52 protein-coding genes (2 of these 52 cut by a window edge) are annotated in these 56717 nt (G+C 70.7%); 31 read left to right on the top strand and 21 right to left on the bottom strand.

Annotated features, from left to right (window positions below):
• The 3 genes from AC5L3X_RS10830 to AC5L3X_RS10820 form a co-directional block, all read left to right on the top strand.
• Positions 1 to 54: the 3' end of an LVIVD repeat-containing protein gene (locus AC5L3X_RS10830; RefSeq protein ID WP_494856718.1), read on the top strand. 1371 nt of this gene lie to the left of the window's left edge; 54 of the gene's 1425 nt are visible here — the last part of the coding sequence; the start codon falls outside the window, past its left edge; it ends in the stop codon at positions 52 to 54.
• A 177-nt stretch (positions 55 to 231) separates the two neighbouring features.
• Entirely contained in the window at positions 232 to 1659 is a 1428-nt protein-coding gene (locus tag AC5L3X_RS10825) for an LVIVD repeat-containing protein (RefSeq protein ID WP_494856717.1), read from the top strand.
• 126 nt (positions 1660 to 1785) lie between these two features.
• On the top strand, positions 1786 to 3129 hold the full coding sequence (locus AC5L3X_RS10820) for an LVIVD repeat-containing protein (protein ID WP_494856715.1): 1344 nt from the start codon (positions 1786 to 1788) through the stop codon (positions 3127 to 3129).
• A 7-nt stretch (positions 3130 to 3136) separates the two neighbouring features.
• Here AC5L3X_RS10820 and AC5L3X_RS10815 read toward each other — a convergent pair whose 3' ends face one another.
• Complete coding sequence (locus AC5L3X_RS10815) at positions 3137 to 4153, bottom strand: RDD family protein (RefSeq protein WP_494856714.1); 1017 nt, start codon at positions 4151 to 4153, stop codon at positions 3137 to 3139.
• Positions 4154 to 4204: 51 nt separating this feature from the next.
• Between AC5L3X_RS10815 and AC5L3X_RS10810 the strand changes: the two genes are divergently transcribed.
• Positions 4205 to 5197, top strand: coding sequence for a stage II sporulation protein M (locus AC5L3X_RS10810; RefSeq protein ID WP_494856713.1), 993 nt, complete (start codon positions 4205 to 4207; stop codon positions 5195 to 5197).
• Between the two features lie 83 nt (positions 5198 to 5280).
• On the opposite strand, the gene AC5L3X_RS10805 is transcribed toward AC5L3X_RS10810, so the two are convergent.
• Genes AC5L3X_RS10805 through AC5L3X_RS10785 form a run of 5 tightly spaced genes read right to left on the bottom strand, consistent with a single transcriptional unit; the run spans position 5281 to position 10714 of the window.
• The gene (locus AC5L3X_RS10805; protein ID WP_494856712.1) at positions 5281 to 6654 is read right to left on the bottom strand and encodes a DUF58 domain-containing protein; all 1374 of its coding nucleotides are present in this window, start codon (positions 6652 to 6654) and stop codon (positions 5281 to 5283) included.
• Positions 6654 to 7628: an AAA family ATPase gene (locus AC5L3X_RS10800; RefSeq protein ID WP_494856821.1), complete on the bottom strand. Its 975-nt coding sequence runs from the start codon at positions 7626 to 7628 to the stop codon at positions 6654 to 6656. Before AC5L3X_RS10800 ends, AC5L3X_RS10805 begins: the two co-directional genes overlap by 1 nt.
• Entirely contained in the window at positions 7624 to 8799 is a 1176-nt protein-coding gene (locus AC5L3X_RS10795; RefSeq protein WP_494856710.1) for a DUF4350 domain-containing protein, read from the bottom strand. Before AC5L3X_RS10795 ends, AC5L3X_RS10800 begins: the two co-directional genes overlap by 5 nt.
• Positions 8796 to 9413, bottom strand: a complete 618-nt coding sequence (locus AC5L3X_RS10790; RefSeq protein WP_494856709.1) for a DUF4129 domain-containing protein — start codon at positions 9411 to 9413, stop codon at positions 8796 to 8798. Before AC5L3X_RS10790 ends, AC5L3X_RS10795 begins: the two co-directional genes overlap by 4 nt.
• The gene (locus AC5L3X_RS10785) at positions 9410 to 10714 is read right to left on the bottom strand and encodes a DUF7847 domain-containing protein (RefSeq protein WP_494856708.1); all 1305 of its coding nucleotides are present in this window, start codon (positions 10712 to 10714) and stop codon (positions 9410 to 9412) included. The genes AC5L3X_RS10790 and AC5L3X_RS10785 overlap by 4 nt, the downstream gene beginning before the upstream one ends.
• 270 nt (positions 10715 to 10984) lie before the next feature.
• On the opposite strand from AC5L3X_RS10785, the gene mtrA reads away from it, so the two are divergent.
• The 6 genes from mtrA to AC5L3X_RS10755 all read left to right on the top strand — a co-directional run bounded on the left by mtrA (position 10985) and on the right by AC5L3X_RS10755 (position 18121).
• On the top strand, positions 10985 to 11662 hold the full coding sequence (gene mtrA, locus AC5L3X_RS10780) for an MtrAB system response regulator MtrA (protein ID WP_189126738.1): 678 nt from the start codon (positions 10985 to 10987) through the stop codon (positions 11660 to 11662).
• A gap of 19 nt (positions 11663 to 11681) precedes the next feature.
• A complete protein-coding gene (gene mtrB, locus AC5L3X_RS10775) occupies positions 11682 to 13424 on the top strand; it encodes an MtrAB system histidine kinase MtrB (protein WP_189126737.1) in 1743 nt (580 codons plus the stop codon).
• Entirely contained in the window at positions 13411 to 15174 is a 1764-nt protein-coding gene (locus AC5L3X_RS10770) for an LpqB family beta-propeller domain-containing protein (protein ID WP_494856707.1), read from the top strand. The genes mtrB and AC5L3X_RS10770 overlap by 14 nt, the downstream gene beginning before the upstream one ends.
• A gap of 40 nt (positions 15175 to 15214) precedes the next feature.
• A complete protein-coding gene (locus AC5L3X_RS10765; RefSeq protein WP_494856705.1) occupies positions 15215 to 16009 on the top strand; it encodes a ComF family protein in 795 nt (264 codons plus the stop codon).
• Between the two features lie 602 nt (positions 16010 to 16611).
• Complete coding sequence (gene hpf / locus AC5L3X_RS10760) at positions 16612 to 17262, top strand: ribosome hibernation-promoting factor, HPF/YfiA family (RefSeq protein ID WP_189126734.1); 651 nt, start codon at positions 16612 to 16614, stop codon at positions 17260 to 17262.
• Positions 17263 to 17422: 160 nt separating this feature from the next.
• The gene (locus AC5L3X_RS10755) at positions 17423 to 18121 is read left to right on the top strand and encodes a response regulator (RefSeq protein ID WP_189126733.1); all 699 of its coding nucleotides are present in this window, start codon (positions 17423 to 17425) and stop codon (positions 18119 to 18121) included.
• Here AC5L3X_RS10755 and AC5L3X_RS10750 read toward each other — a convergent pair.
• Positions 18114 to 19313: a winged helix-turn-helix domain-containing protein gene (locus AC5L3X_RS10750; RefSeq protein ID WP_494856703.1), complete on the bottom strand. Its 1200-nt coding sequence runs from the start codon at positions 19311 to 19313 to the stop codon at positions 18114 to 18116. The two genes, AC5L3X_RS10755 and AC5L3X_RS10750, sit on opposite strands and share 8 nt — an antisense overlap.
• An 83-nt stretch (positions 19314 to 19396) precedes the next feature.
• Positions 19397 to 19657 (bottom strand): HGxxPAAW family protein, encoded by a 261-nt coding sequence (locus AC5L3X_RS10745; protein WP_189126731.1) that lies wholly within the window; start codon positions 19655 to 19657, stop codon positions 19397 to 19399.
• Between the two features lie 226 nt (positions 19658 to 19883).
• On the opposite strand from AC5L3X_RS10745, the gene secA reads away from it, so the two are divergent.
• The gene (secA, locus tag AC5L3X_RS10740; protein WP_189126730.1) at positions 19884 to 22676 is read left to right on the top strand and encodes a preprotein translocase subunit SecA; all 2793 of its coding nucleotides are present in this window, start codon (positions 19884 to 19886) and stop codon (positions 22674 to 22676) included.
• A gap of 134 nt (positions 22677 to 22810) precedes the next feature.
• Here secA and AC5L3X_RS10735 read toward each other — a convergent pair whose 3' ends face one another.
• The 4 genes from AC5L3X_RS10735 to AC5L3X_RS10720 all read right to left on the bottom strand — a co-directional run bounded on the left by AC5L3X_RS10735 (position 22811) and on the right by AC5L3X_RS10720 (position 26329).
• Positions 22811 to 23359, bottom strand: coding sequence for a hypothetical protein (locus tag AC5L3X_RS10735; RefSeq protein WP_494856702.1), 549 nt, complete (start codon positions 23357 to 23359; stop codon positions 22811 to 22813).
• Positions 23360 to 23516: 157 nt separating this feature from the next.
• Entirely contained in the window at positions 23517 to 23948 is a 432-nt protein-coding gene (locus tag AC5L3X_RS10730; protein WP_494856700.1) for an Rv3235 family protein, read from the bottom strand.
• 280 nt (positions 23949 to 24228) lie between these two features.
• On the bottom strand, positions 24229 to 25554 hold the full coding sequence (locus tag AC5L3X_RS10725) for a PTS transporter subunit EIIC (protein WP_494856698.1): 1326 nt from the start codon (positions 25552 to 25554) through the stop codon (positions 24229 to 24231).
• Positions 25555 to 25588: 34 nt separating this feature from the next.
• Positions 25589 to 26329: a GntR family transcriptional regulator gene (locus AC5L3X_RS10720; protein WP_189126729.1), complete on the bottom strand. Its 741-nt coding sequence runs from the start codon at positions 26327 to 26329 to the stop codon at positions 25589 to 25591.
• Positions 26330 to 26455: 126 nt separating this feature from the next.
• Between AC5L3X_RS10720 and AC5L3X_RS10715 the strand changes: the two genes are divergently transcribed.
• From AC5L3X_RS10715 to nagZ, 6 genes are all read left to right on the top strand, one after another.
• On the top strand, positions 26456 to 27490 hold the full coding sequence (locus AC5L3X_RS10715; RefSeq protein WP_189126728.1) for an SIS domain-containing protein: 1035 nt from the start codon (positions 26456 to 26458) through the stop codon (positions 27488 to 27490).
• Between the two features lie 50 nt (positions 27491 to 27540).
• Positions 27541 to 27777, top strand: a complete 237-nt coding sequence (locus tag AC5L3X_RS10710; RefSeq protein WP_189126727.1) for a PTS sugar transporter subunit IIB — start codon at positions 27541 to 27543, stop codon at positions 27775 to 27777.
• 11 nt (positions 27778 to 27788) lie between these two features.
• Positions 27789 to 28235 carry a PTS sugar transporter subunit IIA gene (locus tag AC5L3X_RS10705; RefSeq protein ID WP_494856696.1) on the top strand — a complete coding sequence of 149 codons (447 nt, stop codon included), beginning with the start codon at positions 27789 to 27791 and terminating at the stop codon, positions 28233 to 28235.
• Between the two features lie 55 nt (positions 28236 to 28290).
• Entirely contained in the window at positions 28291 to 28551 is a 261-nt protein-coding gene (locus tag AC5L3X_RS10700) for an HPr family phosphocarrier protein (protein ID WP_494856695.1), read from the top strand.
• Positions 28548 to 30302, top strand: coding sequence for a phosphoenolpyruvate--protein phosphotransferase (locus tag AC5L3X_RS10695; protein WP_494856693.1), 1755 nt, complete (start codon positions 28548 to 28550; stop codon positions 30300 to 30302). Before AC5L3X_RS10700 ends, AC5L3X_RS10695 begins: the two co-directional genes overlap by 4 nt.
• 219 nt (positions 30303 to 30521) lie before the next feature.
• The gene (nagZ, locus tag AC5L3X_RS10690) at positions 30522 to 31841 is read left to right on the top strand and encodes a beta-N-acetylhexosaminidase (protein ID WP_494856691.1); all 1320 of its coding nucleotides are present in this window, start codon (positions 30522 to 30524) and stop codon (positions 31839 to 31841) included.
• Here nagZ and atpB read toward each other — a convergent pair.
• A complete protein-coding gene (gene atpB / locus AC5L3X_RS10685; protein ID WP_494856689.1) occupies positions 31838 to 32632 on the bottom strand; it encodes a F0F1 ATP synthase subunit A in 795 nt (264 codons plus the stop codon). The two genes, nagZ and atpB, sit on opposite strands and share 4 nt — an antisense overlap.
• A 118-nt stretch (positions 32633 to 32750) precedes the next feature.
• On the opposite strand from atpB, the gene AC5L3X_RS10680 reads away from it, so the two are divergent.
• From AC5L3X_RS10680 to AC5L3X_RS10665, 4 genes are all read left to right on the top strand, one after another.
• Positions 32751 to 33416: an HAD family hydrolase gene (locus tag AC5L3X_RS10680; RefSeq protein ID WP_189126721.1), complete on the top strand. Its 666-nt coding sequence runs from the start codon at positions 32751 to 32753 to the stop codon at positions 33414 to 33416.
• A gap of 31 nt (positions 33417 to 33447) precedes the next feature.
• Positions 33448 to 33948 (top strand): DUF6912 family protein, encoded by a 501-nt coding sequence (locus AC5L3X_RS10675; protein ID WP_189126720.1) that lies wholly within the window; start codon positions 33448 to 33450, stop codon positions 33946 to 33948.
• 116 nt (positions 33949 to 34064) lie between these two features.
• The gene (locus AC5L3X_RS10670) at positions 34065 to 34691 is read left to right on the top strand and encodes an HAD family hydrolase (protein WP_494856687.1); all 627 of its coding nucleotides are present in this window, start codon (positions 34065 to 34067) and stop codon (positions 34689 to 34691) included.
• 79 nt (positions 34692 to 34770) lie between these two features.
• Entirely contained in the window at positions 34771 to 35493 is a 723-nt protein-coding gene (locus AC5L3X_RS10665) for an HAD family hydrolase (RefSeq protein ID WP_494856685.1), read from the top strand.
• A gap of 81 nt (positions 35494 to 35574) precedes the next feature.
• Here AC5L3X_RS10665 and AC5L3X_RS10660 read toward each other — a convergent pair whose 3' ends face one another.
• Entirely contained in the window at positions 35575 to 37167 is a 1593-nt protein-coding gene (locus AC5L3X_RS10660; protein WP_494856683.1) for a penicillin-binding transpeptidase domain-containing protein, read from the bottom strand.
• Positions 37168 to 37275: 108 nt separating this feature from the next.
• On the opposite strand from AC5L3X_RS10660, the gene AC5L3X_RS10655 reads away from it, so the two are divergent.
• From AC5L3X_RS10655 to AC5L3X_RS10645, 3 genes are all read left to right on the top strand, one after another.
• Positions 37276 to 38193, top strand: a complete 918-nt coding sequence (locus AC5L3X_RS10655; protein ID WP_494856682.1) for a LysR substrate-binding domain-containing protein — start codon at positions 37276 to 37278, stop codon at positions 38191 to 38193.
• Positions 38190 to 39041 carry a serine hydrolase gene (locus tag AC5L3X_RS10650; protein WP_494856681.1) on the top strand — a complete coding sequence of 284 codons (852 nt, stop codon included), beginning with the start codon at positions 38190 to 38192 and terminating at the stop codon, positions 39039 to 39041. The genes AC5L3X_RS10655 and AC5L3X_RS10650 overlap by 4 nt, the downstream gene beginning before the upstream one ends.
• Before the next feature lie 107 nt (positions 39042 to 39148).
• Positions 39149 to 41110 carry an acetoacetate--CoA ligase gene (locus AC5L3X_RS10645; protein WP_494856679.1) on the top strand — a complete coding sequence of 654 codons (1962 nt, stop codon included), beginning with the start codon at positions 39149 to 39151 and terminating at the stop codon, positions 41108 to 41110.
• 17 nt (positions 41111 to 41127) lie between these two features.
• Here AC5L3X_RS10645 and AC5L3X_RS10640 read toward each other — a convergent pair whose 3' ends face one another.
• Positions 41128 to 41685, bottom strand: coding sequence for an NADPH-dependent FMN reductase (locus AC5L3X_RS10640; protein WP_189126713.1), 558 nt, complete (start codon positions 41683 to 41685; stop codon positions 41128 to 41130).
• Positions 41682 to 42635 (bottom strand): NADP-dependent oxidoreductase, encoded by a 954-nt coding sequence (locus AC5L3X_RS10635; protein WP_494856678.1) that lies wholly within the window; start codon positions 42633 to 42635, stop codon positions 41682 to 41684. The genes AC5L3X_RS10640 and AC5L3X_RS10635 overlap by 4 nt, the downstream gene beginning before the upstream one ends.
• A 104-nt stretch (positions 42636 to 42739) precedes the next feature.
• On the opposite strand from AC5L3X_RS10635, the gene AC5L3X_RS10630 reads away from it, so the two are divergent.
• Positions 42740 to 43747, top strand: coding sequence for an AraC family transcriptional regulator (locus tag AC5L3X_RS10630; RefSeq protein ID WP_494856677.1), 1008 nt, complete (start codon positions 42740 to 42742; stop codon positions 43745 to 43747).
• A 10-nt stretch (positions 43748 to 43757) separates the two neighbouring features.
• Here AC5L3X_RS10630 and AC5L3X_RS10625 read toward each other — a convergent pair whose 3' ends face one another.
• Complete coding sequence (locus AC5L3X_RS10625) at positions 43758 to 44507, bottom strand: SDR family oxidoreductase (RefSeq protein ID WP_494856676.1); 750 nt, start codon at positions 44505 to 44507, stop codon at positions 43758 to 43760.
• A 100-nt stretch (positions 44508 to 44607) separates the two neighbouring features.
• On the opposite strand from AC5L3X_RS10625, the gene AC5L3X_RS10620 reads away from it, so the two are divergent.
• Together AC5L3X_RS10620 and AC5L3X_RS10615 are read left to right on the top strand one after the other, a co-directional pair.
• Positions 44608 to 45396 carry a TetR/AcrR family transcriptional regulator gene (locus AC5L3X_RS10620; protein WP_494856674.1) on the top strand — a complete coding sequence of 263 codons (789 nt, stop codon included), beginning with the start codon at positions 44608 to 44610 and terminating at the stop codon, positions 45394 to 45396.
• Between the two features lie 11 nt (positions 45397 to 45407).
• Positions 45408 to 46058, top strand: a complete 651-nt coding sequence (locus AC5L3X_RS10615) for a GNAT family N-acetyltransferase (protein ID WP_494856672.1) — start codon at positions 45408 to 45410, stop codon at positions 46056 to 46058.
• 28 nt (positions 46059 to 46086) lie between these two features.
• On the opposite strand, the gene AC5L3X_RS10610 is transcribed toward AC5L3X_RS10615, so the two are convergent.
• The 4 genes from AC5L3X_RS10610 to AC5L3X_RS10595 form a co-directional block, all read right to left on the bottom strand.
• Positions 46087 to 47583 (bottom strand): ferredoxin, encoded by a 1497-nt coding sequence (locus AC5L3X_RS10610; protein WP_494856670.1) that lies wholly within the window; start codon positions 47581 to 47583, stop codon positions 46087 to 46089.
• Between the two features lie 28 nt (positions 47584 to 47611).
• Positions 47612 to 48391, bottom strand: coding sequence for a hypothetical protein (locus AC5L3X_RS10605; RefSeq protein WP_494856669.1), 780 nt, complete (start codon positions 48389 to 48391; stop codon positions 47612 to 47614).
• A gap of 263 nt (positions 48392 to 48654) precedes the next feature.
• Positions 48655 to 50112 carry a DUF1996 domain-containing protein gene (locus AC5L3X_RS10600; protein WP_494856667.1) on the bottom strand — a complete coding sequence of 486 codons (1458 nt, stop codon included), beginning with the start codon at positions 50110 to 50112 and terminating at the stop codon, positions 48655 to 48657.
• On the bottom strand, positions 50109 to 50753 hold the full coding sequence (locus AC5L3X_RS10595) for a DUF4142 domain-containing protein (RefSeq protein ID WP_189126705.1): 645 nt from the start codon (positions 50751 to 50753) through the stop codon (positions 50109 to 50111). The genes AC5L3X_RS10600 and AC5L3X_RS10595 overlap by 4 nt, the downstream gene beginning before the upstream one ends.
• Before the next feature lie 108 nt (positions 50754 to 50861).
• Between AC5L3X_RS10595 and AC5L3X_RS10590 the strand changes: the two genes are divergently transcribed.
• From AC5L3X_RS10590 to AC5L3X_RS10575, 4 genes are all read left to right on the top strand, one after another.
• Positions 50862 to 51416, top strand: coding sequence for a sigma-70 family RNA polymerase sigma factor (locus tag AC5L3X_RS10590; RefSeq protein ID WP_494856665.1), 555 nt, complete (start codon positions 50862 to 50864; stop codon positions 51414 to 51416).
• Positions 51416 to 51613, top strand: coding sequence for a zf-HC2 domain-containing protein (locus AC5L3X_RS10585; RefSeq protein ID WP_494856663.1), 198 nt, complete (start codon positions 51416 to 51418; stop codon positions 51611 to 51613). Before AC5L3X_RS10590 ends, AC5L3X_RS10585 begins: the two co-directional genes overlap by 1 nt.
• Before the next feature lie 84 nt (positions 51614 to 51697).
• Positions 51698 to 52510 carry a tryptophan 2,3-dioxygenase gene (locus AC5L3X_RS10580; protein WP_494856662.1) on the top strand — a complete coding sequence of 271 codons (813 nt, stop codon included), beginning with the start codon at positions 51698 to 51700 and terminating at the stop codon, positions 52508 to 52510.
• A gap of 38 nt (positions 52511 to 52548) precedes the next feature.
• Positions 52549 to 56717, top strand: the 5' portion of a protein-coding gene (locus AC5L3X_RS10575; protein ID WP_494856660.1) for an NAD-glutamate dehydrogenase. It continues 718 nt past the right edge of the window; only the first 4169 of its 4887 coding nucleotides appear in the window; its start codon is at positions 52549 to 52551; its stop codon lies beyond the right edge, outside the window.

Here is a 56717-nt window from a genome sequence, read left to right as displayed (position 1 = left end):
TACGCCGAGCACGGCAAGGGCAGCCCGGGCGGCCCCGGCGGCAACGGTCACTGATGAGCTCGGTGCGGCGGGGGTTCAGGTCTCCGCCGCATCGGCATGACGTCGGATCTTACGTTTCTGACACCTCCCCAGCAAGATGTCAGTTCTGGATATTTCTTGACAACATGACATCTGGCTAGATAGGCGGCATTCGGTTGACACTTGATCACTTATGTCTTCTTTATCTGGGACATGCGTGATCAAGGAGGCCCATCAGTGTTCAAACCGAGCCGTGCTCTCGTCGTGCTCGGGGCGGCCATCGCGTTAGCCCTGCCCGCGACTCCCGCCCTCGCCGCCGACATCCCGCCGGCCGACACCGTGGTCACCAGCCCGAACGTGACCCACGTGCTGAACGTCCCCAAGCCGGCCCCGATCGCCGCCGGCATCAACACCGACCTGGCCTTCCAGGGTGACTACGCCTACGTCGGCAACTACAACGGCTTCTCGATCTACGACATCAGGAACCCGAAGAAGGCCAAGCCGGTCAGCTCGGTCGTCTGCCCCGGCGGCCAGATGGACGTGTCCGTCTACGGGGACCTGCTCTTCGCCGCCGTCGACAGCTCGCGCAGTGACGACTCCTGCAACAGCACCGGACTGCCGGCGGACCGCAAGGAGGCCTGGGAAGGCGTCCGGATCTTCGACGTCAGCGACAAGGCGGCGCCCAGGTACATCAAGTCCGTCGAGACCAACTGCGGCTCGCACACCCTGACGCTGGTGCCGGGCAGGGGACAGGACCGTAAGAAGAACGTCTACGTCTACGTCTCCTCCTACGCCCCGAACGAGGCATTCCCCGACTGTCAGCCGCCGCACGACCTGATCTCGATCATCAAGGTGCCGCTGAGGAACCCGACGGCCGCCGCGCTCGCCGCCGCCCCGGTCGTCTTCCCCGACGGCGGTTTCCCCGGCGTCCCGGCTCCCTACCCGGACGGCAAGTCCGCCACCAGCGGCTGCCACGACATCACCGTCTACGCGGAGAAGGACATCGCGGCCGGCGCGTGCATGGGTGACGGTGTCCTGTTCGACATCCGTGACCGGCTGAACCCGAGGATCACGGCCAGGGTGACCGACGCGAACTTCGCGTTCTGGCACTCGGCGACGTTCAGCAACGACGCCCGCAAGGTCGTCTTCACCGACGAGCTCGGCGGCGGCGGCGCGGCCACCTGTAACGAGGCGATCGGGCCGAACCGCGGCGCGAACGCGATCTACGACGTCGTCCGCGGTCAGCTGGTCTTCAAGAGCTACTTCAAGATCGCGCGGCACCAGGCCGACAGCGAGAACTGCGTGGCGCACAACGGCTCGCTGATCCCGGTCAAGGGCAAGGACATCATGGTCCAGGCCTGGTACATGGGCGGCGTCTCGATCTGGGACTTCACCGACTCGGCACGGCCCAGGGAGATCGGCTACTTCGAGCGCGGTCCCCGGGCCGACAACAGCGGCGGCGGCGTGTGGTCGGCCTACTACTACAACGGCCACATCTACGCGGCCGACTTCCACGAGGGGCTCGACGTCATCAAGATCAACGATCCGCTGACCAACGGCGCGAACCGGGTCCGCAGTGACCTGCTGAACGTGCAGACCCAGGAGTCCTACCACGAGGGAGGCCGCGGCCACCGCGACTGATCGATCCTGACCTTTCGTACGGCGGAGCCTGCCCGGCTTCGCCGTACGAGAGGCCCGTTTTTACAGTGACTTTTCCTGTCATAGTGGGTGCCCCTGATTCTTCCAACCGCTTGCAGGAGGTCCTCGGTGGCGTTCAGATTCGGCCGTGCTCTGGCGGTGATCGGAGCGGTGCTGGCCCTCGCGGCGTCGCCGGTCCACGCCTCGGACGGTGTCAAGACGAGCCCCAACGTCAAACGCGTGGCCAGCGTGCCCCAGCAGGCGCCGTTCGACGGGCCCGAGGCGTACGGCAGTGACCTGGCGTTCCAGGGAAACTATGCCTACCAGGGCAACTTCCACGGCTTCACCGTCTACGACATCAGGAACCCGGCCAAGCCGAAGGTCGTGAGCCGCGTCACCTGCCCGGGGGCGCAGAACGACATCTCGGTCATGGGTGACCTGCTCTTCCTGTCGGTGGACGAGCCGATGCGCGACGACTCCTGCAGGACCGGCCACGGCTCCGAGACGTCCAAGACGGCGTGGGAGGGCATCCGGATCTTCGACATCTCCCACAAGTCCCGCCCGAAGTACATCAAGTCGATCAAGACCGCCTGCGGCTCGCACACGCACACCCTCGTGCCGGACAAGAAGGGTAAGTCGGTCTACCTGTACGTGTCCTCGTACGATCCGGGCGCAAGGTACCCCGGCTGCAAGCCGCCGCACGACCGGATCTCGATCATCAAGGTGCCGCTGAAGAAGCCCACGGCGGCGAAGGTCGTCTCCAGGCCGGTGCTCTTCCCCGACGGCGGCAACGAGACCCAGTCCAACCTGCTGGTGCCGACCAGCGGCTGCCACGACATCACGGTGTTCCCCAAGAAGGACCTGGCCGCGGGCGCCTGCATGGGCGACGGCATCCTGATGGACATCTCCGACCGCGAACGCCCCAAGGTCACCACCAGGGTCACCGACGAGAACTTCGCGTTCTGGCACTCGGCCACGTTCAACAACACCGGTGACAAGGTCGTCTTCACCGACGAGCTGGGCGGCGGCGTCGCCGCGACCTGCACCAAGGGATTCAACCCCGAGCGCGGCGCGGACGCCGTCTACGACATCGAGGGCGGCGAGCTGGTCCACAGGTCCTACTTCAAGATCTCCCGGGTGCAGACCAGCGCGGAGAACTGCGTGGCCCACAACGGCTCGCTGATCCCGGTCAAGGGCAAGGACATCATGGTCCAGGCGTGGTACCAGGGCGGCGTGTCGGTCTGGGACTTCACCGACTCGGCCAAGCCGGTGGAGATCGGCTACTTCGACCCGGCCCCGCTCAAGCCGATCGATCTCGGCGGCTCGTGGTCGGCGTACTACTACAACGGTCACATCTACAGCAGCGACATCAAGAAGGGCCTGGACGTGTTGCGCATCTCGGACAAGCGTCTCGGCTCCGCGGCCAAGGTACGGATGAAGGCGCTCAACGCCCAGACGCAGTACGCCTACTAAGGGGCCGTCACTGGGGTGGCGCGAACCCGCCCGGAGTCGTCCGAGGCGGCTCCGGGGCGGGCCGCCCGTCGTAACGGGAGTCCGGCACCCCCTGCCCGGCCCGAGGGTGGGGGGCGGCCGGGGGCCGGCCCGCAGAGGATGCCGCCTCCGGTCCGCCCGCCGAAGAAGCAGGTTGCGGCCAGCCGGTCGAAGGGCCGGGGGGTGGCCAGCCCGCCGAAGGGCCAGGTTGTGGCCGGCCCGCCCAGGGGCCGGACGGGGGAGCCGCCGGGCCGTCGCCCGCCCGCCGCGCGAGACGTACCTGGTCGCGCCTGCGACGCTCGGCCAGGACGGCGCTCAGGTAGGCGTGCGGCGGCACCCCGGACGGCGCGGCGGGCGAGACGAACGCGGCGACCTGCGTCGCGATGCGCACGCCCATCTCGTGCCGGATCTGCGGCGACAGCTGGTGCCAGCGGATGATGTACTGCCGGGCGGCCGTCGCCAGCCCCTCGGGCAGCTGCGACAGCTCCAGCGTCGCGGCCCAGGCGGCCAGCTGCGGCGGCATCCAGATGAGCTGACCCGCGTCACGCGGCCCCCGGTCGGAGATCACGATCGTGCCCGCGAAGATGTCACCCAGCCGCTTGCCCCGCTGCGAGACAAGTGACGAGATCAGCGCGGGCGCCCCGGACAGCATCCAGAACTCCATCACCCCGGCCAGCCCCCGGAACAGAGCCTGCCTGAACCGCTCCGGACTGCCGTCGTCGCTGACCACCCGCAGCCCCAGCGCGAGCTTGCCCAGGCTGCGCCCGCCGCTGAGCGACTCGAAGATCACCGGGTAGCCGACCGTCACGAGCACGACCGCCATGATCGCCACCGCCGCGAACATCGCCGGGTCGCTGATCACGGAGAACGCCTCCAGCACGGTGAAGGCGCCGATCAGCACAGTCCACTGGACCGCCAGGTCGATGGCGAGCGCGACGGCCCGGGACGGCATCTGCGCCACCCGCACCTCGACGACGACCGCGTCTCCGGTCACAACCTCTGACATACGTGGAGCCTAACGGCAATGACCCGCTGATCGAGCGGCCACAATGGTCGGGTGGACATCGATGCGTTCGTCGCCGCACACCGCCCCGTATGGGACAGGCTGGATCACCTCATCAAACGCCGCTCGTCGCTGACCGGGGCCGAGGTCGACGAGCTGGTCGACCTCTACCAGCGGGTGTCCACCCATCTGTCCATCGTCCGCTCGGGCTCGACCGACGCGATGCTGGTCGGCAGGCTGTCCGCGCTGGTCGCCCGGGCCAGGTCGGCGGTGACCGGGGCGCGCACTCCGGCCTGGCGGGAGCTGGTCAGGTTCTTCACGGTGTCGTTTCCCGTGGTGGCCTACCGGGCCAGGTGGTGGTGGCTGGCCACCGGGGCGGCGTTCGTGGCGGCGGGCTGGGTGATGGGGGCCTGGGTGGCGGGCGACCCCGCCGTGCAGGCGTCCATCGCCTCGCCCGAGGAGATCACCCAGCTCGTAGAGCACGACTTCGCCGACTACTACTCGGAGAATCCCGCCGCCTCCTTCGCCAGCCGCGTCTGGGTGAACAATGCCTGGGTGTCGGCGCAGGCCATCGTCTACGCGATCTTCATGGGGCTGCCGATCCCCTACCTGCTCTGGTCCAACGCGGCGAACGTCGCCGTGTCCGGCGGGCTGATGGCCTCGCGCGACAAGCTCGACATCTTCTTCGGGCTGATCATGCCGCACGGGTTGCTGGAGCTCACTGCGGTTTTCCTCGCGGCGGCCGTCGGCATGCGGCTGGGCTGGACCGTCATCGACCCGGGGCCGCGCAGGCGGGTCGACGCGCTGGCCGAGCAGGGCCGGGCGGTGATGAGCGTGGCGCTGGGGCTGGTCGTGGTGTTGTTCGTGTCGGGATTGATCGAGGCGTTTGTCACGCCGTCGGGCCTGCCCACCTGGGCGCGCATCGGCATCGGGGTGCTCGCCGAGGCGGTGTTCCTGGTGTACGTGGTGGTGTTCGGGCGCCGGGCGATGCGTCAGAACGAGACCGGCGATCTGGAACGCGCCCCTGACCTGGCCCCCACCGCCTGACGTCCGCGCCCCTACCTGTGGCCCCACCGTCTGACGTCCGCGCCCCCGACCTGTGCCCCACCGCGTGACGCCGGCGGTCACGGTCAGAGGCGGCCGGCGGCCTTCAGCGCCAGGTAGGCGTCGGCCAGCGCGGGAGCGATGTCGTCCGGCGGCGCGTCGACCACCTCGACGCCGTGGCGGCGCAACCGCGCGGTGACCCGCCTGCGATCCAGCCGGGCACGCTCGGCGGCGGCCGCGTCGTAGACCTGCTCCGCCGAGGCCCGCTGGGCGGCCATGGCGGCCACGCGCGGGTCGGAGACGGCCGCGACCAGCAGCAGATGCCGCGAGGAGAGCTGGGGCAGCACCGGCATCAGGCCCTCGTCCAGCGACGCCGAGTTGAGGTCGGTGAGCAGCACGACCAGGCAGCGCCGCTTGGCCCGTGACAGGATCGCGGCGACCATCGCCTGCGAATCGGCCTCGACCAGCTCCGCCTCGATCGGCGCCATCGCGTTGACCAGCGAGGCCAGCAGCTCGGTGCGCGAGGCGCCGCTCACCCAGGCCCGCACGGTCCGGTCATGGGCCAGGAAGTCGACCTGGTCGCCGGCCCGGGCGGCGAGCGCGGCGAGCAGCAGCGCGGCGTCCATCGACCAGTCGAGTCGCGGCCAGCCCGGCACCGGGCGCGGGTCGGGCCTGACCAGCAGGCCGCCGCCGTTGGCCTGGGCCCCGGCCAGCGGGACCGGCGCGTCGCCCACCCGGCCCGCCGAGGTGCGGCCGGTGTCGAGCACGATGAGCACCCGCCGGTCCCGCTCGGGCCGCCAGGTGCGGACGACCACGTCGTGGCGTCTGGCCGTGGCCCGCCAGTCGATCGACCGCACGTCGTCGCCCACCACGTACTCGCGCAGCGAGTCGAACTCGGTGCCCTGGCCGCGTACGAGAGCGGGGTGCCGGCCGTCGAGCTCGCGCAGCCGGGCCAGCCGGGAGGGCAGGTGCTTGCGCGACAGGAACGGCGGCAGCACCCGCACCGACCAGGGCGCCCGGTGGCTGCCCTGGCGGGCGGCCAGGCCGAGCGGCCCGAGCGAGCGCACGGTGACGGCCACGGAGGCGCGGTCGCCGCGCCGGGTGGGATCGAGCGTCAGCACCAGCCTGCGCCGCTCGCCCGCGGGCACGTCGAGCGGCAGCACACGCGGCGAGGCCCCGGCCGAGGGTGGCCAGGCGTCCCTGAGCGCGCCGCGCACCCGCCTGCCGCCGGGGTTCTCCACGACCAGCTCGACCTCGGCCCGCTGGCCGAGCCGGATCAGCCGGTCGCCCGAGCGGTGGAAGCGCAACGGCCGGACCGCGCCCGCGAACGCTAGGTCCACGAGGATCGCGGCGGCCAGCAGCAGGCAGACCCCGGCCAGCGCGGCGCCCGGTTGGGGCGCGAGCAGCACCACCACGATGCCGAGCGCGGCGACCAGCGCGGCGCGTCCCGTCAGAGCCATCAGCGCGGAACCGGGACCGAGGCCAGGATGCCGTCGAGCAGGCCGTCAGCGGTGGCGCCCTCAAGCTCCGCCTCGGGCCGCAGCTGCACCCGGTGCCGCAGCGCGGGCCGTGCCAGCGCCTTGACGTCGTCGGGTGTGACGTAGGAGCGGCCCGACAGCCACGCCCACGCCCGGGAGGCGGCCAGCAGCGCGGTCGCGCCACGGGGCGAGACACCCAGCTGCAACGACGGAGAGCTCCGGGTGGCCCGTGCCACGTCCACGATGTAGCCGAGCACCTCGGCCGCCACGTGCACCTGCGCCACCGCCGCGCGTCCCGCGGCCAGGTCCATCGCGGTGGCGACGGGCTTGATCTCGGACAGGTCACGCGGGTCGAAGCCACGCGCGTGCCGGTCGAGGACGGCGATCTCCTGCTCGCGCGGCGGCAGCGGCACGGTCAGCTTGAGCAGGAACCGGTCGAGCTGGGCCTCGGGCAGCTGGTAGGTGCCTTCGTACTCGACGGGGTTCTGCGTCGCGCACACCACGAACGGGTCGGGCAGCATGCGGGCGTCGCCCTCGACGCTGACCTGCCGCTCCTCCATCGCCTCCAGCAGCGCGGCCTGTGTCTTCGGCGGGGTGCGGTTGATCTCGTCGGCGAGCAGCAGATTGGTGAACACCGGCCCCTCGCGGAACTCGAACCGGGCCGTCTTGGCGTCGTAGATCAGCGAGCCCGTGACGTCGCCGGGCATCAGGTCGGGCGTGAACTGCACCCGCTTGAAGTCGAGCGCGAGCGCCGCCGACAGGGTGCGGACCATCAAGGTCTTGGCCACGCCGGGCACGCCTTCGAGCAGCACGTGCCCCCTGCACAACAGCGCGATGACCAGCCCGGTCACCACCGCGTCCTGGCCGACTACGGCCTTGGACACCTCGGTGCGGAGCGCCGCGAGCGCGGCCCTGGCCGACTCGCTCTGGCCCGTCAGGTGGGTGGTCTCGTCAATGTTCACTGACCGTCCTTTCGATCGCGTCCAAGTATCCGGCCAGGGCGACGAGCCCGGCGTCGTCGACCGGAGCGGGGCCGTACAGTGCGGCGCCGACCTGCTGCGGGTCCTGCCCGGTCCGTACGGCGAGCGCGGCCACGACCTCGTGCCGCTCGGCGCCGGAGCCCAGGCCGAGCCGGGGCGTGACGCGGTCGATCGTGCCGGCCCGCAGCGAGTCGGCCGCCCTGGCCCTGGCCCGCCTGGCCCGGTAGAGCCGGCCGCGCCCCTCGACCGTCTCGGCGGCCCGGACCACGACCGGCAGCCGTTCCATCACGACGGGGCCCAGCCGCCTGCCCCGCCACAGGGCGACGAGCAGTACGGTGATGGCCGCCATGCCCACCGCCCACGGGATGCCCGGCGGCATCAGGTCGTAGACGCTCTTGCCCTCGGGCCCCGCCAGGTCTCCCACGGCCGGCTGGTCGGGCTCGACCAGCCAGGTGACGGCCTTGGCGGTGCCGAGCAGGTTGAGGGCGAGCGCGGCGTTGCCGTCCTCGGACAGCCGCAGGTTGCTCATGAACTCGCCGCTGCCGACGACCGTGATGGTGCCGCCCGCGTGGAGGTAGCTGACCAGGCTCCATCCCTTGCCGGCGGGGTAGCAGCCGGTCGAGCCGGGTGGGCCGGTGAGCACCGGGCCGCCGATGAACACGCTGCCGGCGGCGGTCGCGGCGGGCAGCGGGCATTCGGGCTCGCGCGAGCGTTCGCGGGAGCCGCCGGGCAGGTCGCGCACCCCGGGAGCCAGCTCGGTCAGCTCGGGATTGCCGACGATCACCCGGTCGCCCGGGACGCGGGCCAGCGCGGGATCGTCCGCGAACCAGGTGGCGGTGACCAGCAGCAGCCGGCCGGGCTCGGTGGCCTTGGCGACGGCCGCCTCGACGGAGTCGACCCGGTCGACGGTGACGCCGCGGCCGCGCAGCAGCTGGGCCAGCGCCTTGGAACCGGCCAGGGAGGTGTCGGCGGGATCGAGCGGGCGCGACTCACCCTGTTCGGGGCTGAACAGGGTGATGAGGACGCCGACCGCCAGGATGACCAGGCCGAGCGCCACCGCCGCCCGGCCGGTCCGCCAGACGGAGCGCACGGTGGGGGAAGTGGAGTGGGACCCCTGGGTCTCGCCGGGGCGCAGGTCGACGCTCACGCCGTGCCTCCCAGCGGCACCGGCCTGGCCAGGCGGAGCCGTTCGTCGAGCCCGGTCATGGTGTCGTAGGCGGCCCTGGTGCCGGGCTCGCCGCCGTAGGTGACGTCGTCGAACGATCGCGCGGCGGCGGCGAGCTCGCCGGCGAACCCGGGCAGCGCCTGGCCCGCCTCGGCGGCCAGCTCGTCGGCGGTGCGTCCGGGCATCCCGTCGACCAGCGCGCGTTCCTCGAGGTCGCGGGCGATGGCGCGCAGGCGCTCCTGGATAGCCTCGGTGTAGCGCCCCTCGGCGGCGTGGGCCTCGGCCGCCAGGCGGTGCTCGGCGGCGGTGAGCCGACGCTCGTCGAAGAGGGCCGCCTGCCCCGCCGAGTTGCGGCGGGAGGTCCTGCGGAGCTGCCACGCGACCAGCACGATCACGCCGACGATGATCAGTGTGATGATCACGGCGGCGATGACGCCGCCGGTGGTGCCGCCACCGCCGGCTGCGTCGAGCAGGTCGCCCAGAAGCTGGCTGGCCCAGCGGTAGATCCGGTCGAGCAGCGGCTCGTCGGCGTATTCAGCCCTGAGAAGCTCCGCCGCGGCCTGGCCCGCGGCCTCCTCCCTGCCGATCGGGCTCACGATCCGAAGGAGCCCGTGGGACTCGCGGACTCCGGCGAACTAGCGGAGCCCGCGGAGTTGGACGGGTGCCAGAGCTCGTCGGCCGAGGCGTGCACCCAGCCCTGGCGCTGGTGCTCGATCGCGGCGGTCTGCAACACCAGGTCGAAGGCCTCGCTACGCATTCGCCGGTCGGCGTAGAGCAGGCCCGCCACCCCGGCCTCGAACGGGTAGGTGATCATGGCGCCCAGCGTGGCGCCGACGGTGATCAGGACCCCGGCCGCGATCGTGGCTCCCAAGCTCTCGCCGAGCAGGCCGAACAGCGAGCCGATGAGGCTGAACGGGATCTCCAGGATGCCCGCCACGAAGATGACGATCACCAAGGTGAGCAGCAGGATGCCGAAGACCCGCCAGAAGTCGCCGGTCACCAGGTGCCAGGAGCGGCGCATCGCGTCGATCGGCCCCCTGCCCTCGAGCACCACGGCCGGCGCCGCGAACGCGAACCACGCCTTGAAGACCAGCGCGTAGCCCAGGTAGAGGATGAACCCCACCAGCGTGACGGCCACCACCGCGGCCTGGCCGCCGGACGACTCGGCCGCACCGGACACGATCATGGCCGCGATGATCCCGCCCAGGACGAGGACGGGCACGAGCATGATGACGGCCATCAGCCCGACCACGCCGAAGAGCGCGGGAGCCCGTCCCCGGGTGAGCCGCCACGCCTCGCCCGCGGTCACGGTGCCGCCGAAGACGGCCCGGCCGAGGATCCGGGTCAGCACCCCGGTCAGCAGGGTCACCACGACGAAGCTGATCGCCATCGACACGAACAGCCCGCTGTACTGGGCGACCAGGCTGCCGTACATGCCGGAGGGGTCGGCCGGGGTCGACGGGTCGAGGCTCGCCCTCAGCGAGTCGAACGAGAACATCTGCCCCACGGCCACCGGGACGGCGCCTAGCAGGGCCGCGACGGCCGACAGCCCGAGCACCGCCTTGGGGTTGGACCGGATCAGCTTGATGGTGCCGTCGAGGATGTCACCGAGGCCGAGGGGACGCAGCGGGATGATGCCCGGGCGCAGCGCGGGCGGGTGCGGCATGGGCCCGTAGCCGGGCGGCCCGTAGCCCGGTGGTGGCTGCTGGGGGTAGGGCTGCTGAGGGTAGGGGGGATGGGCGTGAGGTGCGGGCCCCTGCTGGGCGGCGCCCTGGGGCGGGTCCTGCTGGAGGCCGGGCGCGGTCCACGGCGAGGCCTGCGGAGCGCCGTAGGGCGGGGGCTGCTCGGCCGCCCAGCCGGGTGGCGTCTCGGGCGTGGAACCGTGACCGTCTGACATATCCCAATCCTGGCATGCGAGACGGGCCCTTGGTGTCAGGCAGGGCATTCGCCGACTCACCTTGCCCACATTCCACGGCGAATCGGGTCAAGGGACTCATCTGGGGGATGGCAGAAAGTTGGTCCGTTACCGCAGACTGTGGTTGCGGTCCTGGCTGGGAGCTTAAAATTCGCCTTTTGTAGGTCTCATGTCCCACACATGAGTCCACCAAGGGTAACCTTCAGCGATCGTGCGGGTATGTCCCACAATGCGTAGAACGAATGAGGGGCCATGAAAGGTCGCGTGCTGGTCGTCGACGACGATGCCGCTCTCGCCGAGATGCTTGGCATCGTGTTGCGCGGAGAAGGCTTCGAACCATCCTTTGTCTCCGACGGCGACAAGGCCCTCGACGCGTTCCGGGATACACGCCCGGACCTGGTCCTGCTCGACCTGATGCTGCCGGGGGCCGACGGCATCGACGTCGCACGCAGGATCAGGGCGGAGTCGGGGGTTCCGATCGTCATGCTCACCGCCAAGAGCGACACGATCGACATCGTGCTCGGCCTCGAGTCGGGGGCCGACGACTACATCGTCAAGCCGTTCAAGCCGAAGGAGCTGGTGGCGCGGGTGCGGGCGCGGCTGCGCCGCACCGACGAGCCCACCCCCGAGATCCTGCAGATCGGCGACATCACCATCGACGTGGCCGGCCACTCGGTCAAGCGCGGCGAGGAGACCATCAACCTGACGCCGCTCGAGTTCGACCTGCTCGTCGCGCTGGCCCGCAAGCCGCGCCAGGTGTTCACCCGTGAGGTGCTGCTGGAGCAGGTCTGGGGCTACCGGCACGCGGCCGACACCAGGCTGGTCAACGTACACGTGCAGCGGCTCAGGGCCAAGATCGAGAGGGACCCGGAGCACCCCGAGATCGTGGTGACGGTCCGCGGCGTCGGCTACAAGGCCGGACCGGCCTAGCCTTCGCCCCCTCCCCGCCATGCCGCCGCCGAAGACGAAGCGTTTTCGCCGCCGGACCCTCCGCCAGATCCTCGGCGGCGTCCGCCGGCGGGCGCGTCGTGCGGCGGGCACGGTGCGGCGCGTCTGGCGGCGCTCGCTCCAGCTCCAGGTCGTCACCAGCACGCTGGTCATCTCCGTGACCGTGGTGGTCGTGCTGGGCGTCTTCCTGTCCGACCAGATCAACAAGTCGGTCATCACCGGCCGCCAGGACGCGGCCGCCGGCGAGGCCTTCGCCGACCGCGTGCAGATCGCCGACGCGCTCAACCAGGAGCTCGACGACCAGGCCAAACCCGCCTCCGGCAAGAACGCCCCCGCCGACCCGCTCGACGCCGTCATGGAGACCATCACGGGCTCCGGCGACGACGGCTCGAAGAAACGCTACGAGGTGCTGATCCTCAACCCGGCCAGCCCCGGCAGGTCGCGTGCCTCGGGCAACGTGATGCCGGCGAACGTGCCCGAGCCGCTCCAGCAGTGGCTGCACCGCCAGGTCGAGAAGGTCCCCAACGACAAGCCCTACCTGCACAAGGCGTACATCAAGTTCACCGGCGAGAGCCAGTCCAGGCTCACCCTGGTCATCGGTGGCCTGGTCAGCGTCGACGGCGGCGCGACCTACGAGGTCTACCACTTCTTCCCGTTCAGCGAGGAAGAGCAGATGCTGTCCAACGTCCGGCTGGCCATCGTGGTGGTCGGCTTCGGGCTCGTGCTGCTGCTCGCCGCGATCGCCTCGCTGGTCACCCGCCAGGTCGTGAGCCCGGTGCGGCTGGCGCGGCAGGCCGCCGAGCGGCTGGCCTCGGGCAAGCTCGACGAGCGGCTCAGGGTGCGCGGCGAGGACGACCTGGCCCGCCTGGCGGCCTCGTTCAACGAGATGGCCGGCAACCTGGCGCTCAAGATCCACCAGCTGGAGGAGCTGTCGCAGGTCCAGCGGCAGTTCGTCTCCGACGTCTCCCACGAGCTGCGCACCCCGCTGACCACCGTGCGCATGGCCGCCGACCTGCTGTACGACGCCCGCGAGGACTTCGAGCCGATGGCCGCCCGCTCGGCCGAGCTCATGCAGGCCCAGCTCGAACGGTTCGAGTCGATGCTGGCCGACCTGCTGGAGATCAGCCGCTACGACGCCGGCGCCGCCACGCTCGACCTCGACTCGGTCGACGTGCGTGACGTGGTGCTGCGCGCGATCGGCGACTCCGAGGCGCTGGCCGAGCGCCACAACACCCGCTTCGAGCTCAGGCTGCCCAACGAGCCGTGCATGGCCGAGGTCGACAACCGCCGCGTCGAGCGCATCCTGCGCAACCTGCTGTTCAACGCCATCGAGCACGGCGAGGGCAAGGACGTCGTGGTGACCGTGGGCGCCGACCGTGACGCCGTGGCCGTCGCCGTACGCGACCACGGGATCGGGCTGAAGCCGGGCGAGGAGACCCTGGTGTTCGACCGGTTCTGGCGCGCCGACCCGTCGCGGGCCAGGACCATCGGCGGCACCGGGCTCGGCCTGGCGATCTCCCGCGAGGACGCCACGCTGCACGGCGGCTGGTTGCAGGCGTGGGGCCAGCCGGGGGAGGGCACGCAGTTCAGGCTGACGCTGCCCCGGGAGGCCGGCGCCGATCTCAAGGGCTCGCCGCTGTCGCTGGTGCCGCCGGAGATCGAGATGCGCCGCACCTGGCGCGGGCAGATGACGCCGGTGCTGCTGCCGGCGACGGGGGACGGAGCCGGCCATGACGAGGACTAGCCGGCTCGGCGCCGCCCTGGTGCTCGCGGCCGCCGTGGCGTGCGCGGGGTCGGGCTGCGCGGTGATCCCCGTCGGAGGGCCGTTCCCCGTGGAGGAGGCCGGCGGAGGCGACCTGAGCAAGCCGTTCCAGCGCATGATCGCGGTCTCGCCCCGCGACGACTGGAGCCCCCAGCAGGTGGTGCAGGGGCTGCAGGCCGCGATGGCCGCCTACGCCGACGACCCCGAGGTGCTGCCCGGCTACCTGACGGGCGAGGCAGCGAAGACCTGGCGGCCGGACGGCCCGGTCACCGTGATCGGCAACACTCCCAAGTACGAGTACGTGGGCAAGGGCGACGGCAAGGAGGTCCGCATCAGGCTGATCGGCACCCCGGTCGCCCGGATCGAGGACGACGACACCTACGTGCCCATCTCGGGCGCGCAGCCCCAGCGGATCGACTTCCTGCTCCTGCAGAACGAAAAGGGCGCCTACCGCGTCACGTCGATGGAAGGCGGCTCCGGCCTGCTGCTCACGCAGGACGACGTGAGCCGCGCGTACCGGCCGACGAGCCTCTACTACCTGGCCGGACCGCCCGGCGTGGCCGACCCGGCGACCGACCGGCGGCTGGTGGCCGACCGGGTGCGGCTGCGCGTCAAGCCCACGGAGAACTTCGCCGAGACCATCGTCAGACGCCTGCTCCAGGGCCCGAGCAGGGCTCTGTCGGGCGCGGTCGGCAGCGTCTTCCCGCAGGGCCTGAGCGTGAGGTCGGTCCGCTCGGCCGACGACCGTGTGGTGGTCAACCTGAGCGGCCCGATCGACGCCGGCGGCGTCTTCGCCGACGGGCTCAAGGCCCAGCTGAAGTGGAGCCTCAACGCCAACAACGTGGCCAACGGCCGGATCATCGAGGTGCAGCTCGACGGCGAGCCGTTCTTCTCGTCCGAGGCGCTGACGATCCCCGCCATCCTGCGCGAGGAGTGGCTGGACAACGACGTCCGCCCCGCCTACTACACGAGCAAGGGGGCGGTCCACTCGCTGAACGACGACGGCGCGGGCAACGCCGTCCAGGGCCCCGCCGGTCAGCCGGGCGAGACCTACACGAACCTGGCGATGTCCGGCGGCGGCGATCTGATCGCGGGCAAGCACCAGGGCGGTGGCGGCATCTGGGTCACCCGCGTCGCCCCGGACGGCCGGTGGGAGCAGTGGATCCCCGGCAACGAGCTCACGGCCCCGTCCTGGCATCGCGACGGCACCCTGTGGACCTACGACAAGGCCGCCGGAGCCGTGCTGCGCTGCGATGTGACGGCCGGTCGCGGCCCCGAGCGCGTCGCCGCGCCCGGCCTGGACAACCTCGACGTCACCCGGCTCCGGATCGCCAGGGACGGCGTCCGGGTCGCGGTGACCATCGGCGAGAACCAGGTCATGATCGGCGCGATCACCAGTGGGGCCGGCGCCACGATGCTGGGCAACTTCCAGACGCTGACCACGGTCAAGGACGAGGAGATCAGGGACATCGCCTGGCGAGACGGCGAGCGGCTGCTGGTGCTCGTGCAGAGCAACGCCGTACAGAGCGTCAGGGAGATCAACATCGGCGACGGCGAGACCACGCAGCTTCCCACGGGCAACAAGGGGCTCAAGAGCCTCACCGCGCTGAGCGACCGCGTCCTCGCCGCCACGCAGGACGGCGGCGAGGTCCTCGAGTTCAAGCGCGAGTCGCAGGCCTGGACGTCCAAGGTGGAGTCCGACGCCGACAGCCCCCTCTTCCCCCTGGGCTGACGCGCCGGAAACCGTCGGTGACGGTGGGCATGCTGGCGGTGTGCTGACTGCCCTGCTGGATCTGCTCCTGCCGCAGCCGTGCGTGGGCTGTGGCGTGAGGGGCGCCCCGCTCTGCGACCGCTGCCAGGAGGGTCTCTTCGCCGACCCGGCGCGCCGCTCGCCCAGCCCGCGCCCGCCGGGGCTGCCCGAGTGCTGGTCGGCGGCCGACTACGCGGGTCCCGTCCGGCGGGCCATCGTCTCCTACAAGGAACGGGCTCAGGTGGCGCTCGCCGCGCCCCTGGCCGACGCGCTGGCCTTCACCGTGGCCTTCGGGATGACTTCCGGGATGCCCGCCGGGATGCTCGCCGGGGTGGCAGCCGGGATGCCCGCTGGGGTGGCGGCCCGGGTGTCCGCCGCGATGGCAACTGGGGTGCTCGCCGGGATGCCCGGCCGCCCAGGGGCGGGCGGGTTCACGCTGGTGCCGGTGCCGAGCGCGCGCCGCACCCGCCGGGCGAGGGGGCATGACCCCGTCGGGCGGCTGGCCGCGCTGACCGCCGCCCGGCTTGGGCGGCTCGGTCATCGGGCAGAGGTGCGCCACGTGCTGGCCCCGGCCCGGCGCGTGGCCGACCAGACCGGTCTGGGCGCCGCGGGCCGGGCCGCCAACCTGGCCGGCTCGCTGCGCCTGGCCGGGCCCGTCGACGGTCCCGTGGTGCTGGTGGACGACCTGGTGACCACCGGTTCCACCCTGGCCGAGGCCGCCAGGGCACTTCGCGCGGGCGGCGCGCCGGTGCTCTTCGCCGCGACGGTGGCGGCGACACGCCGAAGATCTCAAGAAGGATACGGTGACCCTCTGTGAAGAAAGATCCAATGAGAGGTGGTCGCCAGAACGTGATATATCGCTCACCTCTGGACGCTGACCGACCAGCTCAGCGTCCATCGATCCCATGCCCATACGGGGTGCTCCGTATCAACCGGTGCACCCTTCACCCCCGTAACAAAGTACGAAAATCACGGAAAGTGATCATTTGGGGGTTTGTCCGGCTGACATCAGCCGCCGAGGAGAGATAGCGTTCAGACATGGCACCCGTTCGGGTCCGTGGTTGCGCAGGGTCGGGGCTCCCGGCTCTGCTAGCCGATGCCAGCCGCAGGCGAAACGGTCCACGTAAGGCGACTCTTTGTCGATCGAGCACGGTGCGGCTTAGGGGTAAGTCCTGCCTCCCCGAGGGTCCAGATGTCCCTCGTCAGGAGAGAAGGGCAGTAGTGGCGACAGAGCTGCGAACCCCTCAGCAGGCGGATGTGGGGTCGAAGACCAGGTCGGCCGGGCGGGTGCCACCCGAGATCCCGGTGACGCGACGTCGGAAGAGGGTACCGGTGAGAGAAAGGCAAGTAAAAGGCCCCGTCCGGCAGGCGCATCGTCGGGCGCTCGTTCTCAGTCGTTAGACGAAGGGGGGCTGTTGTATGGACATCATCGTCAAGGGCCGGCACACAGGAGTGAGCGATCGGTTCCGAGACCACGTGACGACCAAGCTGGCCAGGATCGAGCGCCTGGACAGCAAGCTCATCCGAGTCGATGTGGAGGTGTCCAAGGAGCGCAACCCGCGACTCGCCCAGCAGCGCGAGCGCGTGGAGCTGACCATCCACTCCCGGGGGCCGGCGATCCGTGCCGAAGCCTCCGCCGATGACCGATTCGGCGCTCTCGATCTGGCCCTCGACAAGCTGGAAGGCCGCATGCGCAGGCTCGCCGACCGGCGCAAGGTGCACCATGGCAACCACGCCCCGCCCTCGGTGGCGGAGATCACCGCGACGCTGCCCGACGTCGCCGATCTGACGCCCAGCGAGACCAAGCCGGTCGAGCCCGAGGAAGACGAGCTGCCGGACGACAGGCAGTACGACGACATCGTCCCCATCGAGATGGACGGGGACGGCCCCCTCATCGTGAGGGAGAAGTTTCACAAAGCCGATCCCATGACCATCGACCAGGCCCTCCTCGAGATGGAGCTGGTCGGCCACGACTTTTACCTGTTCCGCGACAAGGAGAGCGGCCAGCCGTGTGTCGTGTACAACCGGCGTGGCTACAACTACGGCGTGTTGCGGCTCGTAGAGCCCTGATACGGTCTTAAAAGATCTTCTCGACCACCCGAGAACCGTGGCACCCGTGCCATCATGGCGGTTCGACGGCTCTGGCCCCCCGACGAGGAGGAGACGTGAGCGAGCTCAGTCAGGTGATGGGCGAGCGAACCGAGGTCGCGAGGCGGATCAAGGAGGCCTCGTGACAGAGTCCAGCGAGACCGGCGCGCCGAGTGGCGAGCCCATCCGTGTGCTGATCGTCGACGATCACGAACTGATCAGGCGGAGCCTGGCACTGGCGCTGGCGGCCGAGCCGGATATCGAGGTGGTCGGTGAGGCGAGCGACGGGCAGGAGGCGGTCGAGGCGGCCGATCGCCTCATGCCCGACGTGGCGCTGATGGACGTGCGGATGCCCCGGCAGGACGGCATCGAGGCGACGAAGGGCATCAAAGCCTCGGTGCCGAGCACCCGGATCATCATGCTGACCGTCAGCGACGAGGAGGAGGACCTGTTCGAGGCCATCAAGGCCGGCGCGACGGGCTACCTCCTCAAGGACGTTCAGATCAACGACGTGCCCGCCGCGGTGCGTGGGGTGCACGAAGGGCAGTCGCTCATCAACCCGGCCATGGCCGCGAAGCTCATCAGTGAGTTCGCGAACATGAGCCGCAAGGAGAGCGAGCGGCCGCCCCAGCTGCCGGTGCCCAGGCTGACCGACCGCGAGATGGAGGTGCTCCGTCTGGTCGCCAAGGGCATGAACAACCGCGAGATCGCCAAGCAGTTGTTCATCAGCGAGAACACCGTGAAGAACCACGTCCGCAACATCCTGGACAAGCTCCAGCTGCACTCGCGCATGGAGGCCGTGGTCTACGCGGTGCGCGAGCGCATGCTGGAGATCACCTGACGCCGGCCGCCAGGTGGGCGGCGAGCTCCGGGTCGGCGCGCTCGACTCGTACGGCGTCGCACCCCACCCAGTCGGCGGCCGACCAGAGGGCGTCGCCGATCGCGCCGGCCCACTTGGCGGCGCTGAGCCCGGGTTCGAGGCTGACCTGCCGGGCGACCAGGGTGGTGCCCTCGCGCGCCGGGTCGACCCGGCCGATCAGCCGGCCGCCGGCCAGCACCGGCATGGTGAAGTAGCCGTGGACGCGCTTGTGCTTGGGCACGTAGAGCTCCAGCTGGTAGGCGAAGCCGAAGACCCGCTCGGTGCGTCCGCGGTGCCAGATGAGCGAGTCGAACGGTGACACGAGCGTCGTGCGGTGCCGGCCGCGGGGCTGGGACTCCAGGGCGGCGGGATCGGCCCACGCGCCCGCCTGGCCCTTCTTGGCGGGCCAGCCGGCGACGTTCACGGGCACCAGCCCGGCGGCGCCGCTGAGCAGGCTCTCGTCGAGCATCGCGGCGTGGCGGCCCTTGAGCCGCAGGAAGTCGATCAGGTCGCCCCGGGTCGCGACGCCCAGCGAACGGCCCGCGACACGCGCGAGCCGCAGCACGCATTCCTCGTCGGAGAGCTCCTCGGCCAGGAGGTCGGCGGGCACCACCCGTTCGGCCAGGTCGTAGACGCGGCGCCAGCCGACGCGGCGGGTGCAGACCAGCTCGCCGATGTCGAGCAGCCACTCCAGACCGATCTTGGAGTCGGACCAGTCCCACCACTCGCCGGTCGAGCCGTCGGCCTTGACGGGGCGCGCGCCGCCCACGTCGGCGGTCGTCACCGGGCCGGAGTCGCGGACCTGCCGCAGCAAGAGGTCCACGTGGTCGGGGACCTCGTGCCAGCGGTAGCGGCGCTCGCGGAAGGCGCGGCGGCGGAACGCGTAGAGCGGCCAGTGCTCGATGGGCAGGATGCAGGCGGCATGGCACCAGTATTCGAAGCTCTGAGCGGGGTTGTGCCAGTAGGCGCGCTCGACCTTGGGGCGGCTGACCGCGCCCAGCCGGGCGTAGGCGACCAGCTCGTGGGAGCGGGCGACGGTCGAGATCGTGTCGAGCTGGACCGCGCCGAGTCTGCGGAGCATGCCGTGCACCCCGCCTCGCCGGACGTCAGCTCCGAGCAACCCCTGCGCCCACAGGATGATCCGGCGTGCCTCGTCGGCCGTCAGATCGGACATTGCGCTGATTTCGTACGGCAAAGCATGCCGCGCATGCTAGCGGCGGGCACCGACAGAACGCGATGCCCGCCGCCGGCCCGGAATCAGCGGTGGTCTTCGACCGACATCCCCACGCGGGGCGCGTCGACCACGACATCGGTGAAGATGTCGAAGACGAGTGCCAGGATCCCGCCGACGACCAGCAGGCCGACGCCGACCCAGATCAGGGTCCAGCTCGCCATGGTCATCCCGAACCCAGCGACGATGAAGGCGATCAGCATGACCGTGACGGCGAGCCACGAAGACGCGCGTCCGCCGTGACTGCCCAGATTCTCGGTCTGTTCCGTCTTCGTGCCTTCAACCATGACAAAATCCTTCCCTTGCCGGATATCCCGCCATTTGGTGCGAGCCGGCTGTCAACCGGCATACCCTCTGCCTAGGGCCCCATTCTCCCAGACTCGTTCGGCGCCCACGATGTCGCGGTGGCTGTGTCCGCTGGCGGAACCGCCTACCATGGCAACGGGGAAGTTTGTCTCGGCCTCTCCTCCTGGCGGCGCCGCCGGGGTAGACCTGCGAGGAGCTTTACATAAAGTGGTAGCCATTCTCGACAAGATCCTGCGTGCCGGCGAAGGCAAGATCCTGCGCAAGCTCAAGAGGATCGCAGACCAGGTCAACTCCATTGAGGACGACTTCACGAGCCTGTCCGACGCGGAGTTGCGCGCCCTGACGGACGAATACAAGCAGCGCCACGCCGACGGTGAGTCGCTCGACGACCTGCTTCCCGAGGCGTTCGCCACCGTGCGCGAGGCGGCCCGCCGCGTGCTCGGCCAGCGGCCCTTCGACGTGCAGATCATGGGTGGGGCCAATCTCCACATGGGCAACATCTCCGAGATGAAGACCGGTGAGGGCAAGACGCTCACCTGCACCCTTCCCGCCTATCTCAACGCCCTGTCCGGCAAGGGCGTCCACGTGGTCACGGTCAACGACTACCTGGTCAAGGTCGGCGCCGAGAACATGGGGCGCGTCTACCGGTTCCTCGGTCTCGAGGTCGGCATGATCCTGTCGGGGCAGCCGTCCGAGGAGCGCCGCCGGCAGTACGAAGCCGACATCACCTACGGCACCAACAACGAGTTCGGCTTCGACTACCTCCGCGACAACATGGCCTGGTCGCTCGACGAGTGCGTGCAGCGCGGCCACAACTTCGCGATCGTCGACGAGGTCGACTCCATCCTCATCGACGAGGCCCGCACGCCGCTGATCATCTCCGGTCCCGGCGAGCAGTCCGGCAAATGGTATGCCGAGTTCGCCAAGATCGTGCCCCGCCTGCGCAAGGGCGTCGAGGCCAAGAACCCCGGCGAGGAGAGCACCGGCGACTACGTCGTCGACGAGAAGAAGCGCACGGTCGGCATCCTCGAATCGGGCGTCGCCAAGGTCGAGGACTGGCTCGGCATCGACAACCTCTACAAGCCCGAGCACACCCACCTGGTCGGCTTCCTGAACAACGCGCTCAAGGCCAAGGAGCTGTTCAAGAAGGACAAGGACTACATCGTCTCCGACGGCGAGGTCCTGATCGTCGACGAGTTCACCGGCCGAGTGCTGCACGGGCGCCGCTACAACGAGGGCATGCACCAGGCGATCGAGGCCAAGGAGAGCGTGAAGATCAAGGACGAGAACCAAACTCTCGCCACGATCACCCTCCAGAACTACTTCCGCCTCTACACCAAGCTGTCCGGCATGACCGGCACGGCCACCACCGAGGCCAACGAGTTCCACCAGACCTACAAGCTCGGCGTGGTGCCCGTCCCGACCAACCGGCCGATGATCCGCAAGGACCAGGCCGACGTCGTCTACAAGACCGAGGACGCCAAGTTCAACGCGGTCGTCGAGGACATCAAGGAGCGCTACGAGAACGGCCAGCCCGTCCTCGTCGGCACCACCTCGGTGGAGAAGTCCGAGCGGCTGTCCAAGGCGCTCAAGCGCCGCGGCGTGCCGCACGAGGTGCTCAACGCCAAGAACCACGCGCGTGAGGCTGCGATCGTGGCCGAGGCGGGCCGCAAGGGCGCCGTCACCGTCGCCACCAACATGGCCGGCCGTGGCACCGACATCATGCTCGGCGGCAACCCCGAGTTCCGCGCCGACCTCGAGCTGCGCCAGCGCGGGCTCGACCCGCTCGAGACGCCCGACGAGTACGAGAAGGCCTACCCCGAGGCGCTCGAGAAGGCCAAGGCGGCGGTCAAGACCGAGCACGACGAGGTCACCGAGCTCGGCGGCCTCTACGTCCTCGGCACCGAGCGCCACGAGTCGCGCCGCATCGACAACCAGCTGCGCGGTCGTTCCGGCCGCCAGGGCGACCCGGGCGAGTCGCGCTTCTACCTCTCGCTCGGTGACGACCTGATGCGTCTGTTCAACTCGGCCAGGGTCGAGATGATCATGACCAGGCTCAACATCCCCGACGAGCAGCCGATCGAGTCCGGCATCGTCTCCAAGGCCATCGCCTCCGCCCAGCACCAGGTCGAGACCCAGAACTTCGAGATCCGCAAGGACGTTCTGAAGTACGACGAGGTGATGAACCGCCAGCGCAAGGTCATCTACGCCGAGCGCCACCGCGTCCTGGAGGGCGCCGACCTGCACGAGCAGGTGCAGGGCTTCGTCGGCGACGTGATCGACGGCTATGTCGCGGGCGCCACGGGCGAGGGCTTCGCCGAGGAGTGGGACCTCGAGAAGCTGTGGAAGGCGTTCAGCGAGCTCTACCCGGTCACGCTCACGATCGACAACCTGATCGAGCAGGCCGGCGGTCGCGAGGAGCTCAGCGCCGACTTCATCTCCGAGAAGGTCAAGAAGGACGCGCTGGAGGCCTACGCCAGGCGTGAGGAGCAGCTCGGCCCGGAGGCGATGCGCGAGTTCGAGCGCCGGGTGATCCTGTCGGTTCTCGACCGCAAGTGGCGCGAGCACCTCTACGAGATGGACTACCTGCGCGAGGGCATCGGCATGCGGGCCTACGCGCAGAAGGACCCGCAGATCGAGTACCAACGCGAGGGCTACGAGATGTTCTCCGCGATGCTCGAGGGCATCAAGGAGGACTCGGTCGGCTTCCTGTTCAACATGGAGGTCGAGGTCCAGGAGAACCCGATCGTCGAGGAAGAGGACGCGATGGTGGCGGAGACCCGCTCGATCATCGCGCGCGGGCTGCGCGGGCCTGAGCGTCCCGCGGAGCTCGAATACTCCGCCCCCGGCGAGCAGGGTGACGTCGAGCACACCAGGGTCCGCACCAGTCAGGCCGAGCGGGCCGCCTACGGCAACGTCGAGCGCAACGCCCCGTGCCCCTGCGGCTCGGGCAAGAAGTACAAGCGCTGCCACGGCGACCCCAAGCACGCCCAGTCCTGATCCGGAGACGGCCCCGCCCACCTCGAGGCACCGTCGGCGAAGTAGATCAGTAAGTAGCGGCCCCATGATCACAAGCGTGATCATGGGGCCGCTGTTGTCGTTCTTGCTCGTCGATGGAGTCGGCACACCTGGCTTCAGCCCGTGCGGTAACCCTGGGCGAACTCCCACCCGGGGTACGCGCCGGAGAGCCGGGCACCGTGCCGGTCCCAGTCGCCGGCGGGCAGCTTCTCCGGCCCCTGGATCGTGATTCGCCCGGACCGGATGGTGAATCCCCAGGAAAATCCCGTGACTGCGCACACTGTCCGTGTCGCCAGGTCGGGTGAGTAGCACAGGAAGCTGTGCGCCACCCAGACCAGGTCGTCGCGCGTGTCACGGGAGGGGCCGTCGAACAGCGTCGGCTGTACGCCGAAGAAAGCGTAGGGCACGTTGAGATCGCCGTAGAAGCCCAGCGGGTCGGGATCGAACCCGTCCTCACCCGACTCGCCGTCCGTGCTGCTGACGAGTTGCACCCACCCCATCAGCCCCTCATAGCCCCGTCCGGGGTGCTCGATGACGGCGGTGCAGGTAGCCAGATCGCGGGCGCCGCTGGGAAAGCGACAGCCCAGGGCCTCTGGATCGTCGTTGGGCGCGACCTCGATCGCGACCGTGCCGTCCTTACCGCGCATATGGAAGGAAAGGCGCATGGTCGCGATCTTAGCCAACCGCCAGGTGACGACCCCAGAGGACAGCAGTGATCAACGGGCCAGATCACGTTCACCTCCTTCGCCAACGGTGTCCCTCGACGGGCGGGGCCGTTCCCTGCTCGCGGCCGGTGCGCGGTGCCTCCCGGGGCCGGCGGGCTCAGGCGGTTTCGACGTCGGTGACCAGCCACTGGACCCCGCGCCGTTCGAGCCGGACGGCGAGGACATGGCTGCGGTCGCCGCAGTGCACCAGCAGGCACATCTCCACGGCTCCGTCCCTCGGCTCCTTCACGTGCGGCACCCCGGCGAACGGCGGTCTGCGGGACTCGATCATCCGGCCCGCCCGGACGAGCTCACGGTAGGCCTGGTCGGTGAGCCGTTCGGCGACGGTCTCGGGCGGGCGCCTGCCGGTGAGCACCTCGGCCAGCGCCTGACCGAGCAGCCGCAGCCGCCGCTCGTCGGGGATCGAGCCCGGCGGGCCCCACACGAGGGGGCGTGGCTCCAGGGCGAGTGCTCCGCGCACCTGCGGGACCTGCTCGGGTCGTGGGTCGGACGGCTCGGGGACGGGAGTGACGCGGGACAGCGCTGACATGGGCCCTCCAAGGGCATCCGGGGGGATGGGAAAGCGATACAAGGAGTTTTCGGCCCGGCCGCCAGATACGCCGGTCGCCAACTTTCCCGCGTTCGCCACCGTCCCGGCCGCATTGGTGGAGAAGATCACCTTGACCTGGATCGGGCATCCGCCGCCGTCTTCCGTGTTTCGGTCCGCCACGCCGAGGGGCCGGTCTGTCCCCAACCCGTTTCGGCCCGTGTCACCCACCTGCGTCGCACGGCCTGGGTGCTCGGGAGGCTCACGACCGGACGGTCAGGGGTCAGGTCTCAGGGGTGCGGGCCTCGCCCGAGTCGACGTCGGGCTCCGGCTCACGGCCCGGCGTAAGGATGTCCAGCCTGCGGATCAGGAAGCTGAACACCACGTAGTAGACGACCCCGTAGACCACGCCGAGCAGGAGGATGCCCGGAAGGTTCTGGGTGTTGGACTTGCTGGCGTTGAGCAGCATGTCGAGCAGACCGGCGGAGAAGCCGAAGCCGAGCTGGCCGCCGATCAGCGTGGTGAGCGCCATCGCGAGGCCGGTCAGTACGGCGTGCACGACCAGCAGCAGAGGCGCCACGAAGATGAAGGCGAACTCGATCGGCTCGGTGATGCCGGTGACGAGCGAGGCCAGGGCGGCCGAGAGCATGATGCCGCCCACCGCCGGACGCCGGTGCTGGGGAGCGGCCCGCCACATCGCGAGCGCGGCGGCCGGCAGCGCGAACATCATGATCGGGAAGAAACCGGCCATGAACTGCCCGGAGTGCTCGGCGCCGCCGAAGTAGCAGTTCCAGTCGCCGCCGAGGACCCGTCCGCCGACCTCGCACTGCGGTACGACGTGCCAGACGATCGAGTTGACGAAATGGTGCAGCCCGAGCGGGATCAGCAGCCGGTTGACCAGGCCGTAGATGCCGGTGCCCAGGGGACCGAGAGTGGTCAGCGCCTCGCCCGCGTGGCCGATCCATTCGCCGAGGATCGGCCACACCCAGCCGATGAGCACGCCGAGCAGGAGCGCCACGATCGCGGTGACGATGGGCACGAACCGCCGACCACCGAAGAACGCCAGCCACGACGGCAGCTTGATCCGGTGGAACCGCTGCCAGAGCAGGGCGGTGACCAGGCCCATCAGGATGCCGCCGAGCACCTTGGTGGGGTTCTGCATGCCGTAGTTGACGATCTCCACGATGCCCTGGTCCTGGACCTGCCTGAGCAGGACGGTCTCCCTGATCCCGGAGCCGAAGAACATCACCTTGGTCACCCGGTCGAAGACCAGGTAGCCGACCACCGCGGCGAGCGCGGTCGTACCGTCGGACTTGCGCGCGAACCCGATCGCCACGCCCACGGCGAACAGCAGGGGCAGGTTCTCGAACAGCGCGGCTCCCGCGGCGGCCAGCACCTCGGCCACCTGGTTCATCCACGCGAACCCGGCCACGTCGGCCAGGCCGCCCGGCTCGGCGCCGTTGGAGCCGAGCATGTCGGGCTGGCCGAAGCGGAGCAGCAGCGCGGCAGCCGGCAGCGCGGCGATGGGCAGCATGAGGGAGCGGCCCAGGCGCTGGAGCACGTTCATCACGCGTGCGAACGGCGAAGGCCTGGCGGTGGTCTCGTTCACCGGGCGTTCCTCCGGGGGAATGGGAGTCGGGCCCTCAGCCCCGTCGAGCGGGCATTTCCAGGATGGTACGCAGCTGGTAGCGGTCGGCGCGGTAGGTGGAGACGCCGAGCTCGGCACAGACGCCGCCGGAGAACGACCGGCGCTGGAGCAGGAGCACGGCGCCGCCGCGCGGCAGCTTCAGCAGGTCGGCGTCGCTGGGGTCGGCGATGCCGCCGTCGATGGTGAGCTCGCCCGCGTCCATGACCAGTCCGTAGCGAGTCTCCAGCAGGGAGTAGAGCGATCTGCCGGACAGGTCGTGCTCGGCGAGGTCGGGGGCCAGCTTGACCGGGATGTGCGCCCGCTCGATCGACAGCGGCTCGCCGTCGGCGGTGCGTAGACGCTCGATGAAGTGCACTTCCTCGCCGGGCTGGATGCCCAGCTCCTTGGCCAGGTGGGCGCTGGCGCGCACGATCCTGCGGTCGAGGTCGCGCGAGCCCGGCGCCATGCCACGGGCCCGCATGTCGTCGGTGAACGAGGTCAGCTGGAGAGACAGCTCGATCTTGGGCCGGGCGACGAAGGTGCCCTTGCCGGGGACCCGGTGCAGTCTGCCTTCGGACACCAGGTGGTCGACGGCCTGGCGCACGGTCATGCGGGACAGGCCGAACCGCTGGCAGAGCTCGCGCTCGGACGGGATCGCCGCGCCGATGCTGAGCTCGTCGCTGTCGATGAGATCCAGCAGGATCTCGCGGAGCTGGAAGTACTTGGGCACCGGGCTGTCCGGATCGATGTGCGCCACGGATCCTCCCCTCGATCGGACGTGGGCAATGGGCTATGGTTCGTACTGGTCTAGTCCGGACTAGACCACCACATCTCGGAAAACAGGGTCAAGTCCGAACGGTAACGATTGAAGGATGAGCGCCACATGACGACCAAGATGCGCAGCGAGATCGCCGAGCAGCCCGCGGCGCTGCGCGCCACCCTCGACTCCCTGCTTCCCCGGGTCGGTGAGGTGAGGGAGCTGGGCGAGCGGACCCGTCAACTGTTGTTCATCGCGCGTGGCACCTCCGACAACGCCGCAGTCTACGGACGCTATCTGGTGGAGTCGCACGCCGGGCGGCTGGCCGGGCTCGCCGCCCCGTCCATCGCGACGACCTACCGGCGCCGGCTTGACCTCGACGGCGTGCTGGCCGTGGCGATCTCCCAGTCGGGCCGGACCGAGGAGATCGTGGAGACGCTGCACTGGGCCAGGGACTGCGGCGCGAAGACCGTCGGCATCACCAACGGCGGTCCGGACAGCCCGCTCGCCCAGGCCGCCGACGTGGCTCTGTGCACGGTCGCCGGCGAGGAGCAGGCGGTGCCGGCGACCAAGACCTACACGACGCAGCTCGCCGCGCTCGCCGTGCTCGCGCTCGGGCTGGGCGCCGACGTTGACGCGGCGGACCTCCAGCGGGTTCCCGAGGCGGTCGAGAAGCTCATCGGCGACCCCGGTGACCTGGACGCGGTGGTCGAGGGGCTGGCCGACAAGCACGGCGCCGTCGTCTCCGCGCGCGGGCTGGCCTTCTCCACCGCCCTGGAGACCGCGCTCAAGCTCAAGGAGGCCTGCTACCTGCACGCCATGGGCCTGTCCTACGCCGACCTGCTGCACGGGCCGATCGCGGTCGTCGACGCCGAGACCCCGGCGGTGCTGGTCGCCTCGGAGAACAGCCCGACCCTGCCCGGCACGGTGGCCCTGGCCGAACGGGTCGTGGCGGCCGGCGCGGCGGCGTACACGATCGGTGGGGGAGCCGAGCTGGCGCGGGCGGGCACGGCCGCGCTGAAGGGCCCCGACCTGCCCGAGTGGGTCGCGCCGATGGGCCTGATCGTGCCGGGGCAACTGCTCACCGAGGCGCTGGCCAGGAGGCTCGGCATCGACCCCGACGCGCCGCGCGGGCTGAACAAGGTGACGCAGACCGACTGATCGGGGAGTGTCGTTTAGCCTGATCGAAGCGTGAGGACGAGGAGGATCGGATGGCGGCGGACGTCAACGCGATCATCGCCGGGCTCGGAGGCGTCGGCAACATCATCGACATCGAACCGTGCATCACCCGGCTGCGCACCGAGGTGCACGACGCCTCCAAGGTCGACCAGGCGGCCCTCAGGGCGGCAGGGGCCCACGGGGTGATGGCCGCGGGCAACGTGGTGCAGGTCGTCGTGGGACCCGAGGCCGACACGATCGCCAGCGACATCGAGGACATCATCGGCTAGAGGGCGAGACCATGACGACTGTTCTCGCTCCGGTGGAGGGGGCGGCTGTGGGGCTGGCGGCCGTGCCGGATCCGGTCTTCTCCGCGGGCATGGTGGGGCCTGGCACGGCGATCGACCCGCTGAGGGAGCCGGGCAAGGCCGTGGCCCCCATCGCCGGAAAAATCATGAAACTGCATCCACATGCCTACGTCATCGTGGGGGACGACGGCAGGGGGGTGCTGGTGCACCTCGGCATCGACACGGTCCAGCTCAAGGGGGAGGGCTTCACCTTGCTGGCCGCCGAGGGCGATCGGGTGCGCGCGGGCCAGCCCGTGGTGGCCTGGGATCCGTCGGTCGTCGAGGCTGGGGGCCGCTCGCCCGTCTGCCCGGTCGTCGCGCTCGACGCGGTGGCCGGGTCGGTGTGGGGTGTGGCAGCAGGAACCGTACATGTAGGGGATGAGTTGTTCCGATGGCATTAAAAGTGGCTTTAGACATGGTTCCGGGTGGTCCGGACCGGCACATGAGGAGGACCGCATGCCTGAACGCAGGGTGACCGTGGTGGCGGAGGTGGGGCTGCACGCCCGTCCGGCGGCCACGTTCGTGCGAGCGGCGACGAAGGCGCCGATGGACGTCACCGTCGCCAAGGTGCCGGGAGGCGACCCGATCAACGCCAAGAGCATCCTGCAGATCCTGGCGCTGGACGTCAGGCAGGACGAGACGATCGTGATCAAGGCTGAGGGCAAGGGAGCTGACGAAGTGCTGGACGAACTAGCGAAGATCGCCGGATCGCCATGAATCTGACGGGGGTGGGGGTCAGCCCGGGCACCGGGCAGGGCCCCGCGTTCATCGTGACCGTCTCCGTGCCCGAACCCCCCGAGGGCGCAACCTACACAGGAGAGGCGGATCAGGAGAAGCAGCGCGCGACCGACGCGCTCCAGCAGGTCGCCGGGGTGCTGGAGCTCCGCGGCGACCGGGCGGGCGGCCAGGCCGGAGAGATCCTCAGGGCGCAGGCCATGATGGCCGAGGATCCCGGGCTGGCCGTGGCCGTCCGGGGCTTCATCGACGAGGGCATCGCCGCGCCCAGGGCCGTCTACCAGGCGTTCGCCAGGTTCCGCGAAACGCTGGCGGGAGCCGGCGGCTACCTCGGCGAGCGGGCCGCGGATCTCGACGACGTCAGGGACCGGGTGATCGGCGAGCTCACCGGCCACCCCATGCCGGGCATTCCGTCGGAGCCCGCCCCGCCCGACGAGCCGGGCGGGGCGCCCCAGCCGTACGTGCTGGTCGCCCATGACCTGGCGCCCGCCGACACGGTGCTGCTGACGAAGGACCTCGTCGCCGCGTTCGTCACGGAGAAGGGCGGGCCGACCAGCCACACCGCGATCGTGGCCCGGTCGATGGGCGTGCCCGCCGTCGTCGGCTGCCGAGGGGCGACCGGCATCCGGCCCGGCGTGCGCGTTCGGGTCGACGGGACGTCCGGTCAGGTACGGGTCGAGCCGCCCGACTCCTCCTACGGCCGGTCGGCCGGCTCGGAGGCGGGCCGGTCGGCCGGATCCGGCGTGGGGCGGTCGGAAGGGGGCACGTGGGCCGGGCAGGTGGTCGCCCGCGACACCGGCGGTCCCGGCCGGACCAGCGACGGCCACGCGGTGCCGCTGCTGGCCAACGTCGGCGGCCAGAGCGACCTGGACGCGGCGGTGGCCCACGGCGCCGAGGGCATCGGGCTCTACCGCACCGAGTTCCTCTTCCTCGGCAGGAGCGAGGCGCCCTCGGCCGACGAGCAGCGGCAGGTCTACCGGGCCGCGCTGGGGGCGTTCCCCGGCCGGACGGTCGTGGTGCGGGTCCTCGACGCCGGGGCCGACAAGCCGCTCTCCTTCCTGCCCTCCTCAGGCGGGGAGCCGAACCCCGCGCTGGGGGAACGCGGCCTGCGGCTGCTGCGCAGGTTTCCGGACGTGCTGGACACGCAGGTGGAGGCGCTCGCCGGCGCCGCCGACGGCAGCTCGGCGCACCTCATGATCATGGCTCCGATGGTGGCCACCGCCGAGGAAGCCTCCTGGTTCGCGGGCGTCTGCCACGTCAGAGGGCTGGCGTCGGCCGGTGCGATGATCGAGATCCCGGCGGCCGCGCTGCGCGCCGAGAGCCTGGTCACCGTGGTCGACTTCGTGTCGATCGGCACCAACGACCTCGCCCAGTACACCTTCGCCGCCGACCGCCAGCTCGGCACGCTGGGCACCCTGCAGGACCCGTGGCAGCCGGCGCTGCTTGATCTCGTGCACCGCACCGCGACCGCGGCCTCCGACAACGGCAAGCCGTGCGGGGTCTGCGGGGAGGCGGCCGCCGATCCGCTGCTGGCCTGCGTGCTCGTCGGGCTGGGCGCGACCTCGTTGTCGATGTCGCCCCGCGCGTTGCCAGCCGTACGGGTCGCGCTGGCGGGGCAGACGCTCGGCCAGTGCCAGCTCGCCGCGCAGGCCGCGCGGGGGATGGAGACGCCCGCGCACGCCCGTGCCGCGGCCCGGTCCGAGCTGCCGGAGCTCGCCCGCCTGGGCCTGTAGACGGTCCGCGGACGGTCCGCCGGCACCCGCGGGCGGCCGTGCGCGCGGAGCCGCCTGTAGGCGGTCCGCGGACGGTCCGCGGACGGTCCGCGGACGGTCCGCGGACGGTCCGCGGACGGTCCGCGGACGCGTGCGGGCGGTCGTGCGGGTCCGGTCGCGCAGGAGGTTTCGGCGTCGGACGGGTCTCACGCACGACGCCGCGTGGATACGGTTGGACGCATGCTTGGACGGATCGGTGCGGCGGGCCTGTTGGTGATCGCTCTCTCGGCCTGCGCCGGAGGCGACGGCTCGGCCGGGGCGGCGGCGACCGCCCCGTCGGCCCCGTCGGCGAAACCGCCGGCGCCGACGAGCGCCGCCCCTTCCTCGCCGCCCGCCGCCCGCACTCCCGCGCAGGGCGACGAGGTGCGCCGCACACTGTCGCGGATGAGCGTCGAGGAGAAGGTCGGCCAGCTGTTCATGCCGGTCCTGTACGGCACGTCGGCCGACAGCGTCTCGGGCGAGAACCAGGCCAGGTACGGCGCCCAGACCCCGGCCAAGGTGATCGCCCGCTACCACCTCGGCGGCGTCATCCTCTTTCCCGCCAACGTCAAGAGCACGGCCCAGGTGGTCGGGCTGACCAACGGGATGCAGCGGGCGTCGCCCAGGGTGCCGCTGCTCATCGGCACCGACCAGGAGAACGGCCTGGTGTCGCGGATGTCGGCGCTGATGACGCGCTTCCCCGGCGCCTCGCAGATCGGCTCCACCCAGAAGACCTCCATGTCGCGGGCCGTCGCCAAGGCCACCGGCGCGGAGTTGCGCGCGGTGGGCGTCAACCTCGACTTCGCCCCGGTCGCCGACGTCAACATCAACCCGCGCAACCCGGTCATCGGCCAGCGGGCCTTCGGCGACGACCCGGCCAGGGTGGCCGGCATGGTCTCGGCCGCGGTCAAGGGGTTCGGCGACGCCGGCATCGCCGCCACCGCCAAGCACTTCCCGGGCCACGGCGACACCAACGTCGACAGCCACACCGGGCTGCCCGTGATCAAGCACACTCGGGCCGAGTGGGAGCGCGTCGACGCGCCGCCGTTCAAGGCCGCGATCGCCGCCGGGGTCGACGCCGTGATGAGCGCCCACATCGTCTTCCCCAAGCTCGACCCGTCGGGCGATCCCGCGACCCTGTCCAAGCCCATCCTGACCGGGCTGCTCCGCGAGAAGCTCGGCTTCAGGGGCGTGATCTCGACCGACGCGCTCAACATGGAGGGCGTGCGCAAGAAGTACGCCGATGGCGAGGTGGCCGTGCGAGCCGTCCTGGCCGGGGCCGATTTGCTGCTCATGCCGTACGACTTCCCGAAGGCGTACCACGCGGTGCTGGCCGCGGCGAAGTCCGGCAAGATCAGCCGGCAGCGGCTCAACCAGTCGGTCACCCGGCTGCTCACGCTCAAGCAGGCCCGCGGCATCCTGCACGAGGCGCCGGTCGCGTCGGCGGAGCGGGCGGCCAAGGTGCTGCGCTCGGCCGAGCACCGCGCGCTGGCCGCCCGGGTCACCCGCGCGGCGCGTTAGTGCTCGCCGTGTAAGCCGCTGGCCACGTACATCGCGGCCAGCATGGCGAACAGGTACGCCTGCAGGAACTGGATGAACATCTCGAACGCGGTCAGCACGATGGTCATCACCACGCCGAGCAGCCCGATCCCGGCGCCGAGCGGCGTGAGCCGTTCGAACACGAACCAGAAGCCGACCGCGCTGAAGAACGCCAGCAGGATGTGCCCGGCGAACATGTTCGCGAAGAGCCGGATGAAGTGCGTGAACAGCGAGGTGACGAAGACCTCGGCGAGGATCAGCGGCGCGTAGATCGAGTACGCCCACCACGGCAGGCCGGGCAGGTGCACGATGCCCTTGAGGTAGCCGCGCACTCCGTGGTGCCTGATGCCCAGGTAGAGCTTGATCAGGTACACGCTGACGGCCACCACCAGCGGGAAGGCGATGTGTGCGGCGACGGGGAACTGGATGAGGGGGATGACGCCCATCAGGTTCCAGACCAGCACGGTCAGGAAGATCGTGAACAGCGGGCCCATCCACCGGTCGGCGTCCTTGCCGAGGCTGGGCCGGGCGACCTGGTCGCGGACGAACACGTAGGCGTATTCGCCGAGGTTCTGCCAGCCGCGCGGGACGATCGCGGGTCTGGCGAAGGCGGCCCAGCACAGCGCGATGACGACGACGGAGCTGAGCAGCGCGATCAGGACGGGTTTGGTGAGCCATTCGGGTCCGCCGGCGAAGATCGGCGGGAGGTCGAAGAGTTCCAGGCCGGGGGCCGTGAACCTGTCGGGGGAGGTGATCAGGATCGTCGTTCGCACGGCGGTCCCTTCTCGGTTCGATGGGAACGGAGCACCACCCTAGCCAGGGGAATTGGTGGTCCTTTATCCCGGTTTTATGTGGTCACCCAGGGCTGTGGGACGCTCTAATCTGGAGCGGATGTCCGATCGAGGAGGCAGCGTGGTCGCAGGTGTTCTGATCGACTGGGGCGGGGTGCTGACGACCAGCATGTCCGACTCCATCAGGCACTGGATCGTGGCCGACCGCATCGACGACGCCCACTATCGCGAGGTGATGGGCGAGCTCGTCCGTCATGCCTACAGCGGTGACGGCGAGACCGTCGTGCACGCGCTCGAACGCGGTGAGATCGACGGCTCCACGTTCGAGCGTGACCTGGCCGCCCGGCTGCGCACCGTCGACGGCGCCCCGCCCGTGGCCGACGGGCTGCTGGAGCGGATGTTCGCCGGGTTCGAGCGGGCCGAGGCGATGTACGACATGCTGCGCGACGTCAGGGAGGCCGGCGTCCGCACGTGCCTGCTGTCCAACTCGTGGTCCAACACCTATCCCCGCGAGGGCTGGGACGAGATCTTCGACGCGGTGGTGATCTCGGGCGAGGTGGGCATGCGCAAGCCAGAGCCGCGCATCTTCCAGCACGCGCTCGGCCTGGTGGGGCTGCCCGGTGAGGCGTGCGTGTTCATCGACGACATCGAGGCCAACATCGTGGCCGCGCGGGCGCTCGGCATCGAGGGGATCCACCACACCGATCCGGACACGACCATCACGCGACTCGAGACACTCCTTCAACTCTCGCTGAGACGGGCATGATGGTCTCTCCGCACGCTGCGAAAGGTTTCTGATGCGCGTCTACCTGCCCTGCACACTCCCCGAGCTGGCCCGAGCGGTCGAGTCGGGGGAGCTGGGCCCGGCTCCGCTGACCGGCTACGCGGTGACGCCCGCGCTGACCGAGTGGTACGCCTCGGGTGACGCCGAGGAGCTCGAATACGTGGCCCTCACCGAGGCCGCCCGCGCCTCGCTGCGCATGCTGGCCGCCGACGGGGGCGCCACGGCGCCCCGCCGGGTGGTGGTCGTGGCCGAGGTGCCCGACGCCGCCCTGTCGGCGGGCACCGATCTGGAGGACCGGGGCAGGGTACGCGTCGGAGACGGGGTGCCGCTGGCCAAGGTCGCCGCGGTGCACGTCGACGACCTCCAGGCGACCGGCGACGTCGAGGCCGCGATCGCCGCGCTGCCCGCCGCCGACCAGGGTGATGACGACGCCCGCTTCACGGTCGACGGCGCCGAGGCGCACGAGCTCATGTGGTACGCCACCCAGGAGATCCCCGACCTCCTCGGCTCCTGACTGGATCGGCGCCTGCCGCCGGCCGCGGCAAGCCGGATCGGTGAGGGAGTCGAGCCGAAGGTCGCGGCTCCGTCGTCCCGCGAAATGTCGGGCCCGACGGCTAGGCTGTCCGGGACATGACAAAGCACATCATCTGGGATTGGAACGGCACCCTCTTCCACGACATCGACGCCGTGGTGGGAGCCACCAACGAGGTTTTCAGGTCCTACGAGCTGCCCCCGCTCGACGCCGACGGGTTCCGCGCGGTCTACACGCGGCCCATCTGGCTCGCCTACGAGCGGCTGCTGGGCCGCCCGCTGAACGAAGGCGAGTGGGAGCTGCTCGACACCGGCTTCCACGACCACTACTTCCGGCTGGCCGTCGCCTGCGGGCTGGCCGCCGACGCCGAGCTCACGCTCACCAGCTGGACGGGCACCCAGTCGCTCTGCTCCATGGCTCCGCACGCCCACCTGGTCCCGACGGTCGACTCCTTCGGCATCACCCGCCACTTCACCCGGGTCGACGGGCTGGTCGGGCTGACCGGCGGCGAGAAGGCCGCCCACATGACCGCCCACATCCAGGCGCTGGAGGTCGAGCCGGACGAGGTCCTGGTGATCGGCGACAGCGTGGACGACGGGCTGGCGGCCCGGCACGTGGGCGCCCGGGCGGTCCTCTATACAGGCGGCATGACCACGCGGGCCGAGCTGGAGGGCACCGGCCTGCCGGTCGTCGACACCCTGGCCCAGGCGCTCGACCATGCCTGATCCGCCTGGTCGGCAGCCCTAGCCCCGCGGCAGGCCCTACTCTTGCAGCACCCCTCAGGAGGCTGCCATCAACCGTCTAGTGCTCTGGAACATCGATCTGACCCTGGTCGACGTCGCCATCGTCACCCGAGACGCCTACGCCGAGGCGTTCCGGGCCGTGACCGGGCGCCCGCTGGTCAAGCTGGTGCCCCCGCTGGGCCGGCCGGATTCCGAGATCATCTTCGAGACTCTCGCCGTCAACGGCATCGTGGCCGAGGACGGCCACCTGCCCGCGTTCATCTCCGCCCTGGCCTCGGCGTTCGCCGACCGGCGCAAGCGGCTGCCCAAGGAGGGCCGCGCCCTGCCGGGGGCCAGAGACGCGCTCAAGGCCGTGGCCCGGCTCGACGGCGTGGTGCAGACGGTGCTCACCGGCACCATCAAGGGCAACGCCGTGCTCAAGCTCCAGGCGTTCGGGCTCGACAAGTACATCGACTTCGAGCTCGGCGGCTACGGCGAGGAGGTCTATCCCAAGGCGACGCTGCTGCAGGTCGCCCAGGGGCGGGCCAAGGCGCGGCTCGGCACCCCGTTCACCGCGGCCAACACGGTCGTCATCGGCGACTCGGCGCGTGACGTACAGGCCGCCAAGATCGGCGGCGCCGCGATGATCGGGGTGGCCTCGGGCCGGTCGATGGAGGCCGAGCTGCGCGCCGCCGGGGCCGACGTGGTGCTGCCCGACCTGTCCAACGCCTCGGAGGTGGTGGCCGCCGTCGCGGGCCTCACCTCGCCGGTGGTGGCGCGCGGGCCGGTCAGCCCGGCGTCCTGAGGCAGCGGGCCGATCGCGCGGCGGCAGGCCGGGCAGCCCGGCGTCCTGAGGCAGCGGGCCGGTCGTGCGGCGGCGGGCCGGTCAGTCGAGGGCGTTGAGGAAGCGGGCCGCGATCGGAGCCGCCACGGCCGAGCCCGCGCCGCCGCCCTCCACGATGACCGCGAACGCCAGGTCGCCCCGGTAGCCGATGAACCACGAGTGCGCGGGCGGCTCCTTGCCCGAGCCGTACTCCGCCGTGCCGGTCTTGCCGGCCGTGCCGGAGGGGAAGCGTACGGCGTGGGCGGTGCCGTCGGTGACGACGGCGGGCATGAGCCGGCGCAGCGCGCGCACCACGGCGTCCTCCAGTGGGCGTGGGCGCAGCGTGTGGTCGGGCACCAGCTCCTCGGCGACGAGGCGGGGCGGGCGCCAGGCGCCGTCGGCGATGGCGGCGGCGACCGAGGCCATGTTCAGCGGGCTGGCCAGCACCCTGCCCTGCCCGATCGAGGCGGAGGCCAGGTCGGTGGCGTCCTTCGGGGCCGGGAACTCCGCGCGCACGGCCGGCACGCCCGGCGTGATCGCGGCGCCGAAGCCGAAGCTGCCGGCCACCTCGGCGAGCCGGCCCTTGCCCAGGTCGTCCACCGCCATCGCGCCGAACGTCGTGTTGCACGAGTGCGCGAACGCGTCGCGGAAGGCCAGCGTGCCGTAGTCCTTGAAACCGGCGTTGTGGAAGGGGAAGCCGCCGATGTTCTGCTCGGCGGGGCAGCTGACCTTCCGGTCCGGCTCCAGGCCGCCGGCGACCAGCGCGGAGGCCGTGACGACCTTGAACGTCGAGCCGGGCGGATACTTGCCGAGCAGCGCCCGGTTGAACCCGCCGGGCCTGTTGACCACCGACAGGATCTCGCCGGTCGACGGGCGCAGCGCGACCAGCGAGGCGGGCTTGCCGGCGTCCTCCAGGGCGGCGGCGCCGGCGCGGTGCACCTTGAGGTCGATCGTGGTGGGCAGCGGCAGGCTCTCGCTCGCCTCGACCACGGTCTTGACCTGCTCGTCGCCCTGATAGAGGTCGATCCTGGCGCTGTCCGTCGTGCCGAACCTGTCGGGGTAGGTCTGCTTGAGCCCTTCGACGAGTTGCTGCACGGAGCCGGGAGCGTCGGGGGTGTCGATGCGGCTGCCGTCGGCGGCCAGCACGGGGAGCGGCTGTCTTTTCACAGTGACCACCCGCAGTGACCGGCCCCGCTTGAGCAGCGGGTTGATGGCGGCCGGGGTCCAGGCGACCTTCCAGCCGCCGTCGCGCTCGACGAGCTTGAGCCGTCCGTCGTACTCCCAGTCCTTGGGGCCGATCAGCGTGGCGTGGAAGCTCACCTCGCCGCCCCTGTCCTCGGCGCTCGCCGGGAAGATCCCGCCGGGCCTGGGCCGGTGGAAGGTGGCCTGGGTGAGCTTGAGGTCCTTGCGGAAGAGCCGGTGCAGTCGTTCGAAGTCGGCGGGCGGATCGGCCACCAGCTCGCGCATCGCCAGGTAGTCCTCAGCGGACCAGGCCGTGAGGTAGCGGTCGGCGGTCTCCTCGGGCGAGCCGGTCGTGCGCAGCGCCCAGAACGTCCCCCCGGCGGCGAGCACGGGCACGAGGATGGCGGCGGTGATCCAGCGCCCCTTGCGCCGTCGTCTCGGAGGAGGGGCCTCCTCCTTGAGATGTGCGTACATTGTCCCCCTTTGTGGTGCCATGGAGGAGAGGAGAGCAGAGGTGCCTTATCGGTGTCCAATACTGATATGAGGACTTCATCGATCTAAATCTGGCTATAGTTGCTGGCTGTGGACCTTGTCCGGCACCTTCGCTACTTCATCGTGGTGGCGGAGGAACTCCACTTCGGCAACGCCGCGATCCGGCTCGGCATCGCCCAGCCGCCGCTCAGCCAGCGGATCAAGCGCTTGGAGCAGGAGCTCGGCGTGCGGCTCTTCGACCGTTCCGCCCGTCAGGTCCGGCTGACCGGGGCGGGCCGGCTGCTGCTCACCGAGGCCCGCGAGATCGTGATCCGAGTCGACCGGCTGCACGAGCTCGCCCGCCACGGCGAGGACTCCGTGCTCAAGGTCGGGGTCCCGCCCGACCTGGCCGCCGCCGTCATCGCCGCTCTGGTCGCCGGCTTCCGCGAGACCCGGCCCCAGGTACGGCTCGCGCCCGCCGAGATCTGGACGGCCGACCAGGTGGCCGCGCTCACGGACGGCACGATCGACGTCGGAATCGTCCGGCACCCCGTCACGGCGCCCGGCCTGCACTTCGGCCCGATGCTGGCGCAGCCCCAGGGCGTGCTGCTGGCCGCCGACCACCCTCTCGGGAGCGTACGCGAGCTGCACCTGGCCGACCTGGCCGGGCAGGAGTTGCTGCTGCCGCCCCGGGAAGGGGAGCCTGGGCTGCACGCCGAGGTGCTGGTCGAGTGCCGCCGCCACGGCTACGTGCCCGCCCAGGTGCACGAGGGCGCCGGGCTGGGGCTGGTGCTCGCGGGCGCCGCGGTCGCCTTCGGGCCCCGGGAGGAGGTGCCGGGACTGGCCTGGCGACCGCTGCTAGGCTCGCCGATCGCCCTTCGGTTCTCCACGGCCTGGCGGGCGGCGACGGACGCGGTCACCGGCTTCTCGGCGGTGGCCGTACGTACTCTGAAGGAGCGCGCCGGGATGGCGGACGAGGGCGCGACGCCCGCGCGGCGGGTCAGCCGGCGGCCGGGGTCGCTGGCATGAGCGACTTCGACGGGCTGTTCCGCGCGGCGGGTGTGACGGGCTGGCTGCACGCCGCCGACCTCGACACCGGCCGGGAGGTGGGGCACGGGTCCGACGAGCCGGTGCCGACCGCGTCGGTCTTCAAGGTGCCGCTGCTGGTCGAGCTCTGCCGGCAGGCGGACGCCGGGCTGCTCGACCCCGCCTCGCGGGTGACCGTGGGGGCCGCCGAGCGCGCCTTCGGGCCCACCGGTGTCTCTGTCATGCTCGACGACGTCACGATGTCACTGCGCGACCTGGCCTATCTGATGATCGCGGTGAGCGACAACACCGCGGCCGACGTGCTGGCCGGCGTGGTCGGGCTCGACGCGGTCAACGCGATGCTGGCCGGGTTCGGGCTGCACGGCACGCACGTCGCGCACACGGCCAGGGGCCTCTACCAGAGCATGACCGACGACATCGGGCACGGCTGGCCCTACCTCGATGTGGAGGAGATCGCCCGGCTGCGGGTGCTCGACCCGCGGCACACCAACCGCAGCACGCCGCGCGAGACGGCCGCGCTGTTCGGGCTGATCTGGCGCGACGAGGCCGCCTCCGCCGAGTCGTGCGCCTGGATGCGCACCGTCCTCAACCTGCAGGTCTGGCCGCACCGGCTGGCCTCCGGCTTCCCGTACGACGACGTCGAGGTCAGCGGCAAGACCGGCACGCTACCGACGCTGCGCAACGAGGCGGGCGTGGTCGAGTACCCCGACGGGGGCCGCTACGCGGTCGCGGTCTTCACCCGCTCGTTCAGCCCCGCGGTCAACCAGCCGCGCGCCGACGCGGTGATCGGCACGGCCGCGCGGATGGCGGTGGACCACCTGCGCCGTTGACGCGCTCCCGGGCCGAATTTGAGGGCGGGACCGCGGGCGAACCAGGTAGCGCGTTGGGGGGGACGACAGGTATGACTTTCGTCAGGACCAGCGACAGGATGGGACACATGGTTGTTGAAGGTGCACTTCTCTGGGAACCGGCCGATGACGTCGTCGCGGGCGCCAGGCTGACCCGCTACCTGGAGTCGCTGGGACGGTCAGGGGCCGGCTATGACGAGGTGTGGCAGTGGTCCGTCGACAGTCCGGCGGAGTTCTGGACGTCCATCTGGGACTACTTCAGGGTGATCGGCGAACGTGGTGCCGGGCCCGTCATCACCGGGACGATGCCTGACGCCACCTGGTTCGCCGGAAGCAGCCTCAACTACGCCGAGAACGCGCTGCGCCATGAGGACGGCACCGCGCTGGTGTTCGTCTCCGAGGACGGCGGCCGGCAGGAGATGTCCCGCGCCGAGCTGCGCGAGGAGGTCGCCCGCGTCAGAGCCGGCCTGGTGCGCCTCGGCGTCGGGCGCGGCGACCGGGTCGCCGGCTATCTGCCGAACATCCCGCAGGCGCTGATCGCCTTCCTGGCCACCGCCTCCCTGGGCGCGATCTGGTCGGCCGGATCGCCCGACTTCGGCGTGCCGAGCATCGTCGACCGGTTCCGGCAGATCGAGCCCAAGGTGCTGATCGCGGTCGATGGCTACCACTACAACGGCAAGGGCTACGACCGCTCGGCGGCGGTGAAGGAGATCGCCGCCGAGCTGCCCTCGCTCCGCGCCACCGTGTGGATCCCCTACCTGGCCGCGGCCGGGGACGGCCGGCCCCCGCAGCGGGCCGAGCCCGCTCCCGCCCACACCGACGCCCTGCCGCACGGCGAGGTGATCGGCTGGGAGGGGCTGCGGGCCGAGTCCGGGCCGCTGGAGTTCGAGCGGGTGCCGTTCGACCACCCGCTGTGGATCCTCTACTCCAGCGGGACGACCGGGCTGCCCAAGCCGATCGTGCACGGGCACGGCGGCATCGTGCTGGAGCACCTCAAGTCGCTCTCCTTCCACCAGGACCTGGGTGAGGGGGACGTGTTCTTCTGGTACACCACCACGGGCTGGATGATGTGGAACTACCTCATCGGCGCCCTGCTGGTGGGCGCCACCCCCGTGCTCTACGACGGCTCGGCCGCCTACCCGTCGGCCGCCGTGCTGTGGCGCATCGCCGCCTCCGAGCGGGTGACCTACTTCGGGGTCGGCGCGCCGTACGTCATGGCCTCGCTGAAGGCCGGCATCCACCCCGAGGGCCTCGACCGGCTCCGGGGCCTCGGCTCCACCGGGTCGCCGCTGCCGCCGGAGGGGTTCTCCTGGGTGGCCGAGGAGCTGCCCGGGGTCCCGCTCGGGTCGTTCTCCGGCGGCACCGACGTGTGCACCGGGTTCGTCGGCGCGACCGTGCTGCATCCGATCCGGGCGGGGATCATCCCGTGCCGTTCGCTGGGGGCCCGGGTGGAGTCGTACGACATCGAGGGCAGGCCGGTCGTGGGGGAGGTCGGCGAGCTGGTGATCACCTCGCCGATGCCCTCGATGCCGGTGATGTTCTGGAACGACCCGTCCGGCGAGCGCTACCGCGAGAGCTACTTCGACGTCTACCCCGGCGTGTGGCGGCACGGTGACTGGATCAAGATCAACGAAGACGGCAGCTGCGTGATCTACGGCCGCTCCGACTCGACACTGAACCGGGGCGGCGTCCGGATGGGCACCAGCGAGTTCTACCGCGTGGTCGAGCGGTTCGAGGAGATCACCGACAGCCTGGTGATCGACACCGGGCAGCTCGGCCAGGAGGGACGGCTGCTGCTCTACGTGACGCTCGCCGAGGGCGCCGAGCTCACCGAGACGCTGACCGGTGCCCTGTGCGCGGCGTTGCGCGAGGAGCTGTCACCCCGGCACGTGCCCAACGAGATCCGCGCGGTGCCCGGCATCCCGCGCACCCTGTCGGGCAAGAAGCTCGAGGTGCCGGTCCGCAAGATCCTCCTCGGCACCCCCGTCGAGCAGGCGGCCAACCCCGACGCCATGGCCAACCCCGAGGTGCTGCGCCACTTCACCCCCTGAGGGTCACACCTTGAGCTTCACACTCTGAGCGGCCGGAGCGCCTCGCTCCAGGAGACGACCTGGTCCAGCATCGCGGTGACCGCGTCCTCATGGCGGGCCGCCGGCTTGAACACCGTCATCTCCTCGAAGTCGGTGAAGAGGGACAACGCGACCTGGGCCGACACGTCGGCGACCTTGACCCGGCCGAGCATCTGCCTGAGGTGCTCGGCCGCCCGCACCCCGCCGTCGACGCCGTAGCCGACGAACCCGGCGGCCTTGTCGGCCCACTCGGAGAAGAGGAAGTCGATCGCGTTCTTCAGCACGCCCGAGGTCGAGGAGTTGTACTCCGGTGTGACGAACACGAAGCCGTCGAAGGACGCGATCCGCTCCGCCCACGCCCTGGTGTGCTCGTGCTCGTACACGCCCGCCGCGGCCGGCAGGCTCTCGTCCAGGTGGGGCAGGTCGTAGTCCTTCAGGTCGACCAGCTCGTAGTCGGCGTCACCTCGCTTGACGGCCAGGTCGTGCACCCAGCCGGCGACGGCCTCGCCGTTGCGGACGGGGCGGGTGCTGCCGATGATGATGGCGATCCGGGTCATGGCGTGCCTTTCGGAATGATGATGATCTTGCCGCGGGTCTGGCCGGACTCCGCCCGGAGGTGGATGTCGTGCAGGCCGGTCAGCGGGTGCGACTCGGCGATCTCGACGGTGAGCCGCCCGGCGTCGATCAGGGCCACGAGCTCGGCGAGCTGCCCGGGATCGTTGCGGGTGACGAAATGGATGGCCCGCGGAGAGTCGATCGGGGTGGCGACGGTGACGATCACGCCGTCCGGCCGCGCCAGGGCGGCCAGCTCGTGCGCCGCCTCCGGGGTGATCCCGGCGAGGTTCAGGACCACGTCCATCCCGCCGGGCAAGGGGTCCCGGGTGTAGTCGACCACCTCGTCGGCGCCCAGCGCGCGCACCGCGTCGTGGCTGCGGGGGCTCGCGGTGGCGATCACCGTGGCGCCCGCCCGTTTCGCCAGCTGGACGGCGAACAGGCCGATCCCGCCGCCCGCGCCGTTGACCAGCACCCGCTGGCCGGCGGTGACGCGGGCGTGCACGAAGACGGCCTGCCAGGCGGTGAGCCCGGCGACGGGGACGGCGGCGGCGGCTTCCAGCGGGATCGTCTCGGGCGCCCTGGCCAGCACGCTCGCCGAAGCCACCGTGTACTCCGCCGCCGCGCCGTCCACCAGGCCGATCACCCGGTCACCGGGGGCGAACTCCGTGACGCCCGCGCCGGTCTCGACGACCGTGCCCGAGACGTCGCAGCCCAGCGTGTGCGGCAGCGTCACGGGCAGCACCCCGTCGAGCAGTCCGAGCCGCAGGCCCACCTCCGACGGGTTGAACGAGGTGGCCGCCACCTCGATGAGCACCTCGCCGGGCCCCGGCCGCGGTCTCGGCACCTCGTCGTAGCGGATCACCGACGCCTCGCCGTACTCGTGGATCCGCGCCGCACGCATCACCTGGCGACCGGCCCTGCCGGTCGCCCCTGTCACCTGAGCCACGCTCATGTGGAACCTCCTTCGCTGGTCAACCGTAGGAGGCGTGCGAGAGATAACCAATGCGCTGATGTCTGCTCTTTATACGTGAACGTCTCGCGGGATAGACTCGCGGCGTGGACTTGCTCAGTGACGTGATGGCCATCGTGCGCACCGGATGCCCCCGCTCCGCGCGGGTCGAGTGGCATGCCCCCTGGGGGCAGCGATTCCCCTCGGCGCCCGGTTCGGCGGGCTTCCAGGTCATCCTCCAGGGGTCCTGCTGGCTCATCCCGCCCGCCGGTGATCCGATCCCGGTCAACGTCGGCGACGTGCTGTTCTTCCCCCACGGCGACGGCTACGCGATGGCCGACAGCCCGGCGACCCCGCTCCCCGAGTCCGTCTGCGATCCCGGGGCCGAGGCGAGCCTGTTCTCCTCGGCGTCCTTCCCCGGCCCCGGCGCGGCCACGGTCATGCTCTGTGGCGGCTACCAACTCGATCCGAGCCGGAGCCACCCGATCCTCCGCGACTTGCCGGAGATGATCCACCTGCCGGCCCACCTCGGCCACCGCCCTGAGCTCCGCGCCGCGGTCGAGCTGCTGGGCAGCGAGATCGCCAACCCCCGCCTGGGCGCCGACACCGTGGTGTCGTCACTGCTCGACACGCTGCTGCTCTACATCCTGCGGGCCTGGTATGACACAGGCCCCCGACAGTGCCAGGTCGGCGGCTGGGCCGCGGCCCTGGCCGATCCCGCGATCAGCACCGTCCTCGACGCCGTCCACGGCGACCCCGCGCGCCCGTGGACACTGCCGTCCCTGGCCGACCTGGCGGGCCTGTCCCGGGCGGCCTTCTCGCGGCGCTTCACGACCCTGGTCGGGCAGTCGCCGATGGCCTACCTGACCTGGTGGCGGCTGGCGATCGCCGGTCGCATCCTGCAGGAGTCGGACGCCTCGCAGGCGGAGGTGGCGGCGCGCGTCGGCTACGGCTCGGAGTTCGCCTTCGCCAACGCCTTCAAGCGCCACTACGGCATCGCCCCCGGCAGATACCGCCGCCAAGCCTGCCTGCCGCCTCCGGCCTCAGAGACCGGCGGTGAGACCGCCGATGCGATGGGCGGCCAGGCCGGCGGGGAGATCGTGGCGGTGCGTTGAGCCGGCGCCGTCAGGCGAGGCCGCCGTTGGCGTAGAGGGTCTGGCCGTTGACCCAGCGCGCCGGGCCGGCCAGGAAGGAGACGACCTCGGCGGTGTCCTCGGGCCGGCCGAGGCGCTCCAGCGGGGTCAGGTGGGCCATCCGGTCGATGGTCTCTTCGTCCTTGCCGCGCAGGAAGAGAGGCGTGGCCGTGGGGCCGGGCGCCACGGCGTTGACCGTGATGTCACGGCCGCGCAGCTCCTTGGCGAGCACCAGGCTGATCCCGTCGACCGCCGCCTTGCTCGCCGCGTAGGCGGAGTAGGTGGGCAGGGCGAGCTTCGTCACGGAGGTGGAGAAGTTGATGATCGCTCCGCCGCTGCGCACCCGGCGGGCGGCCTGCTGTGCGACGACGAAGGTGCCGCGGACGTTGGTGCGGTGCATGCGGTCGAAGTCGGCGAGATCCATCTCGGCCAGCGGGGCGAGGAGCATGATGCCGGCCGCGTTGACGACCACGTCGACCCCGCCGAACTCCCGCTCGGCCGCCTCGAAGGCCTGCTCGACCGACTGCTCGTCGGCCACGTCGGCCTGCACGGCGATCGCCGAGCCGCCTGACGCGGTGATCGCGTCGACCACCTCGCCGGCGGTCGCCTTGTTGCCCGCGTAGACGATGACCACGGACTGGCCGTCGGCCGCCAGGCGCTCGGCGACCGCCCGGCCGATGCCGCCCGATCCGCCGGTCACGATCGCCACGCGCCGGTCCCGCTCGCTGTCCTGAGTGCTCATGGTGTCCGCTCCCCGGTCGATGTCGTTCAGGTCGCTAACACTTACACACTAGCAACGCTAACGTCAACGACGCTAACAAGTTTCTGTTATCGTCGATAGCATGAGTGAGCGGACGGCCAGGGAGCGGATCGTGGCGGCGGCCGCCGACCTGCTGACCGAGGGCGGCAGGGAGGCCGTGTCCACCCGTTCGGTGTGCGCCGCCGCCGGGGTCCAGGCGCCGACCATCTACCGGCTGTTCGGCGACAAGCAAGGGCTGCTCGACGCGGTCGCGAGCCACGGCTTCGCCACCTACCTGACGGCCAAGACCGCCCGGCGGCCGAGCGACGACCCCCTGCGCGACCTGCGCCACGGCTGGGATCTGCACGTCGAGTTCGGCGTCGCCAACCCCGCCTACTACACGCTGATGTACGGCCAGGCCCGCCCCGGCGCCGAGCCGCCCGCGGCGCGCGAGGCCGCCGCCATCCTGCGCGGGCTCGTCCACCGCGTCGCCGAGGCGGGCCTGCTGCGGGTGCCTGTGGAGCGGGCCGCCCAGATGATCCACTCGGCCGGCTGCGGGGTCACGCTCACCCTGATCGCCACCGAGCCCCGGCACCGCGATCCCGAGTTGTCGCCGCTCACCCGCGAAGCCGTGCTGGCCGCCGTGACGACTTCCGCGTCGGGCGAGCCGGAGCCGGCCGAGGCCACCGGCTCGCCGGCGCGCGGCGCGATCAGCCTGCTGGCCGCGTTGGCGGCGCCGCCGGGCCCGCCTGGGCCATCCGGGTCGCCCGGCTCGCCTGAGCCGCCGGGCGTCGGTCTGCCGTTGTCGGCCGCCGAGCGCGGTCTGCTCACCGAGTGGCTGCAACGCATCGCCGACCCGGAAAAGGAGAGGCGTCCCGCTGAGCGGCGGTGAAACGATGCGGTATGCGTAACTGGCCGTTGTTCGAGCTGTCCGTGACCACGCCGAGGCTGGAGCTGCGCTACCCCTCGCTCGCGGACCTCGACGAGCTGGGAGAGCGGGCGGCCGAGGGCGTGCACGACGAGGAGACCATGCCCTTCCTGTTCCCGTGGACCGACGCCGGGCCGGCGGAGCGGGCCAGGAGCACCGTCCAGTACCACTTCCGGCAGTGGGCCGAGTTCGCGCCGGCCGCCTGGTCCATCGACCTGGTGGCCGTCCACGAGGGCCGGATCGTGGGCACCCAGGGGTTCTCGGCGACCGACTTCCCCGTCCTGCGTGAGGTCGGGTCGGGGTCCTGGGTGGGCCGGCGCTTCCAGGGGCGCGGCATCGGCACCGAGATGCGCGCGGCCATGCTGCACCTGGCCTTCGCGGGGCTGGGCGCCGAGTACGCCACGACGGAGGCGTTCGTGGACAACCCCGCCTCGCTCGCGGTGACCGCGAAGCTCGGCTACCGCGACGACGGCGTCACACGCCACGTCCGCCGGGGCGAACCGGCGGTCATGCGGCGGTTCCGCCTCGCCCGTACGGACTGGAAGCCGCTGGACGGCGTTCGGATCCACGGCCTGGAGCCCTGCCTGCCGCTGTTCGGTCTGGAGGAACAGCGGCAGGCCGAGTGAAACGGCCCGGCCCGCCCAGCGGCGGTGGTCAGCCCGTCTTCGCCATCACGGCCTCGCCCAGGCGAAGGGCCAGCGCGGGGCACATGTCGACCGCCCGCCGTGCCTCCTTGACCATCCAGCCGGGCACGGTGTTGAAGGACGGGAAGCCGTAGTCGTCCAGGGTGACGAACTCCGGCAGCAGGTGCGCGCACAGGCCGTGGCCCTGGCAGCGGGTCCAGTCGACCTCCAGGCGATACTCCGGCTCCTCCTCCCGCTCGGGCAGCGGCAGCACGCCGCGCACCGGCCTGCCGCACGACCCGTAGTCGCGGTGCAGCGCGATGTCGGCCTCGAACGCCTCCAACGCCGACAGCACGAACCTGGCCGTGCCGTCCGGATGGAAGCAGGCGCCGCGACGCTCGACGGCCCGGACGGAACGCCGGATGGCGTCCTGCGAGCCGCTGCCGTCGGTGAGCGCGAGCATCTGCCGGGCGATGTCCGGCAGGCCGAGCCGGCACGGCCCGCACTGACCGGACGACTGCGCGGCCAGGTAGGCGGTGACCCGGGCCGCCTCACCCAGCGGGCAGGTGTTCGCCCCGAGCGGCACCACGATCCCGGCGCCCAGCTCGCCGCCGGCCTTCTTCATGCCCTCGCGCGAGATCACCGCCGAGACGGCCGTCTCCGGGCTCAGGAACGCGCCGTGATAGCCGCCGATCAGCACGCCGTCGCCGGGCTCCGCGTCGCACAGGTCGAGCACGTCGGCCAGCATGGTGCCGGTCGGCGCCTCCACGATCGCGTTGGTCGCGGCACCGCCGCTCACGCTGAGCAGCACGGTGCCGGGCTCCCTGCTCGTGCCGACCTCGGCGTACTTCTGCGGTCCCAGCTCGGCGAGCAGGGCGAGCTGCGCGTACGTCTCGGTGTTGGACAGCAGCGTCGGCAGCCCGTTCACGCCGCTCGTGCTGGCGCGGCGCTTGCGGCCGGGAGGCACCGCCTCCTCGCCGTTCACGGCGCGGACGAGCGCGCCGCCCTCGCCGGAGATGAACCTCTCCTGCAGGCCGACCACCCGGATCCGGAGGTGGCTCTCCTTGGCGCCCGCGACGTTGGCGGCCCGCCGTTCGGCCACAGCGGCGGAGATCGACGCCTCGGCCAACTCGCCCGCGACGGTCGCGACGACCACCTCGCGGGCGTTCAGCGCCTCGGCCGCGAGGATCGCGCCGTCGAGCACCTGGTGCGGGGTGCGGACGAGCAGCATGGCGTCCTTCGAGCTGGCCGGCTCGCCCTCGGCGCCGTTGACCAGCACCACGCTCTCCTTGGCGCCGGCCGCGTCGGCCACCGCCCGCAGCTTGCGGCCGAACGGGAACGCCGCCCCGCCTCTGCCGCGCATGTCCACCTCGTTGACCAGGGCGATGAGGGTGCCGACGTCCTGCGCGACGGGCTGGCCGTGCAGGGTGCGGTGGGCGGGCAGGTCCAGCCGCCGGGTGTGGTCGAGCCCGGCGGTCAGCCGGGCGGGACCCAGGCGTAAGACGCTCGGTGCCTTGTGCGGGATCATGTCTGTTCCTGGATGTCGAGGTGGAGGGTCAACCCGCCTCCCGGAACTTGCGCCGGGCGGCGTCGAGGCTCACTGGAGCATTGATCTCTTCCGGGCGTTCGATCGGCGAGTCGTCGACCTCGAGCAGATCGACGGGCTCCGGCATGGCGGGCGGCCTGCGCAGCGTGGCGAGCACGCGGACGAGCAGGGCCGAGCCGACCGCCACCAGGCACGCCACGTACGACCAGGTCACCCAGCCCGCGGCCGGCCTGCCTGCGGTCAGGCCGTGCAGGATCGCCACCGGCCAGGCGAGGTAGGACCCGGCGTGCAGGATCCGCCAGACCCAGGGTCTGCCCGTGACGGCGAACCGCCCGCGGACGACGCCCGTGATGATGATCAGAACCATCATGTCGGCGGCCAGCGTGCCGAACCCGATCCAGATCCCCGCCACCGGGAGCACGGCCGCGGCCGGCGGCACGTGCCCGAGACTGATCATGAGCGTCACGTGCGTGGCGAGGTACGCCAGGCCGATCGCGGCGGTGGCCCGGTGCGCGAGTTGCGCCCGGACCCGGTTGGCGGGGGAGAGAAAGACCTTCTCGGTGGTGAGCAGGCCGAGCGCGACTGTCGCGGTCAGCAGCACGAGCGCGAACACGCCCGCGTAGAACTCGAGGAAACCCACTCCGCGGCCGAGCAGCGACATACCGCTGTTGGTCAAGGTCAGCGCGAACGCCGACAACAGCAGGGCCGCGATCGAGGCGCTCACCCCGAGCCGGACGTTGCGCCTGTCCAGCTTCGTCGGGGCGTGCAGGGGGTGTCGTCTGTGGAGCATCGGTTTCGTTTCCCTCCAAGGTCGGGTGAGGGTGCGACTCGGGAGGGTCGGGGCTGGTCTCGCTCCGCGCCCGACCGGCTTCGCCCGTCCGGTCCCGCCTGCCGGACCGCCGCCTCCGGCGAGCCGTCGGGCCGGGCCCCTCGGGACGGGGGCCCGGCCGTCTCGGCCGAGCCCAGGGGGGCGGGCTCGGGCGCCGGTGCGGCGGGAGGGTGGTGTGGGCAGGCGGGACCGGTGCGGTTCGGGGGAAGGGGCCTGGCCAAATATCAGCAGCGGCGGCCCCTGTTGATGCAGTTGACCACGAAGGACATCAGCCTGTCGGGCATGACGTTGGCGAAGTCGGCGTGGTCGGTGACCGGGTTGTGAAGTTGTTCGGGGAATGCGTCCAGGGCGTATGACGGACCCTGGGGCACCGTGTAGGTGAGTGTCATCCGGAGTTGCGGAACCGCTCTGGTGCCCTGCGGGCAGGCGCCACCCTCGCCTGGGAAGACGATGTGCGTGCGGTGGTTGGCGCTGTCGGTGTTCTGACCGTCCCAGCAACTGGGGAAGTCCAGAATACGGGCGACCTGGCTGCCGCGCGGGCAGAGCGGGTATTTGGTAGTAATCCGGTTGTTGAAGCCGGTGCACGTCCACGCGGCGCGGGCGTTGGCCCCGCCGTTCGTGGCGGCCTTGGCGTCACCGGTGATGATCCGCAGGAACCTCGGCATCGCGCTCACCCGGCTGGTCGCGTTGCCCCTGAACTGGAGCGTCACGGAGCGGGGCCGGAGCACCTGGCCGACGTTGCCGTCCGGGTCCTCGGTGTTGACGTCCACCTTGCGGTCGCGCAGCACCGGCCAGAAGTAGGTCGACCTGTCGCCGAGCCGGCAGGTGGTGCCGGCGGCGGCCAGGCTCTCGTCGGTCGAGAACGCGTCCGTCGACAGGTTGCCCACGTAGTCGTGCAGGTGGTGCGCCCCGTTGCTCACGCCGGGGGCGACGATGAAGTTGTCCGGGTTGTTGTGCCCGTTGCGGTTGGTGCCGCAGGACGAGACGAACGTGCCCCGGGAGCCGTTCCGGCCGCGGCGGCTGTCGAGCTGGTTGGACGGCGGGACCTGGCGGATGTCGATGAAGTCGGTCACGAACGGGCCGAGGTCGGCGCACTCGTTGTGCTCCTCGTCCTCGCCGGGGTCGGTCGGGGACGGTGACGAGGTGGCGGTCCGCGTCGGCTGTCCGGTGGGCTGTCCGGTGGGCTGCCGGCTGGCTGTCGGGCTCGGCGTCGGCGTGTTCCGCCGGCGGGAGAACGGCTGCGCGGACTCGGCCGGCGCCTGCTCCTGCGCCTCCTCCTCGGGCTGCGGGGCGGGTTCGAGGGCGCCGCCGCCCGAATCCTGCTGCCCGGTGTTCTCCTGACCCGTGTTCTCCTGACCCGTGTTCTCCTGACCCGTGTTCTCCTGACCCGTGTTCTCCTGACCCGTGTTCTGCTGCTGGTCGTCCTGCTGTCGCTGGTCGCCACCGTCCTGGCCGTCGGGTGCCTGGCTGGACTGGTCGTCCTGGCCGTCCGGAGCCTGCGTCTCCTGCCCGCGCCGCTGCTGTTGCCGCTGCTGGGACTGCGTGGGCGAGGCGGTGGCCTCGGCCGGGTCGCAGTGATCCGCAAGTGCCGGACCGACGCCGATGACGGCCGCGGACACCAGCCCGCCGGCCACGACGGCCAGGGCGGACACGGCCGCGGCCATGCGTCTGGAACTGCTCATGGTTGTCTCCTAGGATCGACCGCCGCGGGGGCGGGTGGAGTGGCCGATGGAGTCGGGGGCTCGGGGAGCTGGTCGTAGTCGACCAGCCCGGTCGACTCGAGCAGCGTCATGTGTTTCATGACGACGTTCACCGCGTGCTGGCTGAACTTCCTGATCTCGCTGTTGCGGGTGCCCGCTCGTACGCCCGCGACGACGGAGAAGACCTTGCCGTGGGCGGCACGCAGCAGGTTGGCGAAGTCCCGGTCGAAGGCGGGGCCGCTCTCGGCGGCCAGTTGGGCCATCCAGCTCTGCTGTTCAGGGCTGGGCTCGTCCGGCAGGGCCACGCCGAGCCGGGCGGCGTACTGGCGGGTGACCGCGTCCAGTTTGGTGTGGTCCTCCACCAGATGCTCCCCGACCTCCTTGACCCGCTGGGACTCCGCGCGCTCCGCGGTCCATCGGCCGACGGGGATCTCCCACAGGCCCGCCTGGCGTACCTTGACCAGGAGGTCGTGGTCCGCCGGCCCGAGCGGGCCGGAGGGCAGCACCGTCCACTGCGCGGACACGGGTGTGGTCATGGGGGGCATGACCAGCAGGATCGCGACCGCGGCCGCCACGGCGAAGGCGCCGAACATGAGGACTTCGCCCCGCAAAAGCCTGTGCATGATCGGAGGTACGCGGTTTTCTCCGGGCCGGTTCACTCATCAACCGGAATAGTCAGAAATGACTGGAGTTATCGGAGTGGCTACCGGACTGATAACGAAGGTGTAAAGATGTGCCCCGTGCTAGGTCACCTCGACGGCAGATTCGAGAGTGCGGATGCTGAGGCTGAGCATCGCATCACGGCGCTCTACCAGGAGTTCGGCGGCCCTCTGCTGCGCCACGTACGCAAGTCGACCGGAAACGATCTGCAATGGGCGGAAGACGTCGTACAGGAGACGATCGTCAGAGCCTGGCGTAACTCGGCAAGACTGCAATGGGAACCGGGCCTCATCTGGGCGTGGCTGCTGACCGTGGCCCGCCGCATTGTGATCGACGGACGTCGACGCAAGAGTGTTCGTCCTCATGAGGTCGAGCCACCGGAAGTCGACATGCTCGCGGTCCCAGACGGGTCAGACCGTGCGTTATCGGCGATGGTTGTCGCCGACGCACTACGCAATCTGTCAGAAGAACACCGCGAAGTCATTGAACAGACCTACCTCCGGGACCGTACGATAAGTGAAGCGGCGGAGATTCTGGGGATCCCGCCGGGCACGGTGAAGTCCAGGCTCTACTACGGGATCAGGGCTCTGCGCGTGCTTCTGCAAGACAAGGGGGTAGCCGGGTAATGCACGAAGGGGTGGCGGCCTACGTTCTCGGCGTCCTCGACGAGGGCGAGCACGAGGCGTTCGAGCGTCACCTCGACACGTGCACCTCCTGCCAGGCCGAGCTCAAGGAGCTGGTCGACGTTCCCGGTCGGCTCGACGAGCTCAGGCACATTTCCTCCGCCTCCGAAGACGATCCTCCGATGTCCATGTCGCGTTGACGTATCTGCCCTTTTCGGGTGGTATCGGTACTGCAACGCGTTCGCCCGGTCAACGACGACCGGGCGAGGTGGGGGAGGTGTTCGGTGGGGTCCAAGCCTGATGCGGCCATCCCTTCCGACCCCTCCGACCGGCGGTTCGGTGAGGAAGGCGGCCGCCTGTCCTACGGCGAATACCTCAGTCTGCCCGGCCTGCTCTCCCAGCAGCTGCCGCAGTCCGAGGCGCCGGACGAGCTGCTCTTCATCACCATCCACCAGGTCTACGAGCTCTGGTTCAAGCTCCTGCTCCACGAGCTGGAGTCCGCCCGCGACGCCATGTTCGCGGGGGAGCTCTGGCGGGCCAGGCACCTGTTCCGCCGGGTGCACACGGTGGAGAGGGTGCTGATCGAGCAGGTCGACGTCCTGGAGACGATGACCCCGCAGGACTTCCTGGAGTTCCGCGCGAAGCTGGCCCCGGCCAGCGGGTTCCAGTCGGTGCAGTTCCGGGAGCTGGAGTTCCTGTCCGGCCTCAAGGATCACCGCTATCTCGGACGGCTGCGGGACGCCACGGACGACGAACTCGCCAGGCTGCGCCGTCGCCTGGATGAACCCACATTGTGGGATGCTTATCTCACCGCCCTCTCCCAGCGTGGCCTGCCGGTCTCAGACGACGAGATCATGGGCTCGCTGCTGTCCGTGGCGAGGGACCGCGGGTCGTACGACGACCTGTGGCAACTGGCCGAAGACCTGCTGACGCACGACGAGACCGCCGCCCAGTGGCGGACGCGACACGTGCGGATGGTCGAACGGCAGATCGGCACCAAATCCGGCACCGGCGGCTCGACGGGCGCCCCCTACCTGCACGGTAGGACCGGCCTGCACTACTTCCCGCAGCTGTGGGAACTAAGAGCCTGCCTATGAACATGTATGGCAAACCCTCACAAAGGAGTGAGAGCGAAATGCCGCTCGACGAGGCCAAGGACGAGCTGCTCCAGAGAGTCGCGCAGCAGTGCGCGGCCGGCAGCGACCATGTGAGCCCCGAGGAAGCGCTGTCCTTCTTGCGGATCTACTACCGTCACGTCGCCCCCGACGACCTGTTCGATCGCGACCCGGTCGACGTGTACGGTCCAGCGATGTCGCAGCGGCAGCTCGCCGAGGTGCGTCCGCAGGGCCGAGCGGTGATCCGGGCCTTCACCCCCACCCTGGAGGACAACGGCTGGGACCCGGGGCGGTCGGTGGTGGAGGTCGTCACCGACGACATGCCGTTCCTCGTCGACTCGGTGACGATGGAGCTCGACCGGCAGGGCATCGGCACCTACCTGGTGGTGCACCCCCAGATGCGGGTCAACCGCGACATGACGGGCCGGGCGCTCGGGCGCGGCCAGGAGGACGTCACCGGTCAGCTGCTGGTCGAGTCGTGGATGCACATCGAGATCGACAAGCAGTCCGACCCCGGCGTGCTCACGTCGCTGGAGGCCGACCTGCAGCGGGTCCTGGCCGACGTGCGCCACGCGGTCGAGGACTTCGCCAAGATGCGTACCCAGGCCGTGCAGACCGCCGAGGACCTGTCGGTCAACCCGCCGCCGCTGGAGCCGGCCGAGGTCGAGGACAGCCTCCACCTGCTGCGCTGGCTCGCCGACGGGCACTTCACCTTCCTCGGCTACCGCGAGTACCGGCTGGAGGCCACCGAGCAGGGCGACGCGCTGCGCGCGGTGCCCGGGGCCGCGCTCGGCATCCTGCGCGACGACAAGATCGGCTCGTCCAGCTTCTCCGTGCTGCCGCCCGAGGTGCGCGCCAAGGCCCGCGAGAAGCGCCTGCTGATCATCACCAAGGCCAACTCCCGGGCCACCGTCCACCGCGCCGCCTACCTCGACTACATCGGGGTCAAGCTGTTCTCGCCCGACGGCGAGGTGGTCGGCGAGCGCCGCTTCCTCGGCCTGTTCACGCACGTGGCCTACAACGAGTCGATCACCCGGATCCCGGTGCTCCGGCGCAAGCTGGGCGACGTGCTGGAGCTGGCCGGGCTGGCGGCCGAGAGCCACGACGGCAAGGATCTGATGGAGATCCTGGAGACGTTCCCGCGCGACGAGCTGTTCCAGACCTCGGTCGAGCAACTGCTGCCGATCGCGCTCGGCGTGCTGCGGCTGCGCGAGCGCAAGCAGGTCAAGCTGTTCCTGCGCCGCGACGACTACGGCCGCTTCATCTCCTGCCTGATCTACCTGCCGCGCGACCGCTACACCACGCAGGTCCGGCTGCGCATGCAGGAGGTGCTGCTCAAGGCGCTGGGCGGCGCCACGCTCGACTACAGCGCGATGGTCGGCGAGTCGGCCCTGGCCCGGCTGCACGTAGTCGTGCGCGGCGAGCGGGGCAAGCAGCTGCCCCAGCCCAAGGTCGACGTCGAGGAGCTGGAGGCGCGGCTGGCCGCGATCACCCGCTCGTGGGGCGACGACCTGGCCACGGCGCTGACCGAGATGGCCTCCGAGGAGGAGGCCCCGGTGCTCATCAAGCGCTACCAGTCGGCCTTCCCTGAGGGGTACAAGGCCGACTTCCCGCCCAAGGTGGCCGTGGCCGACCTGCGCCGCCTGGAGCGCCTGTCCGGCGCACCCGACGACGAGATCGAGCTCAACCTGTACGAGCCGTACGACGCCGCAGAGGGGGAGCGGCGGCTGAAGGTCTACAAGGTGGGCTCACCCATCTCGCTGTCGAAGGCGCTGCCGCTGATCCAGCGGCTCGGCGTGGAGGTCGTGGACGAGCGGCCCTACGAGATCGACACGGACAACGACCCCGCCACCCGGAACGCCTGGATCTACGACTTCGGGCTGCGGTTCACGCCGTCGGCCGAGGTCGACCGGAACGACCTCAAGCGGCTCTTCCAGGACGGGCTCACGGCGCTGTGGAAGGGCGAGGTCGAGGCCGACAACTTCAACGCGCTCATCCTGCGCGCCGGGCTCACCTGGGAGCAGGTCGAGATCCTGCGGGTCTACGCCAAGTATCTCCGCCAGGCCGGCACCACCTTCTCGCAGCGCTACATGGAACGCGTACTGCTCGGCAACGTGCGGCTGGCCCGGCTGCTGGTGCGGCTCTTCGAGGCGCGGCTGGACCCCCGGCGCTCCGACGACGTGCGCGCCGACCTGGTCGAGGCGCTGCACGAGGAGATCCTGGGCGCGCTCGACGCGGTCGCCTCGCTGGACGAGGACCGGATCCTGCGGGCCTACCTGGAGATGATCCAGGCGACGCTGCGCACCAACTACTTCCAGAGCGCCGACGAGACCGCTCCTTCTCGCCGTAAGCCGTACATCTCCCTGAAGTTCGACCCGCAGGCGATCAGCGTGCTGCCGCTGCCGCGGCCGAAGTACGAGATCTTCGTGTACTCGCCGCGGGTCGAGGGCGTGCACCTGCGCTTCGGCAACGTGGCCCGGGGCGGGCTGCGGTGGTCGGACCGGATGGAGGACTTCCGGACGGAGATTCTGGGCCTGGTCAAAGCGCAGATGGTGAAAAATACCGTCATCGTGCCCACTGGGTCTAAAGGTGGATTTGTCGTCAAGCGTCCGCCGAAGTCCGGTTCGCGGGAGGACCTGCTGGCCGAGGGCGTCGCCTGCTACCGGATGTTCATCTCCGGCCTGCTCGACGTCACGGACAACCTGGTCGACGGCAAGGTCTCGCCGCCGCCCGACGTCGTACGGCACGACGGCGACGACCCCTACCTGGTGGTCGCCGCCGACAAGGGCACCGCGACGTTCTCCGACATCGCCAACGCCGTGGCCAAGGAGTACGGCTTCTGGCTCGGCGACGCCTTCGCCTCCGGCGGTTCGATCGGCTACGACCACAAGGCCATGGGCATCACCGCCCGGGGCGCCTGGGAGTCGGTCAAGTACCACTTCCGCACGATGGGCGTCGACGTGCAGAACACCGACTTCACCGTGGTCGGCGTCGGTGACATGTCGGGAGACGTGTTCGGCAACGGCATGCTGCTGTCCCAGCACATCCGGCTGGTGGCCGCCTTCGACCACCGGCACATCTTCGTCGACCCCACGCCCGACGCGGCCCGCTCCTACGCCGAGCGGCAGCGGCTGTTCGAGCTGCCCCGCAGCTCCTGGCTCGACTACTCCGACAAGCTCATCTCGGCGGGCGGCGGCGTCTTCCCGCGTACGGCCAAGTCCATCTCCATCACGCCGCAGATGCGCGAGGTGCTCGACCTGCCGGCGGGCGTCGCCTCGATGGCGCCGGGCGACCTGATCAGCGCCATCCTGCGGGCGCCCGTCGACCTGCTGTGGAACGGCGGCATCGGCACCTACGTCAAGGCCGGCGTCGAGTCCAACACCGACGTGGGCGACAAGGGCAACGACGGGCTCCGGGTCGACGCCGGAGAGCTGCGCTGCAAGGTCGTCGGCGAGGGCGGCAACCTGGGCCTCACCCAGCTGGCCCGGATCGAGTTCGCCCGCGACGGCGGCCTGATCAACACCGACTTCATCGACAACTCGGCCGGCGTCGACACCTCCGACCACGAGGTGAACATCAAGATCCTGCTCGACCAGGTCCTGCGCGACGGCGAGCTGACCGACAAGCAGCGCAACCAGCTCTTCACCTCGATGACCGGCGAGGTCGCCGACCTCGTGCTGCGCGACAACTACGCGCAGAACGTGGTGCTGGCCGCGGCCAGCACCCAGGCCGTGGAGATGCTCCACATCCACTCCCGCTACCTGCGCAAGCTGGAACGCGACGAGCTGCTCAACCGCGAGCTGGAGTTCCTGCCGTCCGACAAGACGCTGGCCGAACGGCGCCAGGCCAGGCTCGGCCTGACCCAGCCCGAGTTCGCCGTGCTGCTGGCCTACACGAAGCTGGGGCTCGACGCCGACCTGCTCGGCTCCGACCTGCCCGACGACCCCTACCTGGCCTCCTGGCTGGTGTCATACTTCCCGTCGGCGCTGCGCGACCGGTTCCGGACGTACATGGACGCCCACCCGCTGCGCCGCGAGATCATCACCACCGGCGTGGTGAACGAGCTGGTCAACTCGATGGGCACCACGTTCATGTTCCGCTTCGCGGAGGAGACCGGCGCCTCGGCGCCCGACATCGTCCGCGCCTACCTGGTCGCCCGCGAGGTGTTCGACTTGCCCGGCTTCTACCG

This window comes from Nonomuraea sp. CX421 (assembly GCF_059358955.1).
Note: the sequence above shows the minus strand (reverse complement) of the source record. Positions and strands in the feature narration are given on the sequence as shown.

Coding starts and splice junctions, on each gene's coding strand:
- AC5L3X_RS10675 (WP_189126720.1), top strand. CDS start 33,448: ATGCGCGTCTACCTGCCCTGCACACTCCCCGAGCTGGCCCGAGCGGTC.
- AC5L3X_RS10815 (WP_494856714.1), bottom strand. CDS start 4,153: ATGTCAGAGGTTGTGACCGGAGACGCGGTCGTCGTCGAGGTGCGGGTG.
- mtrA (WP_189126738.1), top strand. CDS start 10,985: ATGAAAGGTCGCGTGCTGGTCGTCGACGACGATGCCGCTCTCGCCGAG.
- AC5L3X_RS10785 (WP_494856708.1), bottom strand. CDS start 10,714: ATGTCAGACGGTCACGGTTCCACGCCCGAGACGCCACCCGGCTGGGCG.
- AC5L3X_RS10705 (WP_494856696.1), top strand. CDS start 27,789: ATGACGACTGTTCTCGCTCCGGTGGAGGGGGCGGCTGTGGGGCTGGCG.
- AC5L3X_RS10700 (WP_494856695.1), top strand. CDS start 28,291: ATGCCTGAACGCAGGGTGACCGTGGTGGCGGAGGTGGGGCTGCACGCC.
- AC5L3X_RS10610 (WP_494856670.1), bottom strand. CDS start 47,583: ATGATCCCGCACAAGGCACCGAGCGTCTTACGCCTGGGTCCCGCCCGG.
- AC5L3X_RS10805 (WP_494856712.1), bottom strand. CDS start 6,654: ATGGCTCTGACGGGACGCGCCGCGCTGGTCGCCGCGCTCGGCATCGTG.
- AC5L3X_RS10625 (WP_494856676.1), bottom strand. CDS start 44,507: ATGAGCACTCAGGACAGCGAGCGGGACCGGCGCGTGGCGATCGTGACC.
- AC5L3X_RS10635 (WP_494856678.1), bottom strand. CDS start 42,635: ATGAGCGTGGCTCAGGTGACAGGGGCGACCGGCAGGGCCGGTCGCCAG.
- AC5L3X_RS10585 (WP_494856663.1), top strand. CDS start 51,416: ATGCACGAAGGGGTGGCGGCCTACGTTCTCGGCGTCCTCGACGAGGGC.
- hpf (WP_189126734.1), top strand. CDS start 16,612: ATGGACATCATCGTCAAGGGCCGGCACACAGGAGTGAGCGATCGGTTC.
- AC5L3X_RS10695 (WP_494856693.1), top strand. CDS start 28,548: ATGAATCTGACGGGGGTGGGGGTCAGCCCGGGCACCGGGCAGGGCCCC.
- AC5L3X_RS10770 (WP_494856707.1), top strand. CDS start 13,411: ATGACGAGGACTAGCCGGCTCGGCGCCGCCCTGGTGCTCGCGGCCGCC.
- AC5L3X_RS10615 (WP_494856672.1), top strand. CDS start 45,408: ATGCGTAACTGGCCGTTGTTCGAGCTGTCCGTGACCACGCCGAGGCTG.
- AC5L3X_RS10600 (WP_494856667.1), bottom strand. CDS start 50,112: ATGAGCAGTTCCAGACGCATGGCCGCGGCCGTGTCCGCCCTGGCCGTC.
- mtrB (WP_189126737.1), top strand. CDS start 11,682: ATGCCGCCGCCGAAGACGAAGCGTTTTCGCCGCCGGACCCTCCGCCAG.
- AC5L3X_RS10595 (WP_189126705.1), bottom strand. CDS start 50,753: ATGCACAGGCTTTTGCGGGGCGAAGTCCTCATGTTCGGCGCCTTCGCC.
- AC5L3X_RS10680 (WP_189126721.1), top strand. CDS start 32,751: ATGTCCGATCGAGGAGGCAGCGTGGTCGCAGGTGTTCTGATCGACTGG.
- AC5L3X_RS10745 (WP_189126731.1), bottom strand. CDS start 19,657: ATGGTTGAAGGCACGAAGACGGAACAGACCGAGAATCTGGGCAGTCAC.
- AC5L3X_RS10670 (WP_494856687.1), top strand. CDS start 34,065: ATGACAAAGCACATCATCTGGGATTGGAACGGCACCCTCTTCCACGAC.
- AC5L3X_RS10735 (WP_494856702.1), bottom strand. CDS start 23,359: ATGCGCCTTTCCTTCCATATGCGCGGTAAGGACGGCACGGTCGCGATC.
- AC5L3X_RS10750 (WP_494856703.1), bottom strand. CDS start 19,313: ATGTCCGATCTGACGGCCGACGAGGCACGCCGGATCATCCTGTGGGCG.
- AC5L3X_RS10590 (WP_494856665.1), top strand. CDS start 50,862: ATGTGCCCCGTGCTAGGTCACCTCGACGGCAGATTCGAGAGTGCGGAT.
- AC5L3X_RS10640 (WP_189126713.1), bottom strand. CDS start 41,685: ATGACCCGGATCGCCATCATCATCGGCAGCACCCGCCCCGTCCGCAAC.
- AC5L3X_RS10730 (WP_494856700.1), bottom strand. CDS start 23,948: ATGTCAGCGCTGTCCCGCGTCACTCCCGTCCCCGAGCCGTCCGACCCA.
- AC5L3X_RS10660 (WP_494856683.1), bottom strand. CDS start 37,167: ATGTACGCACATCTCAAGGAGGAGGCCCCTCCTCCGAGACGACGGCGC.
- nagZ (WP_494856691.1), top strand. CDS start 30,522: ATGCTTGGACGGATCGGTGCGGCGGGCCTGTTGGTGATCGCTCTCTCG.
- AC5L3X_RS10650 (WP_494856681.1), top strand. CDS start 38,190: ATGAGCGACTTCGACGGGCTGTTCCGCGCGGCGGGTGTGACGGGCTGG.
- AC5L3X_RS10645 (WP_494856679.1), top strand. CDS start 39,149: ATGGTTGTTGAAGGTGCACTTCTCTGGGAACCGGCCGATGACGTCGTC.
- AC5L3X_RS10825 (WP_494856717.1), top strand. CDS start 232: ATGCGTGATCAAGGAGGCCCATCAGTGTTCAAACCGAGCCGTGCTCTC.
- AC5L3X_RS10620 (WP_494856674.1), top strand. CDS start 44,608: ATGAGTGAGCGGACGGCCAGGGAGCGGATCGTGGCGGCGGCCGCCGAC.
- AC5L3X_RS10605 (WP_494856669.1), bottom strand. CDS start 48,391: ATGCTCCACAGACGACACCCCCTGCACGCCCCGACGAAGCTGGACAGG.
- AC5L3X_RS10715 (WP_189126728.1), top strand. CDS start 26,456: ATGACGACCAAGATGCGCAGCGAGATCGCCGAGCAGCCCGCGGCGCTG.
- AC5L3X_RS10710 (WP_189126727.1), top strand. CDS start 27,541: ATGGCGGCGGACGTCAACGCGATCATCGCCGGGCTCGGAGGCGTCGGC.